At 70.7% G+C, this 57488-nt stretch carries 52 protein-coding genes and 1 tRNA gene (1 of these 53 running past the window's edge); 32 read left to right on the top strand and 21 right to left on the bottom strand.

Going from position 1 to position 57488, the window contains the following annotated elements:
• Nucleotides 1-206: the 5' portion of a TetR family transcriptional regulator gene (locus QYS60_RS12900; protein WP_003936839.1), read on the bottom strand. 496 nt of this gene lie to the left of the window's left edge; 206 of the gene's 702 nt are visible here — the first part of the coding sequence; its start codon is at nucleotides 204-206; the stop codon falls past the left edge of the window.
• 95 nt (nucleotides 207-301) lie between these two features.
• Here QYS60_RS12900 and QYS60_RS12895 point away from each other — a divergent pair, with 95 nt between their 5' ends.
• Genes QYS60_RS12895 through QYS60_RS12885 form a run of 3 tightly spaced genes read left to right on the top strand, consistent with a single transcriptional unit; the run spans nucleotide 302 to nucleotide 2884 of the window.
• A complete protein-coding gene (locus tag QYS60_RS12895) occupies nucleotides 302-1414 on the top strand; it encodes a ferredoxin reductase (protein ID WP_371383358.1) in 1113 nt (370 codons plus the stop codon).
• A gap of 26 nt (nucleotides 1415-1440) precedes the next feature.
• A complete protein-coding gene (locus QYS60_RS12890) occupies nucleotides 1441-2634 on the top strand; it encodes a fatty acid desaturase (protein WP_371383357.1) in 1194 nt (397 codons plus the stop codon).
• Between the two features lie 13 nt (nucleotides 2635-2647).
• Entirely contained in the window at nucleotides 2648-2884 is a 237-nt protein-coding gene (locus QYS60_RS12885) for a hypothetical protein (RefSeq protein ID WP_371383356.1), read from the top strand.
• 90 nt (nucleotides 2885-2974) lie between these two features.
• Here QYS60_RS12885 and gdhA read toward each other — a convergent pair whose 3' ends face one another.
• Both gdhA and QYS60_RS12875 read right to left on the bottom strand, forming a co-directional pair.
• Complete coding sequence (gene gdhA / locus QYS60_RS12880) at nucleotides 2975-4318, bottom strand: NADP-specific glutamate dehydrogenase (protein WP_003936843.1); 1344 nt, start codon at nucleotides 4316-4318, stop codon at nucleotides 2975-2977.
• 138 nt (nucleotides 4319-4456) lie between these two features.
• Nucleotides 4457-5140 (bottom strand): GntR family transcriptional regulator, encoded by a 684-nt coding sequence (locus QYS60_RS12875; RefSeq protein ID WP_371383355.1) that lies wholly within the window; start codon nucleotides 5138-5140, stop codon nucleotides 4457-4459.
• Nucleotides 5141-5293: 153 nt separating this feature from the next.
• Between QYS60_RS12875 and QYS60_RS12870 the strand changes: the two genes are divergently transcribed.
• Together QYS60_RS12870 and QYS60_RS12865 are read left to right on the top strand one after the other, a co-directional pair.
• Nucleotides 5294-6952, top strand: a complete 1659-nt coding sequence (locus tag QYS60_RS12870; protein ID WP_054373834.1) for an L-lactate permease — start codon at nucleotides 5294-5296, stop codon at nucleotides 6950-6952.
• Nucleotides 6949-8340, top strand: coding sequence for an FAD-binding oxidoreductase (locus QYS60_RS12865; RefSeq protein ID WP_371383354.1), 1392 nt, complete (start codon nucleotides 6949-6951; stop codon nucleotides 8338-8340). The genes QYS60_RS12870 and QYS60_RS12865 overlap by 4 nt, the downstream gene beginning before the upstream one ends.
• Nucleotides 8341-8372: 32 nt before the next feature.
• On the opposite strand, the gene QYS60_RS12860 is transcribed toward QYS60_RS12865, so the two are convergent.
• Nucleotides 8373-8627 (bottom strand): hypothetical protein, encoded by a 255-nt coding sequence (locus QYS60_RS12860; RefSeq protein WP_003936847.1) that lies wholly within the window; start codon nucleotides 8625-8627, stop codon nucleotides 8373-8375.
• A gap of 183 nt (nucleotides 8628-8810) precedes the next feature.
• Between QYS60_RS12860 and QYS60_RS12855 the strand changes: the two genes are divergently transcribed.
• On the top strand, nucleotides 8811-11159 hold the full coding sequence (locus QYS60_RS12855; protein ID WP_371383353.1) for a heavy metal translocating P-type ATPase: 2349 nt from the start codon (nucleotides 8811-8813) through the stop codon (nucleotides 11157-11159).
• A 54-nt stretch (nucleotides 11160-11213) separates the two neighbouring features.
• Here the strand turns inward: QYS60_RS12855 and QYS60_RS12850 are convergent, their stop codons facing one another.
• Together QYS60_RS12850 and QYS60_RS12845 are read right to left on the bottom strand one after the other, a co-directional pair.
• On the bottom strand, nucleotides 11214-11816 hold the full coding sequence (locus QYS60_RS12850) for a hypothetical protein (RefSeq protein ID WP_040271668.1): 603 nt from the start codon (nucleotides 11814-11816) through the stop codon (nucleotides 11214-11216).
• Nucleotides 11803-12315 carry a hypothetical protein gene (locus QYS60_RS12845; protein ID WP_003936850.1) on the bottom strand — a complete coding sequence of 171 codons (513 nt, stop codon included), beginning with the start codon at nucleotides 12313-12315 and terminating at the stop codon, nucleotides 11803-11805. Before QYS60_RS12845 ends, QYS60_RS12850 begins: the two co-directional genes overlap by 14 nt.
• 159 nt (nucleotides 12316-12474) lie before the next feature.
• Between QYS60_RS12845 and QYS60_RS12840 the strand changes: the two genes are divergently transcribed.
• The gene (locus tag QYS60_RS12840) at nucleotides 12475-12804 is read left to right on the top strand and encodes a DUF6191 domain-containing protein (protein WP_371383352.1); all 330 of its coding nucleotides are present in this window, start codon (nucleotides 12475-12477) and stop codon (nucleotides 12802-12804) included.
• Here QYS60_RS12840 and otsB read toward each other — a convergent pair.
• Together otsB and QYS60_RS12830 are read right to left on the bottom strand one after the other, a co-directional pair.
• A complete protein-coding gene (otsB, locus tag QYS60_RS12835) occupies nucleotides 12801-16052 on the bottom strand; it encodes a trehalose-phosphatase (RefSeq protein WP_003936852.1) in 3252 nt (1083 codons plus the stop codon). The two genes, QYS60_RS12840 and otsB, sit on opposite strands and share 4 nt — an antisense overlap.
• Nucleotides 16053-16250: 198 nt before the next feature.
• Nucleotides 16251-16418, bottom strand: coding sequence for a hypothetical protein (locus tag QYS60_RS12830; protein ID WP_017681093.1), 168 nt, complete (start codon nucleotides 16416-16418; stop codon nucleotides 16251-16253).
• 104 nt (nucleotides 16419-16522) lie between these two features.
• Here QYS60_RS12830 and QYS60_RS12825 point away from each other — a divergent pair, with 104 nt between their 5' ends.
• The gene (locus tag QYS60_RS12825; RefSeq protein ID WP_371383351.1) at nucleotides 16523-17044 is read left to right on the top strand and encodes an NUDIX domain-containing protein; all 522 of its coding nucleotides are present in this window, start codon (nucleotides 16523-16525) and stop codon (nucleotides 17042-17044) included.
• Nucleotides 17041-17910 carry an SDR family NAD(P)-dependent oxidoreductase gene (locus QYS60_RS12820; protein WP_003936854.1) on the top strand — a complete coding sequence of 290 codons (870 nt, stop codon included), beginning with the start codon at nucleotides 17041-17043 and terminating at the stop codon, nucleotides 17908-17910. Before QYS60_RS12825 ends, QYS60_RS12820 begins: the two co-directional genes overlap by 4 nt.
• Before the next feature lie 96 nt (nucleotides 17911-18006).
• Here QYS60_RS12820 and QYS60_RS12815 read toward each other — a convergent pair.
• Nucleotides 18007-18080, bottom strand: a tRNA-Arg gene (locus tag QYS60_RS12815).
• A gap of 159 nt (nucleotides 18081-18239) precedes the next feature.
• Between QYS60_RS12815 and QYS60_RS12810 the strand changes: the two genes are divergently transcribed.
• The 7 genes from QYS60_RS12810 to QYS60_RS12780 are packed head-to-tail and all read left to right on the top strand — an operon-like array spanning nucleotide 18240 to nucleotide 27086.
• Nucleotides 18240-19121: a xanthine dehydrogenase family protein subunit M gene (locus QYS60_RS12810; RefSeq protein WP_371383350.1), complete on the top strand. Its 882-nt coding sequence runs from the start codon at nucleotides 18240-18242 to the stop codon at nucleotides 19119-19121.
• A gap of 4 nt (nucleotides 19122-19125) precedes the next feature.
• A complete protein-coding gene (locus tag QYS60_RS12805; RefSeq protein WP_059174771.1) occupies nucleotides 19126-19605 on the top strand; it encodes a (2Fe-2S)-binding protein in 480 nt (159 codons plus the stop codon).
• Nucleotides 19602-21998 (top strand): aerobic carbon-monoxide dehydrogenase large subunit, encoded by a 2397-nt coding sequence (locus QYS60_RS12800; protein WP_371383349.1) that lies wholly within the window; start codon nucleotides 19602-19604, stop codon nucleotides 21996-21998. Before QYS60_RS12805 ends, QYS60_RS12800 begins: the two co-directional genes overlap by 4 nt.
• A 29-nt stretch (nucleotides 21999-22027) precedes the next feature.
• The gene (locus tag QYS60_RS12795) at nucleotides 22028-22915 is read left to right on the top strand and encodes an XdhC family protein (protein WP_371383348.1); all 888 of its coding nucleotides are present in this window, start codon (nucleotides 22028-22030) and stop codon (nucleotides 22913-22915) included.
• Between the two features lie 25 nt (nucleotides 22916-22940).
• On the top strand, nucleotides 22941-23810 hold the full coding sequence (locus QYS60_RS12790) for a MoxR family ATPase (RefSeq protein ID WP_003936859.1): 870 nt from the start codon (nucleotides 22941-22943) through the stop codon (nucleotides 23808-23810).
• On the top strand, nucleotides 23807-25021 hold the full coding sequence (locus QYS60_RS12785) for a VWA domain-containing protein (RefSeq protein WP_371383347.1): 1215 nt from the start codon (nucleotides 23807-23809) through the stop codon (nucleotides 25019-25021). The genes QYS60_RS12790 and QYS60_RS12785 overlap by 4 nt, the downstream gene beginning before the upstream one ends.
• A gap of 31 nt (nucleotides 25022-25052) precedes the next feature.
• Entirely contained in the window at nucleotides 25053-27086 is a 2034-nt protein-coding gene (locus QYS60_RS12780; protein WP_371383346.1) for a cytochrome c oxidase assembly protein, read from the top strand.
• Here QYS60_RS12780 and QYS60_RS12775 read toward each other — a convergent pair.
• Nucleotides 27083-27937, bottom strand: a complete 855-nt coding sequence (locus tag QYS60_RS12775; protein ID WP_371383345.1) for a tryptophan-rich sensory protein — start codon at nucleotides 27935-27937, stop codon at nucleotides 27083-27085. The genes QYS60_RS12780 and QYS60_RS12775 overlap by 4 nt on opposite strands.
• Before the next feature lie 113 nt (nucleotides 27938-28050).
• On the opposite strand from QYS60_RS12775, the gene QYS60_RS12770 reads away from it, so the two are divergent.
• Nucleotides 28051-29178 (top strand): alpha/beta hydrolase family protein, encoded by a 1128-nt coding sequence (locus QYS60_RS12770; protein ID WP_371383344.1) that lies wholly within the window; start codon nucleotides 28051-28053, stop codon nucleotides 29176-29178.
• Between the two features lie 256 nt (nucleotides 29179-29434).
• On the opposite strand, the gene QYS60_RS12765 is transcribed toward QYS60_RS12770, so the two are convergent.
• Both QYS60_RS12765 and QYS60_RS12760 read right to left on the bottom strand, forming a co-directional pair.
• Nucleotides 29435-29980, bottom strand: coding sequence for a DUF2716 domain-containing protein (locus QYS60_RS12765; RefSeq protein WP_371383368.1), 546 nt, complete (start codon nucleotides 29978-29980; stop codon nucleotides 29435-29437).
• Nucleotides 29981-30059: 79 nt separating this feature from the next.
• Nucleotides 30060-30416 (bottom strand): hypothetical protein, encoded by a 357-nt coding sequence (locus tag QYS60_RS12760; protein ID WP_010596391.1) that lies wholly within the window; start codon nucleotides 30414-30416, stop codon nucleotides 30060-30062.
• Between the two features lie 224 nt (nucleotides 30417-30640).
• On the opposite strand from QYS60_RS12760, the gene QYS60_RS12755 reads away from it, so the two are divergent.
• The 8 genes from QYS60_RS12755 to QYS60_RS12720 all read left to right on the top strand — a co-directional run bounded on the left by QYS60_RS12755 (nucleotide 30641) and on the right by QYS60_RS12720 (nucleotide 42261).
• Nucleotides 30641-31531 (top strand): SRPBCC family protein, encoded by an 891-nt coding sequence (locus tag QYS60_RS12755; RefSeq protein WP_371383343.1) that lies wholly within the window; start codon nucleotides 30641-30643, stop codon nucleotides 31529-31531.
• A 166-nt stretch (nucleotides 31532-31697) separates the two neighbouring features.
• Nucleotides 31698-32780, top strand: a complete 1083-nt coding sequence (locus tag QYS60_RS12750; protein ID WP_371383342.1) for a lipase family protein — start codon at nucleotides 31698-31700, stop codon at nucleotides 32778-32780.
• Between the two features lie 78 nt (nucleotides 32781-32858).
• Entirely contained in the window at nucleotides 32859-33995 is a 1137-nt protein-coding gene (locus QYS60_RS12745; protein WP_371383341.1) for a lipase family protein, read from the top strand.
• Nucleotides 33996-34075: 80 nt separating this feature from the next.
• Entirely contained in the window at nucleotides 34076-35749 is a 1674-nt protein-coding gene (gene ettA, locus QYS60_RS12740) for an energy-dependent translational throttle protein EttA (protein ID WP_003937117.1), read from the top strand.
• A complete protein-coding gene (locus QYS60_RS12735; protein ID WP_003937118.1) occupies nucleotides 35742-36152 on the top strand; it encodes a thioesterase family protein in 411 nt (136 codons plus the stop codon). The genes ettA and QYS60_RS12735 overlap by 8 nt, the downstream gene beginning before the upstream one ends.
• A 108-nt stretch (nucleotides 36153-36260) precedes the next feature.
• Nucleotides 36261-41078: an NAD-glutamate dehydrogenase gene (locus QYS60_RS12730; RefSeq protein WP_371383340.1), complete on the top strand. Its 4818-nt coding sequence runs from the start codon at nucleotides 36261-36263 to the stop codon at nucleotides 41076-41078.
• A 51-nt stretch (nucleotides 41079-41129) separates the two neighbouring features.
• Nucleotides 41130-41564: a thioesterase family protein gene (locus QYS60_RS12725; protein WP_003937120.1), complete on the top strand. Its 435-nt coding sequence runs from the start codon at nucleotides 41130-41132 to the stop codon at nucleotides 41562-41564.
• Entirely contained in the window at nucleotides 41557-42261 is a 705-nt protein-coding gene (locus QYS60_RS12720; RefSeq protein ID WP_371383339.1) for a hypothetical protein, read from the top strand. Before QYS60_RS12725 ends, QYS60_RS12720 begins: the two co-directional genes overlap by 8 nt.
• Here the strand turns inward: QYS60_RS12720 and QYS60_RS12715 are convergent.
• The 3 genes from QYS60_RS12715 to QYS60_RS12705 form a co-directional block, all read right to left on the bottom strand.
• Nucleotides 42248-43168: an EamA family transporter gene (locus QYS60_RS12715; protein ID WP_371383338.1), complete on the bottom strand. Its 921-nt coding sequence runs from the start codon at nucleotides 43166-43168 to the stop codon at nucleotides 42248-42250. The genes QYS60_RS12720 and QYS60_RS12715 overlap by 14 nt on opposite strands.
• A complete protein-coding gene (locus QYS60_RS12710; protein ID WP_371383337.1) occupies nucleotides 43156-44745 on the bottom strand; it encodes a glycoside hydrolase family 13 protein in 1590 nt (529 codons plus the stop codon). Before QYS60_RS12710 ends, QYS60_RS12715 begins: the two co-directional genes overlap by 13 nt.
• A gap of 64 nt (nucleotides 44746-44809) precedes the next feature.
• Entirely contained in the window at nucleotides 44810-45202 is a 393-nt protein-coding gene (locus QYS60_RS12705; RefSeq protein WP_003937124.1) for a globin, read from the bottom strand.
• Nucleotides 45203-45376: 174 nt separating this feature from the next.
• Here QYS60_RS12705 and QYS60_RS12700 point away from each other — a divergent pair, with 174 nt between their 5' ends.
• The 3 genes from QYS60_RS12700 (at nucleotide 45377) to QYS60_RS12690 (ending at nucleotide 46791) form a co-directional block, all read left to right on the top strand.
• The gene (locus QYS60_RS12700) at nucleotides 45377-46000 is read left to right on the top strand and encodes an HNH endonuclease (protein ID WP_003937125.1); all 624 of its coding nucleotides are present in this window, start codon (nucleotides 45377-45379) and stop codon (nucleotides 45998-46000) included.
• Between the two features lie 64 nt (nucleotides 46001-46064).
• Complete coding sequence (locus QYS60_RS12695) at nucleotides 46065-46328, top strand: hypothetical protein (protein ID WP_003937126.1); 264 nt, start codon at nucleotides 46065-46067, stop codon at nucleotides 46326-46328.
• Nucleotides 46315-46791 carry a DUF5130 family protein gene (locus tag QYS60_RS12690; protein ID WP_371383336.1) on the top strand — a complete coding sequence of 159 codons (477 nt, stop codon included), beginning with the start codon at nucleotides 46315-46317 and terminating at the stop codon, nucleotides 46789-46791. The genes QYS60_RS12695 and QYS60_RS12690 overlap by 14 nt, the downstream gene beginning before the upstream one ends.
• Before the next feature lie 82 nt (nucleotides 46792-46873).
• Here QYS60_RS12690 and pepN read toward each other — a convergent pair whose 3' ends face one another.
• Both pepN and QYS60_RS12680 read right to left on the bottom strand, forming a co-directional pair.
• Nucleotides 46874-49456, bottom strand: coding sequence for an aminopeptidase N (gene pepN, locus QYS60_RS12685; RefSeq protein WP_371383335.1), 2583 nt, complete (start codon nucleotides 49454-49456; stop codon nucleotides 46874-46876).
• A gap of 62 nt (nucleotides 49457-49518) precedes the next feature.
• Nucleotides 49519-50763 (bottom strand): NAD(P)/FAD-dependent oxidoreductase, encoded by a 1245-nt coding sequence (locus tag QYS60_RS12680; protein WP_054375165.1) that lies wholly within the window; start codon nucleotides 50761-50763, stop codon nucleotides 49519-49521.
• Nucleotides 50764-50902: 139 nt separating this feature from the next.
• Between QYS60_RS12680 and QYS60_RS12675 the strand changes: the two genes are divergently transcribed.
• The 3 genes from QYS60_RS12675 to QYS60_RS12665 are packed head-to-tail and all read left to right on the top strand — an operon-like array spanning nucleotide 50903 to nucleotide 52848.
• Complete coding sequence (locus tag QYS60_RS12675) at nucleotides 50903-51523, top strand: DsbA family protein (protein ID WP_289377761.1); 621 nt, start codon at nucleotides 50903-50905, stop codon at nucleotides 51521-51523.
• A gap of 27 nt (nucleotides 51524-51550) precedes the next feature.
• Nucleotides 51551-52030, top strand: a complete 480-nt coding sequence (locus tag QYS60_RS12670; RefSeq protein WP_003937131.1) for a ribose-5-phosphate isomerase — start codon at nucleotides 51551-51553, stop codon at nucleotides 52028-52030.
• 20 nt (nucleotides 52031-52050) lie between these two features.
• Nucleotides 52051-52848, top strand: coding sequence for an Fpg/Nei family DNA glycosylase (locus tag QYS60_RS12665; protein WP_054375162.1), 798 nt, complete (start codon nucleotides 52051-52053; stop codon nucleotides 52846-52848).
• On the opposite strand, the gene QYS60_RS12660 is transcribed toward QYS60_RS12665, so the two are convergent.
• From QYS60_RS12660 to QYS60_RS12645, 4 genes are all read right to left on the bottom strand, one after another.
• Nucleotides 52845-53636, bottom strand: a complete 792-nt coding sequence (locus tag QYS60_RS12660; RefSeq protein ID WP_371383334.1) for a DUF1542 domain-containing protein — start codon at nucleotides 53634-53636, stop codon at nucleotides 52845-52847. The genes QYS60_RS12665 and QYS60_RS12660 overlap by 4 nt on opposite strands.
• Before the next feature lie 51 nt (nucleotides 53637-53687).
• Nucleotides 53688-55061, bottom strand: coding sequence for a wax ester/triacylglycerol synthase domain-containing protein (locus QYS60_RS12655; protein WP_371383333.1), 1374 nt, complete (start codon nucleotides 55059-55061; stop codon nucleotides 53688-53690).
• Nucleotides 55062-55227: 166 nt separating this feature from the next.
• The gene (locus QYS60_RS12650) at nucleotides 55228-56106 is read right to left on the bottom strand and encodes a sulfite exporter TauE/SafE family protein (RefSeq protein WP_289377763.1); all 879 of its coding nucleotides are present in this window, start codon (nucleotides 56104-56106) and stop codon (nucleotides 55228-55230) included.
• A 2-nt stretch (nucleotides 56107-56108) separates the two neighbouring features.
• A complete protein-coding gene (locus QYS60_RS12645) occupies nucleotides 56109-56708 on the bottom strand; it encodes a rhodanese-like domain-containing protein (protein ID WP_371383332.1) in 600 nt (199 codons plus the stop codon).
• Nucleotides 56709-56963: 255 nt separating this feature from the next.
• Here QYS60_RS12645 and QYS60_RS12640 point away from each other — a divergent pair.
• Nucleotides 56964-57488, top strand: a 525-nt coding sequence (locus QYS60_RS12640; protein ID WP_371383331.1) for an MBL fold metallo-hydrolase, incomplete at its 3' end; no start/stop codon positions are given.

Genomic DNA, 57488 nt, shown 5'->3' with positions numbered 1-57488 from the left:
CCGGCCCGCCGGGCCACCTCGCGCAGGCTCACCGTGGCGAAGCTGCGATCGGCCGAGAGTTCGAGCGCCGCGTCGAGCAGGGCCTGGCGGGTGCGCTCCTTGCGCGCAGCCCGCGTCGCGGGTTCGGGAACGGGGGCTGCGGACACGGATCCGAGTCTAGGCAGTGCGGTGAACCGGCGGCCCAGGACGGGGGTGACGGCGGCCACATCGACGTTGACAGCGGACCGGGCCGCCCTGGCACACTGAGTTCAGTGCACGTTTGTACACTGAAATTGGATTCTCGCTCGAGAGGGGCGACGCCATGACACTGCTTCACCGCGCCCGACGCGCCGCGGGGCCGGACATCGGCCGAAAAGTCCTGCTCGAGGCGCTGCGCGTGCTCTCTGCGCCGCATCACCCGGACCGGTACCTCGAACTGGCCGATCCTCTCCTGGCTGTGCAGCGCACCCGGGCCCGGATCACGCACGTTGACCGAACCGTCCCCGGGTCGGTGACGCTCGAGTTGCGTCCGGCCCGGCCCCTCGAATTCCGGGCCGGCCAGCACCTGCAACTCGGTGTGGTGGTGGACGGCGTGCGGCACAGCCGCACCTTTTCGCCGGTGAGTTCCCAGCATCGCGCCGACGGGCACATCCAACTCACCGTCGGAGTGCGGCCGGACGGTGTCGTCTCACGGCACCTGCACGAGCACGCCGCCGCGGGCGACGTCGTCGATCTCGCGGCCGCCGCGGGCGAATTCTGCCTGCCGGTGCAGCGACCGGAACGGCTCGTGCTCGTCAGCGGCGGCAGTGGCATCACTCCGGTGCTGTCGATGCTGCGCACCCTCGCCGACGAGGGTTACTCCGGGACCGTCGCCTTCCTGCACTACGCGCCCACTGCCGCGCACGTGCCGCACCGCGAGTCCATCGAATCCCTGGCCGGCACCCACCCCGGCATCGACGTGACCTTCGCCTACACCCGGGCGGCGGACGGTGCCGTGCGGGGTCACTTCGAGCGGGGCCATCTCGAGCGGGTCGCACCCTGGTTCGCCGGCGCGCCCGCCTACGTCTGTGGCCCAGTCGGCCTCGTCGACGGCGTGCGGGCCGTCTACGGCGACGCCGACGCCGCGCATCTGCTGCACACCGAGCAGTTCACCCCGCCCGTCGTGGTCCGCGACGACGACGCGACCGGCACCGTGACCTTCGCCGCCTCCGGGATCCACGCCGATAACAGCGGCGTCACCGCGCTCGAACAGGCCGAGGCGGCCGGACTTACCCCCGAGCACGGCTGCCGCATGGGAATCTGCCACTCCTGCACGGTGACCCGGTTGTCCGGCTGCACCCGCGACGTGCGCACCGGCGAGACCGACGACGAGCCCGGCGCCGAGGTGCAGATCTGCGTCAACGTCCCTCTCGGCGACGCGGCCTTCGACCTCTGACCCAATCGAAACACTTGGAGGACAGCATGTTCGGTTTGTCCCTTCCCCTTCCCGCCTTCCTGGCCGGCCGTCGCGAACCCGACCCGTCACCGGTCGTGCTGCGCCGCGAGCAGGTCGAGGAGATCGGCCGTGAACTCGACGCGCTGCGCGAACGCACCGTCGCCTCGCTCGGCGCGGCCGACCGTGAGTACATCTACCGCATCGTCGGGACGCAGCGCCGCTTCGAGATCGCCGGTCGCGCACTGCTGTTCGTGGGATTCCTGCCGCCGGCCTGGGTGGCGGGGGTGGCCGCCCTGAGCGTGTCGAAGATCCTCGACAACATGGAGATCGGCCACAATGTGATGCACGGCCAGTACGACTGGATGCGGGAACCGGAACTGAACTCCCGCAACTTCGAGTGGGACACCGTATGTCCCGCCGACCAGTGGCGGCACTCGCACAACTTCCTGCACCACACCTACACCAACATCCTCGGCATGGACCGCGACGTCGGCTACGGCATCCTGCGGATGGACCCGGCGCAGCGCTGGCACCCGTACTACCTCGGCAATCCCGTCTACGCGACGGCGCTGATGCTGTTGTTCGAGTGGGGCGTGATGCTGCACGACGCCGAGGTCGAGAACGTGGTCGCCGGTAAACGCAGCTGGCGCGACGTGATCCCGCTCGCCCGGGGCTGGTGGCGCAAGGCGCGGGGCCAGGTGATCAAGGACTACGTCGCCTTCCCGCTGCTGTCCGGGCCGATGTTCGTGCCGACGCTGCTCGGCAACGCTGCCGCCAACCTCGTCCGCAACGTATGGGCCTTCTCCATCATCTTCTGCGGGCACTTCCCGTCGGGGGTGCAGTCCTTCACCGAGGAGGAGACCGCGCACGAGACCCGCGGCGAGTGGTATGTGCGCCAGTTGCTCGGCAGCGCGAACATCACCGGCACCCCGCTGTTCCACATCATGTCCGGCAACCTCTCGCACCAGATCGAGCACCACCTTTTCCCGGACTTGCCGGCGCACCGTTACCCGGAGCTGGCACCCCAGGTGCGGGAGCTGTGCGAGCGGCACGGCCTGCCCTACAACACCGGCGGTCTGCTCGCCCAGGTCGGCTCGGTGTGGTGCAAGATCGTGAAGCTGGCCCTGCCGCCGAGCTGGGTCACGGAGGAACCCACGACGTCGGTGCTCATCGAGCGCAGCGTTCCGGTCGCGGGTACCCTCGCCCACGACAGCGCCTGAAGGGGGTACCGCCATGGTGGGTAGGTTCGAACGCAACAAGGACACGCTTCAGGAACTGACCGAGTCCGCGGCGACGCACGTCGGCAACATCGCGGGCATCATCACCGGTGCGGTCCGCGAGGTCACCCGGGAGATCGGGGACTGGATCAGCGACGGCATCGAGATGCGCGAAGCCGCCCGCAAGGCCGGAGCCGACGACGAGCGCAGCGCGGGTCCGTCGTCGTCCGAGCCGTCCGGCGGGCAGATGTAAGTATCTCGGGCCGATCCGAGAACGCAGACACGGCGAGGGGCGGGCACCGGAATCCGGGTGCCTGCCCCTCGCCGTCGGCGTGGGTTCGGATCAGATGACGCCGAGCGCGAACATCGCGTCGGCCACCTTCACGAAGCCGGCGATGTTGGCGCCGTGGACGTAGTCGCCGGGCTTGCCGTACTCGGCGGCGGTGTCCACGCAGTTCTGGTGGATGTCGCGCATGATGCCGGCGAGGCGCTCGTCGGTGTAGTCGAAGTGCCACGAGTCGCGGGAGGCGTTCTGCTGCATCTCGAGGGCGGAGGTCGCCACGCCACCGGCGTTGGCGGCCTTGCCCGGAGCGAAGGCGACGCCAGCCTCGCGGAACACCGCGATGCCACCGGGGGTGGTGGGCATGTTCGCGCCCTCGGCGACGACGCGCACGCCGTTGTTCACCAGGGTCTTCGCGGCGGTCTCGTCCAGCTCGTTCTGGGTGGCGCAGGGGATCGCGACGTCGCACGGCACGTCCCAGATCGAACCACCGGGGAAGTACTGCGCGTCGGGACGCTCGTCGACGTACTCGCTGATGCGAGCGCGACGGACTTCCTTGATGTCCTTGAGCAGCTCGAGGTCGATGCCGTTCTGGTCGACGATGTAGCCGGAGGAGTCGGAGCAGGCGATGGCGATGCCGCCGAGCTGGTGCACCTTCTGGATCGCGTAGATCGCCACGTTGCCCGACCCGGACACGACGACCTTGCGGCCCTCGAGCGAGGAGTTGACGGACTTGGCCATTTCCGCCACGAAGTAGGCGACGCCGTAGCCGGTCGCCTCCTTGCGCACCTGCGAACCGCCCCAGGTCAGGCCCTTGCCGGTGAGCACGCCCGACTCGTAGGAGTTGGTCAGGCGCTTGTACTGGCCGAACAGGTAGCCGATCTCGCGTCCACCGACACCGATGTCGCCGGCCGGGACGTCGGTGTACTCGCCGACGTGACGGTGCAGCTCGGTCATGAAGGACTGGCAGAAGCGCATGATCTCCTGCTCCGACCGTCCCTTGGGGTCGAAGTCCGAGCCGCCCTTGCCGCCGCCGATGGGCAGGCCGGTGAGGGCGTTCTTGAAGATCTGCTCGAACCCGAGGAACTTCACGATGCCGAGGTTGACGCTCGGGTGGAAGCGCAGGCCGCCCTTGTACGGGCCGAGCACGCTGTTGTACTGCACCCGGAAGCCGCGGTTGACGTGCACGTTGCCCTGGTCGTCGGTCCACGGCACCCGGAAGATGATCTGCCGCTCGGGTTCGGTGAGTCGCTCGATGAGTCCGGACTCGAAGTACCGGGGGTGGCGCTCGAGAACGACGTGCAGGGACTCGAACACCTCGGCGGCTGCCTGATGGAACTCGGGTTCACCGGCGTTACGCGCCTTCACCTGTTCGTAGATCTCTGCAATGCGGTCCGCGGTCGACACGCTCACCTACCTGACTGTGAGGAGACTGTTACATGGCGTTAACACGTTGATTCTAGGCGCAGGCACGAGACGTCCCGTCGAGGGGTGGCGACCACCCCTCACGCACGCGGCGTCTGCCCGGTGCGGCGGGGGAGGCGGCTACGCCGGTTCCGGGAGGGTGGCTTCCGGACCCGGGCTGCCGCCGAGCGCGGCGACGAGGCGTTCCCGGGCGCGCCCGAGGTGGCGGGTGATCGCCTCGACGGCCGCCTCGCCGTCGCCGGCCAGGACGGCGTCGAGGATCTGCTGGTGTTCGGCGGCGATGCTCGCGGTGGTGAGCAGCTGCTTGCCCTGGACCTGCACCATGCACAGCCGGACCTCGGACACGAGCGAGCTGAACATGCGGCTGGTGCGCGGGCTGCCCAGCGCGTCCACCAGGGCGGTGTGGAAGCGCATGTCGGGTTCGACGACGGTGAGGGGGTCCGCCTCGGTCATGGCGGCGATCTCGGCATTGGCAGCCGCGGCCGCCGCCGGCGCCGTGCGGGTCTCGGCCAGCGCCCGCAGCACCACGGATTCCAGGTGGGCGCGGGTGCGATAGATGTCGCGTACGTCCTCGGGACCCAGGTGGGGCACGCGGGCGGTCTTGTGGGCACTGCGCTGCAGCAGGCCCTCGCCCACGAGCTTCTCGATGGCCGCCTTGGCGGTCGGCCTGGCGACTTCGTAGGCGCGGGACACCTCGGCCTCGGTGAGCGCATCCTCGTGTGTCAGCTCACCGGCGAAGACCCGCCGGCGGAGCTCGAGGGCGAGGGCGTCGACGATCGACAGGGCTTCGACGCGTCCGGCCAACGCTCCGCTCCTTCCGGCTCTCCGCGCACCCGCACGGACCTGCACGAACACCTGCATTCTCGCACGACGCCGCACATGCACCCTTGACAGGTATGTGTACTTGTCTGACAATTTCTCCCGATCGGTGACAGGCATCACAACGAGAGGGCGTCCATGTACCAACAGACACTCGACCCGATCGGCGGTTCCCTCGCCTGGTCGGCCGTGGTCGCGGCGATTCCGCTGGCCGCGATGTTCGTCATGCTCGGCGTCTTCCGGTGGAAAGCGCATCGTGCGGCTCTCGTCGGCCTGGCGCTCGCCGTGCTCGTGGCCGTCGCCGGGTGGGGGATGCCGCTCGGCCAGGCGGCTGCCGCCACCGCCGAGGGTGCCTTCTACGGCCTGTTCCCGATCCTGTGGATCCTGATCAACGCCCTCTTCGTCTACCGGCTCACGGTGGTCACCGGCTGGTTCGAGGAGCTCGGCCGGGTCGTCCGGTCCGTCTCCGACGACCAGCGCATCCTGGCCATCCTCATCGCCTTCTGCTTCGGCGCGCTGCTCGAGTCGCTCGCCGGATTCGGCGCACCCGTCGCGATCTCCGCGGCGATGCTCCTGGCTGCGGGCATGGCACCGCTGAAGGCCGCGTGCACGTCCCTGCTGGCGAACACTGCTCCGGTGGCCTTCGGCGCGATGGGCGCCCCCATCCTCGCGCTCGCCGGGGTCACCGGCCTGCCGCTCGACGACCTGTCCGCGATGGCCGGCCGGCAGACACCCTTCGTCGCGGCCGTCGTGCCGATGGTGATGGTGTTCCTCGTCGACGGACGCCGCGGAGTTCGGCAGACCTGGCCCGTGGCCGTCGTCGCGGGACTGACCTTCGGCCTCGCCCAGTTCGTCACCGCCAACTACCTCACCGTCGAACTCACCGACGTCGTCGCCGCGATCGTCACGGTCGGCGCGGTACTGGGCATGCTGAAGGTATGGCAGCCGGGCGAGCGCCTGGTCGCCACGCCCGACTCCGCCCTCGCCGCACCGGTCGGCGCCGGAACGGGTGTCGGCATCGCCGCCCCGCCGTCGCGTTTCGACGGATACAGCCGGACCCGGCGCACCCTGCTGGCCCTCGCCCCGTACCTGACGATCATCGCGATCTTCACCGCGGCTCAGATCCCGGTCGTCAAGGCGTGGCTCGGCGAGATCGGCACCGTGTCGTTCCGCTGGCCCGGCCTCGACATCGTCGATGTCGACGGCACACCGCTGGCCGCGCAGACGTTCAAGCTCGACCACCTGAAGGCCACCGGCACCCTGCTGTTGCTCGCCGGAGCCCTCACGGCCGCGATGTACGGGATCGGGGTGCGCCGCGCCGTCCGTGCCTACGTCGACACCCTCGTGCAGCTGCGCTGGACCGTCGTCACCGTCACCTCGGTGCTCGCGCTGGCCTTCGTGATGAACCTGTCCGGTCAGACCGCCGGCCTCGGCATGGCACTCGCGTCCGCAGGCGGTGTGTTCGCCCTGGTCTCGCCGTTGATCGGCTGGATCGGCGTGGCCGTCACCGGCTCCGACACGTCGTCGAACTCGCTGTTCGGTGTCATGCAGGCGACCGCGGCGCAGCAGGCCGGTCTCGACCCCGTGCTCATGGCGTCGGCCAACTCGTCCGCGGGGGTGCTCGGCAAGATGCTCTCGCCGCAGAACCTCTCGGTCGCGGTCGCCGCAGTCGGCCTGGCCGGGGCGGAGGGCGTCGTCCTGCGCCGCCTGATCGGCTGGAGCCTCGGGTTGCTCGTGTTCCTCACCGTCGTCATCTATCTGCAGTCCACCCCCGTTCTCGATTGGATGGTTCCGTGAACCCCGGCGCCGTAACTTCTGTCCCCGACACCGAGCCGGCCGTTGCCGCACTCGTCGACATTCTCGGCGACGCCGTCGTCACCGACCCGGACCGGATGCTCGCCTACCGGCGCGACCAGTCGCTGCTCACGCCCGCCGGAATGCCGCTCGCCCTGGTGCGGGCGCGGGACACCGACGACGTCGTCGCCACCCTGACCGTCGCGCACCGGCACGGCATTCCCGTCGTCACCCGCGGTGCGGGCACCGGTCTCGCGGGCGCGGCCAACGCCCTCGACGGCGGCATCGTGCTCAGCGTCGAGAAGATGAACGCCATCCTCGAGATCGACCCTGAATCACGCACGGCCACAGTGCAACCCGGGGTAATCAACGGTGATCTCGCCGCGGCGGCGGCGCAGCAGGGACTGTGGTATGTGCCGGACCCCGGCAGCCGCGCCGTCTCCACCATCGGCGGCAACCTCGCCACCAACGCGGGCGGCACCTGCTGCGCGAAGTACGGCGTCACGGCCGACCATGTCGCCCGCATCAAGGCGGTGCTCGCCGACGGGCAGATCATCCACACCGGTGCCACCACCCGGAAGAACGTGGCGGGACTGAACCTCACGCAACTGCTCGTCGGCTCCGAGGGCACCCTCGCCGTCATCGTCGAGGCCACGGTGCGGCTGCGCGCCGCCGCAACCGCGGCGGCCACGGTGGTCGCGAGCTTCCCGGACACCGCGCAGGCCGTCGCCGCGGTCCTGGCGATCCGCGAGCAGGCCGAACCGTGCCTCGTCGAGCTGATGGACCGGACCACCATCGCCGCCGTCGAGGACATGACGCACATGGGGCTCGACCAGACGGCCGGCGCGCTGTTGCTCGTCCAGTGCGACGGGCGCGACGCTGCCGCCGAAGCCGAGGTGTGCGCATTGGCCTGCACCGCGGCGGGCGCGACGGAGGTGTACGACACCGCCGACCCGGTCGAGGGGGAGGAGTTCATGGCTGCGCGGCGGGTGGCGCTCACCGCGCTCGAGCGGTGCGGCAGCACCCTCCTCGACGACCTGGCCGTCCCCGTGCCCCGGCTGCCCGAGATGCTCGCGGCCGTCGAGACGATCGCCGCGCGGCACGACCTGCTCATCGGCACGTTCGGGCACGCGGCGGACGGGAACCTGCACCCCACCATCGTGTTCGACGCCGCCGACGAGTCAGTCGCGCGACGCGCCCGGCAGGCGTTCGACGAGATGGTCGCCGAATGCCTGGCGCTCGGCGGGTCGATCAGCGGAGAGCACGGCATCGGGGTGCTCAAGCAGCCGTACCTGGAAACGCAGGTCGGCACCGTCGAACGTGCCCTCATGCACCGCATCAAGGCGGCGTTCGATCCGACCGGGATTCTCAACCCGGGACGCGGGATCTGACGACCCCGTTTCCTGCCGGCGAAGCCTGGGGGTCAGATACCGACGAAGTTCATCACTCGGGACACGGTCGTCGCGGTACCGGTCAGAGCGACCGCAGTCACCATCACCGCAGCGGCACCCGTCGAGACCGCGGCGCCGAGCGCGCCCCCCAGATTCGAGCGCCATCGGGACGTCGCGAGGGCGGCCTCCGCGGACGATATTCCCAGTGGGGCAGCGTCGGGGCCGACGGTGGGCAATCGGAGCGAATCGGAGGTGGCCGGCTCGCGAATCGAATCGTCGGTGTCCACTATGTAACCTTTCGGTACTTCGGTGATTTCACCTCACGCCTCGAGGTATGAATCCGTTGTAGTCGAACAGGTTTCCGTGTGCCACCAGGACGAGTGTCCAATGCCCGACCGCCTCGGCTGGACCGTGCCGGTAACGTCGATGCGGAGCAGTCCGACCCGAACCGAGACGAGGTAGGGGGCGTCATGACTGTCACGCCGGCCCTCGAGGCTCCGTGGCGGGAGCGGGTGCGCACGTGGGTCGAGCCGATCTTCCTCGCCGTGACCCTCACCGCGCTGGTGGCCGGCATCGTCGCCACGCTGTTCGATGCGGACGACGTCGCCGACGCGTGCTGGATCGCCGGCACCGTCGTCGCGATCCTGCCCGCCGTCTGGTGGGTGATCGACGCGCTGCGGCGCGGGCGCGTCGGGGTGGACCTGATCGCGGTGCTGTCCCTGGTCGGCACCCTGCTCGTCGGCGAATACGTCGCCGGGGCGCTCATCGGCGTGATGCTCGCGTCCGGGCAGGCCCTCGACGCTGCCGCGGAACGTCGCGCCACCAAGGACTTGCGCGCCCTGCTCGAGCACGCGCCGCACACCGCCCGTCGCCGCGTCGGCGACGAGGTAGAGGTCGTGCCGCTCGGCGACGTGGTGCCCGGAGACACCCTGGTCGTCGGACCGGGCGAGGTGGTGCCGGTCGACGGCTGGGTCACCTCCGAGCTGGCGGTGCTCGACGAGTCGGTCCTCACCGGCGAGCCGATGCACGTGCAGCGTCGCACCGGGGAGGCCGTGCGCAGCGGCGTCGTCGCCGCCGGCGGCGCCTTCGAACTCCACGCCCACGCCACCGCCGAGGACAGTACCTACGCCGGGATCGTGCGCCTGGCCCGCGAGGCCGCCGCCGAGAGCGCGCCGGTGGTGCGGATCGCCGACCGGGTCGCCGCGTGGTTCCTGCCGCTGTCGCTGACGGTGGCGGGGCTCGCGTGGCTGATCAGCGGCTCGGCCACCCGCGCCGTCGCCGTGCTGGTGGTGGCGACCCCGTGCCCACTTCTGCTCGCCGCGCCCGTCGCGATCGTCTCCGGTCTCTCCCGCGCTTCGCGTCTGGGGGTGGTGATCCGCAGTGGCGGCGCACTCGAGAACCTCGGGCACGCGACCACCCTGGTGATGGACAAGACGGGAACGCTCACCAGTGGCCGGCCCGCCGGCACCGACATCGTCACCGCACCCGGCGGCGACGGCACCGAGGTGCTGCGCCTGGCGGCGTCCGCCGATCAGCTGTCCCCGCACGTGCTCGCCGAGGCGATCGTGCAGGAGGCGAAGATGCGCGGGCTGCCCCTGTCGCTGCCCACCGACGTCGCCGAGCAGGCCGGTACCGGCGTGGCCGCGACCGTCGACGGCCGCCGCGTCACCGTCGGCAGCCTGGTCCTGCCCGACGACGCGCCAGGCTGGGCGCGGGCGGTGCTCAGCCGCGCCGCCCTCGACGGCGCCGTCGTCACCTGGGTCACCGTCGACGGCGATCTGGCCGGCGCCCTGCTGCTCGTGGACCCCCTGCGCCGCGACGCCGCGCGCACCCTGCGGCGGCTGCGCGCGGCCGGCCTGGACCGGCTGGTCATGCTCACCGGCGACCGTCGCGAACCGGCCGAGGAGATCGGCTCCGTCCTCGGCCTCGACGGCGTGTACGCCGAGCAGACCCCGGCCGACAAGGTGAACGGCGTCCGCGCCGAGCGGGAGGCGGCGGTCACGGTGATGGTCGGCGACGGCGTCAACGACGCCCCGGCCCTCGCCGCGGCGACCGTCGGAGTTGCGATGGGTGCCCGCGGATCCACGGCGAGCTCGGAGGCGGCCGACATCGTGCTCACCACCGACCGGCTCGACCGGCTCGCCGACGCCATGGAGATCGCCCGCCGCTCCCGGCGCATCGCCGTGCAGAGCGCGGTCGTCGGGATGAGCCTGTCGCTGGTCGCCATGGGATTCGCCGCGTTCGGATACCTGCCCCCCGCGGTGGGTGCGCTGCTGCAGGAGGGCATCGACGTCGCGGTCATCCTCAACGCGCTGCGCGCCCTACGCGGCGACCGGGACCGGGAGCTGGCGCTGCCCGACGACACCGAGGCGATGCTGCACCGGTTCTCGGCCGAACACGACGTCCTGCGCGACGACCTGTCGCTCCTGCGCGACACCGCCCAGCTGCTCGCCTCCGGTGATCTGCCCGCCGCTCACACCGCGCTGCGCCGCACCGACACGTTCCTGTTCGACACGCTGCTGCCGCACGAACGGGCCGAGGACACCGAGCTGTACCCGGCGCTCGCGGTCCCGCTCGGCAGTGGGGAGGCGACCGCGACGATGAGCCGGATGCACGCCGAGATCGACCGCCTCAGCCGCCGCATGCGTACACATCTGGCGCAGGCCGACGCCGCCGGCGGGCTGAGCCCGGACCAGTGCGACGACCTGCTCGCCTGCCTGTACGGGCTGCACGCGCTGCTGCGGCTGCACTTCGTGCAGGAAGAGGAGAACTACTTCACCCTCGCCCCCGAGGCCGAACGGCCGGACGACCCGGCCTGACCGGCGCGGGCGGCCGGTTGCGGCGGCTCACACCCTGTTCCGCCGGTGCGATGTCTACGAGGGGACTTCCGGTCGGCGCCGGGCCTCGGCCGCGATCATCGACAGAATCGGCCGTGCCATGGCCCGCACGAACGGTCCGACCGCCGTCCAGTATCGGCGGAAGAGTCTGCGGGCGCGTTCGTCGGTGCCGTGCACCCGGATCTCGGTGAGCAGGACGCAGGTCCGCGCGTCATACGGTAGGACGGTGAAACTCCATGTGCCGACCCCGCATTCGGGAACCGAGATACTCGACAGGGGCGCCCCGGGATCCCAGTCGACGCGGCCGTAGTCCGGCTCCCACCATCGGCCGACGAAGCCGAGCACGAGTTCGCGCCCCGGTTCCTCGGCGATGACCTCGAAACCGCCCTGCGGACCGATCAGGTCCGCAAGGCGGACCGAGCGGTGCGCCCGCACCTCCCGGCGCCGTGGTGTGCGCAGGGCGTCGACGGCGAGCCGGGCCAGATTGGGGGCGGCGATCACCGGGGACCGCATGAAGTCGACGCGCCGGATCGCGGCGAAGGTGTCCGGAGCCGGGGCGTCGACCACCCGCGCGCGTACGACCCGCTGTTCGAAGACCGGCAGCTGCCGTTCGGTCGCCGGAGGTTCACCGTGCGGCATCGGTGCTCCCGGCGATCTGCGCTGCGCGGTTCGCCGACAGTTGCCGGACCATCACCCAGCGAGCGACGAGGTAGCCGAGGACACCGCCGTAGACGGCCTTCAGCACCAGGAACCACCCCGTCGACAGCCCGGACACACCGAGGAGGTGCAGCACCCAGATCGCGAGCACGGAGACAACCGCGGCCGCGACCCCGAGCGACAAGCCGAGAGCGGACGCACCGGATGGCAACCGTGCCAGCCACCGACCGGGCTGCGGACCGTCGACCGCGTCGAGTCCTGTGCGCAGCGCCCGGCGTACCCCGGCGGCGGAGAACCAGGCGACGAGCACCGAGAGGATGATCGCGGTCAGCGCGATGTCGACGACGATCCCATCCGCCGACCACAGCGGCACGAACGATGTGCCGCGCTTGCCCGCCCAGGCCAGCAGCGGATTGACGACGACGTTCACCAGGCCGGTGACGACGGCCTGCTTCCGGACATACGAGTCAGCAGAATCCACGGTCCATCCTCCCCGTCCCGGCCCGCGGGAGCCGGCTCGTTCTCATCGTGAACCGCGGAACCGTGCTCGTTCCAGGGCCGTTGGTCCCGAGAGGTCGGCGCCGACGGGACTCGGCGTCCTATCCTCGGACATGTCGTCCGCCGCACCAGGAGGAGAGTCGTGTATCTGCTGGCAGGTGCAGTCGCGCTCGTCGCCGCGGTGCTGCTGCTCGATCAGCTCGGGTTGTGGGCGGAGCGGCGAGGCTGGGTCTACTGGCGCAAGAGGCGACCTCCGCTGGACGGGGGCGGTGCCGCGGGCGTGTTCGGGGAGATGCAGGCACTGTTCTCGCCCTCGCACCGGCATGTGATCGACGAGGGCCGTTCCAGGCAGATGTCGCGGTCGGACACAGCCACCGGGGAAACCGAACGGATGACCCTCGACCTGCACGCGGGAATTGTGGCGATCGACGTTCGCAGTCGCGCGCCGCAGGACGGTCCGTCGTCGCACTAGCTCAGGCGAACCGTGCCTCCCGGCTGCAGGTGCGCGACGTGGCCGCGGCATTCGATCTCGATCGGCGCCTGGTTCCCGGGGCCCGCGCTCACCTGTACCTCTCTGCCCTTGATGCGCAGGCGAAGTCGGTAGCCCCGATAGAAGATGGGGAACTCCAGGGCGCCCAGCGGCTCGGGCCACTGCGGGGAGAACAGGAGCCGGCCACCTCGGGTCTCGAGGCCGGGCACGCACCGCTGCAGGAAGTCGACGCTGCCGGCCATGGCGGCGAGATGGATGCCTTCCATGGTGGTGCCGCCCTGGATGTCGGCGATATCGGACTTCAGTGCCTGGTAGAAGTAGTCCACGGCCTCGTCCCGGTGGGCTCGGGCCAGCACCCAGGAATGGACCACCCCGCTCAGGGTGGAGCCGTGCGAGGTTCGCGCCATGTAGTAGTCGATGGTCCGCGGGATGTCCTCGGTCGGGAACCGGTAGCCGAGCCGTCCCAGCAGTTCCTGCAGTTCGTCGGAGGACAGCAGATAGAACAGCATCAGCACGTCGGCCTGCTTCGACGCCCGGTAGCGGTTGACGTCGTCGCCTTCGGCCTCGAGGATCCGGTCGAGTCGCTGGATGTCGCCGTAGCGCCGCCGGTAGCCGTCCCAGTCCAGCTCGGCCAGCTCTTCGTACCCCTCGAACTGGCTGAGGACACGGTCGTGGAACGGGACGAACATCTTGTGCGTGATGTCTTCCCAGCGTGTCGTCTCCTGCGCGTGCAGCCCCAGCGCCTGGGTCAGATACGAGCGGATCTGCAGCGGGAGCAGTTCGAGTGTCTCGAGGGCCCGCAGGATCACCCAGACCGACATGACGTTGGTGTACGCGTTGTTGTCGATCCCGTCGTACGGTGCGTCGGGGTAGCCGGAATGGAACTCGTCGGGGCCGATGACTCCCCGGATGCTGTACCGGCCGCGATCCTCGTCGTAGGAGGCGAGATCGGCGTAGAAGCGGGCGATCTCGACGAGCATCTCGGCGCCGTACTCGATCAGGAACTCCAGGTCGCCGGTGACCTGGTAGTACTGCCACACGTTGTAGGCGATCGCGATGCCGATGTGGTGCTGGCGCCGGCTCGGATCCGGGTTCCACCGTCCGGATCTGGGATTGAGGTGGAGCTGCGGGCTCTCCTCCCGGCCGTCGCTGCCCGACTGCCACGGGAACATCGCACCCCGGTGACCGGCCTCGCGTGCCATCCGGCGCGCCTCCCGCAGGCGACGGTAGCGGTAGCGCAGCAGCGACCGGGTCAGCGCGGGCAGCCGCAGGTTGAGCACCGGGAACACGAACAACTCGTCCCAGAAGACGTGTCCGCGGTACGCCTCACCGTGCAGCCCCCGGGCCGGCACGCCCACGTCGAGGTCGGTGGTGTTCGCCGAGACCGTCTGCAGCAGATGCAGAAGATGGAACCGGACGACGCGCAGGGCGTGGCCGTGACCCGGACCCTCGTAGTCGATGCCCAGGTGATCCCACAGATATCCCCAGGCGAGTACGTGGCCGTCGAGCAGTTCGTCGAACCGGCCCAGCCGGGGGAGCCAGCGGGCGGCTTCGTCGGCCGGTTCGGACACCGCCGGGTCGCGCCCGGTGAACACCGTCACGATCTTCTCGAGCGTCACGGGCCGGTCCGGCTCGACGTCGACGACGATCTCGTGTCCGATCCGGCCGTCGCCGCCGAGCAACCGGCACTCGCCAGCGACCGGCTCCCCGCCGCACCACACCGTGTTCCGGGCCGCCATCGCCACCGGTATCCGCGACTGGTTGGTCTGCACCGCCAGCAGCACCGAATCAGCCGACAGAGAGGTGGTCTGCAGCGGTTCGAGGTGCTCGTCGGCCAGGTCGCGGTAGCGCTCGACGAGGGAATTCCGGACCGTGCCGTCCAGCAGGGAACGGATCTCGACCCGGCCCGACCAGTCCTCGGCCACGATCGTCGTCTCGAGGGCACAGGCGTGCGGGACGTTCATGGCGACGAACCGGCGCTGCCGCACCGAGGTGGTGCGGCCCGCGGCGTCGCGGAAACGCAGCCGCCGGGTGAGGACGGCGCGGCGCAGATCGAGGTACTGGTGGTAGTCGAGCAGTTCGGCCGAGTCGAGGTCGAACCACTGCCCGCCGTCGACGCGGAAGGTCACCGGTAGCCAGTTCGGCAGGTTCACCAGACTCTCGTGGTCGACGATGCTCCCCGATACCTCGTCGTCGAGACGGTTGAAGATCCCGGCCACGTAGGTGCCGGGGTAGTGCACGCCGTCGGCCCGGGATTCCGGAGCGCAGCCACGGGTGGCGAAGTAGCCGTTGCCGACGGTGCAGAGGGCCTCGCGCAGCTTCTCGGTGGACGGGTCGTAACCGTCGAAGAACATCGTCCACGCGTCGTCCGGGGGCGGCGCGATCCCCGGATCGCTGCCGAGCAGATCCGCCAGCCGCTGCAGGATCTCGCGCACCCGGTCCGGACCGTCGACCGCGAACTGGGCCGTCGACCGCCGATCACCCTCCCCCGGGTGGCGCACGACGACGCCGATCCCGGTCGACGGCAGGGCCCCGAACGCATCTTCACCGGCGAGATCGTCGCCGATGTAGACCGGCATGGGGTCGCCTGCGCCGCGGACGTGCTCGAGTACCCAGGCCACCGCCCGTCCCTTGTCCCACTCGACGTCGGGGCGCAGTTCGGTGACATCGCGTCCGTGCGTGACGCGGAGCGCGCCGTCCCGGCCGGCCGCATCGCGCACCGCCGCGAGGACCTCGCCCATCCGGTCCGCGGCGACGTGGCGGTGATGAACGGCGACAGCGAAACGCTTGGGTTCCACCAGAACGCCGGGCACGTCGGCCAGGCGGTCCCGGAGGGCGACGGCGATCCGCCCGAGGTCGGGCACCGCACGATCGGCGGCCTCGTGCCGGTGGTACGTGCCGTCCGGACCCACGAGCTCGAAGCCGTGGTTACCCGCGTACCAGAGGCCAGGCACGCCGACCCGTGCCTGCAGGTCGGCCACATCGCGGCCGCTGATCACGCCGACCGGGCAGTATCGGGCGAGCCGGGCGAGTTCGTCCGCCGCGCCGTCGACGAGGGTGGCCGCACCGGGATCGTCCACGAGGTGGGCGAGGGTGCCGTCGAAGTCCAGGAACACGGCGTAGCGACGGGTGCGCAGCATGGCGGTCGCCTGGTGCCGGGATGCCAACGCATCCGGGATCTCCGACAGCCGGCGGTCGTGGGGGCGCGATTCGACCGGGGGCCGCGTCATCGGCCCGGCTCGGATGGTGAGTACATGGCAGTCTGTCCCTCGGCGCCGTTGCGGAACAGGCCCACAGGAGTTTTCCCGATTCTACGATGTGCTCGCCGACGGGCAGGCCCGTTTCGATCGCCGGAACCCGCCCCTCGATGATCATCGGCGGACACCCGCCGCGCAGGCGTACGCGCGAACCGGCACCGCTGTCCGGAGTCAGACCTCCAGCTGCTCGGCCTCCTCGATCGCCGCCTGCAGCTGGTCCAGCAGCGCGCGGGCCTGCGCGATGTCGAGAGCGACACCGAGGCCTTCCGGCAGGTCGAGCACGACGCCGGGTCCGTTCGCGCGGGCGGTGACGGGATGATCGCCGGTCGTATCGGTCACGGCTGGGTCCTTCCGGTTCGGGGCACGGTTGCCGGGTCTCAGTCTGCCCGGAAGAACTACCGTGTGGGTGCGGGCGCACAGGCCGGTGCCGGAAGGGTGGATCGATGGCTGTCACGAGCGCCGGGATTCTGCTGTACCGGATCGACGGTGCCGGTGCGCTCGAGGTGTGGATCGTGCACCCGGGTGGCCCGTACTGGACCGGCAAGGACGAGGCGGCCTGGTCGATTCCCAAGGGTGTGTACGGCGACGACGAGGATCCGTTCGCCGTGGCGCTACGGGAGTTCGAGGAGGAATGCGGGATGACCGCGCCCGCGGTGGACTACGAGATGCTCGGCCGGTTCAAGCAGCCCTCCGGGAAGATCGTCACCGTCTACGCCGCCGAGACCGCCGCGGATCTCGCCTTCGTCGGCAGCAACACCTTCGACCTGGAGTGGCCGCCGCGGTCCGGAAAGGTGCAGAGCTTCCCCGAGGTGGACGACGCTCGCTGGTTCCCGCTCGCCGTCGCGGACGTCAAGCTCGTGAAGGGGCAGCGCCCGATCCTCGCCCGGCTACGTGAGCGGGTGCACGCGGCCGGCCGGTCGTCCGCGGGGACGCCCGGGAGCGGAACGGAGGACGCGGGCAAGTGAGCAAGACCGTGCTGATCACCGGGGGCGGGCGGGGGCTCGGCCGGGTCACGGCCGGGAAGCTCGCCGCCCGAGGGCACCATGTTCTGCTCACCGCGCGTACCCGGGCTGCCGCGGAGGACGCCACCGAAGCGATACAGCGCACCGATCCCGACGCTCGGGTCGAGCCGCGCTGGGTCGAGCTGTCCTCCCTGCAACAGGTCCGGTCCTTCGCCGTCGCGGAAGCCGAGCGCGGCGAACCGATCGACGTGCTGCTGCACGTCGCCGGCATCCTGCAGACGAGCAAGGAACGCCGGCTCACCGTCGACGGGTACGAGGAGACCCTCGCCGTCAACGTCCTGGCCCCTTTCCTGCTCACCGAACTGCTCATGCCCGCACTCGCGCGCAGTCCGTCGGCGCGTATCGTCACCGTCGCCTCGCGGTTGCACCTGCCAGGATCCCGCGGCGCGCCGGTGGATTTCGACTTCGCCGACGTCCAGCTCGAACACGGTTACAACCCCGACCGGGCATACAAGAATTCGAAGCTGGCGGTGCTGTGGTTCACCTACGAACTCCAGCGCCGCCTCGAGGGGCGTCCGATCACCGCGAACGCCGTGTGCCCCGGTTTCGTGCCCACCACTGCGGCCGCGAGCACTCGCGGCCTGATGCGGCTGTTCATGGCGCACGTATTACCGCACATGCCCTTCGCCACGTCCGTCGACGCGGCTACCGATTCGCTGGTCTTCATGGCGGTCGACCCGTCGCTCGACGGGATCGGCGGCCGGTTCTACGGCGAGTACCACGAGATCGACTCGAGCCCGCAGTCCCACGACGTCGCGCAGGCCCGGCAGTTCTGGGAACTCGCCGAACGCCTCACCCGCGTGGTGTGACCGCACAGCCCACGACCGGCACAGCCGCGCGGGCGCCGGTCAGCCGCGGCGACAATAGGGGGCGCGGCTGACCGGGAACGCCGCGGATGCTGACGGTGCCCCCGGCAGGACTCGAACCTGCGACCTAGAGATTAGAAGGCTCTTGCTCTATCCAGCTGAGCTACGGAGGCGCGGCCAAAATCTTAACCGCTTGCCGGTACGGGCCGGACCGAGGCCCCGGCGCTGCCGGGACGGTGGGCTCGCCTGTCCCGATCGGGGGACGAATCCGCCGGTCGCCCGGCATGCGCGGGCATACACTCCGTAGGTAGTTGAAATGTGAGGTATGCCACATGCAAGTACCTTCGGCTTTCGAATACGAGCGCGCCACCGGCATCGAGCACGCAATCGCTCTACTGGACGAACGCGGCGAGGAAGCCCGGGTCGTCGCGGGTGGGCACAGCCTTCTGCCGATGATGAAACTCCGGCTCGCCGCCCCCGAGTGTCTGATCGACATCAACGACCTGGCCGGCGAACTCGGCTACATCACCGTCGAGCCCGACGTCGTGCGGATCGGCGCGCTGGCGCGGCACCGCGAACTCCTCGAATCCGAGGCGCTCGCCGAGATCTTCCCGATCTTCCGGGACGCCGAACGGGTCATCGCCGACCCGGTGGTGCGCAACCGCGGCACGATCGGGGGGTCGCTGTGCCAGGCCGATCCGGCCGAGGACCTGTCCACCGTGTGCCAGGTCCTCGACGCATCGGTCGTGCTGCGCGGTCCGGGCGGCGGCCGGACGCTGACGATGGACGAGTTCCACCTGGGCCCGTACGAGACGACCGCCGCCGCCAACGAACTGCTCGTCGAGGTCCGGCTGCCGCGACGGGGACGTGGGTCGAGCGCCTACGCCAAGGTCGAGCGACGAACGGGGGACTGGGCGATCGCCGCCGCCGGTGCCGCAGTGTGGATGAGCGACGGCGCCATCGACGACGCCCGCGTCGGCCTCACCGCGGTCCGGGCAGATCCGCAGGCCCTGGCCGGCATCTCCGACCGGCTGCGCGGCGCGACGCCGTCCGAGGACCTCTACCGCGAGGCCGGCGAACTCGCCGCCGCCGCGAGCGACCCGGTCGCGGATCAGCGCGGGACTGTCGACTACAAACGCCACCTCGCCGCGGAACTCACGGTGCGGACCCTGCGCCGCGCCGTCGAGCGGCTCACCACCTCCGAAAGGGGTTGACCCGATGCGTGTTTCGATGAGCGTGAACGGGGACGAGGTCAGTGCCGAGGTGGAACCGCGGCTGCTGCTCGTCCACTTCCTGCGCGATCACCTCGGCCTGACCGGCACGCACTGGGGCTGCGACACCAGCAACTGCGGCACGTGCGTCGTCGCCGTCGACGGCGAGCCCGTCAAGTCGTGCACCATGCTCGCCGCGATGGCGAGCGGTCACGACGTGCGCACCGTGGAGGGACTCGAGCGCGACGGTGTGCTCGACCCCGTGCAGGAGGGATTCATGCGCTGCCACGGGTTGCAGTGCGGCTTCTGCACCCCCGGCATGATGATCACCGCCCGGGCCCTGCTCGACCGCAACCCGGACCCCGACGAGCAGACCATCCGCGAGGCGATCTCCGGACAGATCTGCCGCTGTACCGGCTACACCACCATCGTGCGGTCCGTCCGCTGGGCCGCCGAGCACCCCGCCACCGAGAAGGCGCCGTCATGACCGCTGTCGACCCGACCCCCGAGTTGCTCGACACCGTCGACAACGACGAGAAGCCCTGCGGCCACGGCCGCATGCTGCGCAAGGAGGACCCGCGGTTCATCCGCGGACACGGGCGCTTCGTCGACGACGTGCAACTGCCCGGAATGCTGCACCTGGCGATCCTGCGCTCCCCGGTCGCGCACGCGAGGATCCTCGGCATCGACACCAGCGCCGCGCAGGCCCACCCGAAGGTGCGGGCCGTCGTCACCGGCGCCGATCTCGCGGACAAGGGCCTGGCCTGGATGCCGACCCTGTCCAACGACGTCCAGGCCGTCCTCGCCACCGACAAGGTCCGCTTCCAGGGCCAGGAGGTCGCCTTCGTCGTCGCCGAGGACCGGTATTCCGCGCGCGACGCCCTCGAACTCATCGACGTGGAGTACGACATCCTCGATCCGGTCGTCGACGTCCGTCGCGCGCTCGCGCCCGAGGCCCCGGTGATCCGCACCGATCTCGAAGGCAAGACCGACAACCACTGCTTCGACTGGGAAACCGGGGACGCCGCCGCCACCGAAGCCGCGTTCGCGAAGGCCGACGTGATCACCCGGCAGGAGATGGTCTATCCCCGGGTGCACCCGGCGCCGATGGAAACCTGCGGTGCCGTGGCCGATTACGACCGGATCACCGGCAAACTCACGCTGTGGTCGACGAGCCAGGCGCCGCACGCCCACCGCACCCTCTACGCCCTCGTCGCGGGCCTGCCCGAACACAAGATCCGCGTGATCGCCCCGGACATCGGCGGCGGGTTCGGCAACAAGGTACCGATCTATCCCGGATACGTCTGCGCGATCGTCGCCTCCCTCGTCACCGGCAAGCCGGTCAAGTGGATGGAGGACCGCAGCGAGAACCTGGTGAGCACCGGCTTCGCACGCGACTACGTGATGGTCGGTGAGATCGCCGCGACCCGCGAGGGGAAAATCCTCGCGATCCGCACCCAGGTCCTCGCCGACCACGGTGCGTTCAACGGCACCGCCGCCCCGGTGAAGTACCCGGCCGGGTTCTTCGGGGTGTTCACCGGCAGCTACGACATCGAGGCCGCCTACTGCCACATGACCGCCGTCTACACCAACAAGTCGCCCGGCGGCGTGGCCTATGCGTGCTCGTTCCGCATCACCGAGGCCGTCTACCTCGTCGAACGGCTCGTGGACTGCCTGGCCTACGATCTCGAGCTCGATCCGGTGCAGCTGCGGCTGCAGAATCTGCTTCGCCCCGAACAGTTTCCGTACACCAGCAAGACCGGATGGAAGTACGACTCCGGCGACTATGCGACCACGCTGCGCAAGGCGGCGGAGATGGTCGGGTACGAGGAGTTGCGCCGCGAGCAGGCCGAGCGCCGCGCGCGGGGCGAACTGATGGGCGTCGGCGTGGCGTTCTTCACCGAGGCCGTCGGCGCCGGCCCCCGTAAGGACATGGACATCCTCGGTCTCGGCATGGCCGACGGCTGCGAGCTGCGCGTGCACCCCACCGGCAAGGCGGTGGTGCGGCTGTCGGTGCAGACCCAGGGCCAGGGCCACGAGACGACGTTCGCGCAGATCGTCGCCGAGGAACTCGGCATCCCACCCGAGGACATCGACGTGGTGCACGGCGACACCGACAACACCCCGTTCGGTCTGGGCACCTACGGCAGCCGGTCCACCCCGGTCTCCGGCGCGGCCGCCGCCCTCGTCGCGCGCAAGGTCCGCGACAAGGCCCGGATCATCGCCTCCGGCATGCTCGAGGTGTCCGTCGCCGACCTCGACTGGACCAAAGGCTCCTTCCACGTCAAGGGTGATCCGACCGCGTCGGTGACCATCCAGGACATCGCGATGCGGGCGCACGGCGCCGGCGATCTGCCCGAGGGTGTCGAGGGCGGACTCGAGGCCCAGATCTGCTACAACCCAGAGAACCTCACCTACCCGTACGGGGCGTACTTCTGCGTCGTCGACGTCGATCCCGGTACGGGCGAGGTGACGGTGCGCCGGTTCCTCGCCGTCGACGACTGCGGCACCCGCATCAACCCGATGATCATCGAGGGTCAGGTCCACGGCGGAATCGTCGACGGCATCGGGATGGCGCTGATGGAGATGATCGAGTTCGACGAGGACGGCAACTGCCTCGGCGGCTCGCTCATGGACTACCTCATCCCCACGGCGATGGAGGTGCCGCACTTCGAGACCGGATTCACCGTCACCCCGTCGCCGCACCACCCGATCGGCGCCAAGGGCATCGGCGAGTCCGCGACGGTCGGCTCGCCGCCCGCCGTGGTCAACGCCGTCGTCGACGCCCTGCGCCCCTTCGGGGTGCGGCACGCCGACATGCCGCTGACGCCGTCGCGGGTGTGGGAGGCGATGCAGGGCCGGCCCACCCCACCGATCTGACCGACCGGCCCCGAACCAGGGAGAGTCACATGGACCTGACGGTGCGTGCCGCGGAACTGACCCGCCGGCGCCGGGCGTTCGTCCGTGCCACCGTGGTGCGCGCCCAGCGGCCGACGTCCGCGCGGCCCGGCGACTGCGCGCTGGTACTGGACGACGGCACGATCGAAGGCTTCGTCGGTGGCCAGTGCACCGAGACCTCGGTGCGGGACGCCGCGCGGCAGGCCCTGACCACGGGGGAGAGCACCCTGCTGCGGGTCCTGCCCGGAACTGCGCAGACCTTCCCGGACACGCCGGGGGCCGTGGTCGCGGTCAATCCGTGCCTGTCCGGCGGTGCGACGGAGATCTTCCTCGAGCCGCAGCTACCCGCCCCGATGCTCGTCGTGTCGGGGTCGACGCCGGTGGCCGAGGCCGTCGCGGACTTCGCCGCGCGGCTCGACTTCGCGGTCGACCGCCTCGAGCCCGGTGCCGCGCCCGCCGCCGACGCCGTGGCCGTCGTCGTGGCGAGCCTCGGTGGCGAGGAGCCGGGTGTCATCCGGGCCGCCCTCGACGCGGGGATCGGCTACGTCGGGCTCGTCGCCAGCCGCCGGCGCGGCGCCGACGTGCTCGCGCAGGCCGAGGTGCGCCCCGACGAACGAGCGCGCGTGCACACCCCCGCGGGTCTCGACATCGGGGCGCGCACCGCCGCGGAGATCGCGTTGTCGATCGTCGCCGAACTGGTGCAGGCGATCCGCCGCGAGAATCTCGGATCTCCCGCCGCGCCGAGCGCATCCCCGCGCACCGCGGTGGACCCGGTGTGCGGAATGACCGTCACCGTGACCGCCGAGACCCCGCATCTGTCCGACGCCGGCACGGATGTGTGGTTCTGCTGCCCGGGGTGCCGTCGCGCCTACGAGAAGGAACACGCCACGTGTTCGTGACGGGGTCGGCCCCGGGAGCCCGCCGATGAGCGTGTTCGACGGCGTCGACGACGTCGTCCGCCGGTTCGACGACCGGGACTACCTGCTCGACGAGGGCACCGCCACCGCCCTGTATCTCGCGGTGGAACTCGGCCGGCCGCTGCTGCTCGAAGGCGAACCCGGCGTCGGCAAGACCACGGCCGCCAAGGCTCTCGCCGCCGCCCTCGGCACCGAACTGATTCGGTTGCAGTGCTACGAGGGTCTCGCCGCGAGCGAGGCGCTCTACGACTGGAACTACCAGCGGCAGCTGCTCGCGATCCGGCTCGCGGAAACCCGCGGCGAGACGCTACGCGAAGCCGACCTCTACACCGAGGAGTTCCTGCTCGAACGACCGGTGCTGCGCTGCGTGCGCCACCGCGGGCCCACCGTCCCGGTGCTGCTCATCGACGAGATCGACCGGGCCGACGACGAATTCGAGGCGCTGCTGCTCGAGTTCCTCGGCGAGTACTCGGTCACGATCCCCGAACTCGGCACCCTCGCCGCCGCGCAGCCCCCGATCGTCGTGCTCACCTCCAACCGCAGCCGCGACCTGCACGATGCGCTGCGCCGGCGGTGCCTGTACCACTGGATCGACTATCCGGACCGGGACCGCGCCGTGGCGATCCTGCGCCGCACCGTCCCCGCCGCGAACCTCGCCCTGGTCGAATCGGCCGCCGACTTCGTCGCCTCCGTGCGCCGGCTGGACCTGGACAAGGCGCCGGGGATCGCCGAGACCATCGACTGGGTGTCCGCGCTCGTGGCGCTCGGCGTGGCGGACCTGGTCCACCCCGGTGCGGTGGCGACGCTGACCGCGCTCGCCAAGACCCCCGACGACCGGACCACCATCCGTGCCGAGTACGAGGAGTTCCGCGCGTGAGCAGCGCGCTGCTGCTGCGCGGCGTCGACCTCGCCGCGTTCACCGTCGCGCTCACCGACCGGTTGCGCCGCGGCGGGGTGCCCGTCGCCCCGACCGCCGCCGCGACCCTGGTGCGGGCGTTGCGCCTGCACCCGCCGCGCACCCGCAGTCGCCTGTACTGGACCGCGCGGGTCGCCCTCGTCGACCGGCAGGACGCGCTCGAGGCGTTCGACGCCGTCTTCGCCGAGGTCTTCGACCAGCAGGTGATCGCCGTCGACCCGCACGCCCGGCGCAGCGGCCCCGACGGGACGACGGGCGCGGGGGAGACCACCGTGCCGGGGCCGCACGCGCCACCCGGGGCGCCGCAGGCCGGTGTGCCGTGGCACACCCGCGGCCCGCGCCGCTCCGGCGACCCCGGCGAGACGGCCCGGCCCGGGCCGTGGGCGCCGAGCCCCGTCGAGATCCGCGCCGACCAGCCGTTCGGCGACCTGCGGCCCGAGGACCTGCGCCTCCTGGGCCAGTGGCTCGAGCAGGCCCGCGTGCGCTGGCCGCGGCGCCCCGGCCGCCGCCGCACGCCGCACCACCACGGCCGCCTCGACGTGCGGGCCACCCTCGCCGCCTCCCGGCACACCGGCTTCGAACTGGTCCGTCTGCGCCGGGCCCGGCCGATCCGCCGGCCGCGCCGGATCGTGGTGCTGTGCGACGTGAGCCGGTCCATGCACGGCTACGCCGACACCTACCTGCACCTGATGCGGGCCGCGGTGCGCGCCGGCGATGCCGAGGTGTTCGCGTTCTCCACGAGCCTGACCCGGCTCACCGCGACCCTGGCGCACCGCTCCGCCGAGCACGCCGTCGCCCGAGCCAACGACACGGTCGTCGACCGCTACGGCGGAACCCACATCGCCCGCAGCTTCGAGGCGTTGCTCGCCTCCCACCACGGCAACCTGCTGCGCGGCGCCGTCGTGTTCGTCGCCTCCGACGGGTGGGACAGCGACGATCCGCAGGCGCTCGGCCGGGCGGTCGCGCGGATACGTCGCCGCTCTCACCGGCTGGTGTGGCTGAACCCGCGGGCCGGCCGACCCGGCTACCGTCCCGAGACCGGGCCCATGGCGGCCGCGCTGCCGCACTGCGACGCGCTGCTCGCGGCCGACACCCTCGCCGCCCTGCGCGCGGTGTTCGATCTCGACCCGGTCGCCGGGCGGGTGGCGCACGTCTCCGACGGCCCGTCGTAGCGGCGCTCGCCGAGGTCCTACCCTGGTAGGTATGGCATCACCCGAGCTCGCGTCGGCCGCGCCGACCTCCTCACCGCCGGCCGGGCGGCGCAACACGTCGGCACTGTACGTCCTCCTCGGGCTCGTCGCCGCGGTCGTCGCGCCGATCGTGGTCGGCCTGTCCGCGGCGCAGGCACTGGTGCTGCTGGGCATCCCGGACCCGGGACCGCTCACCACCTACGGACTGCCCGCCGTGCGGGCGATCGCGGAGATCGCCGCCGTCGCCGCGGTCGGATCATTGTTCTTCGCCGCGTTCCTGGTGCCGCCGCAGCGCACCGGGGTGCTGGACGTGGGCGGCTACCGGGCCGTGCGCACCGCGGGCACCGCCGCCCTGATCTGGGCGTTGTGCTCGGCGGTGCTGGTGCCGCTGACCCTGTCCGACACCTCCGGGCAGCCGCTGGCCGAGGCCCTGAAGCCGGAGAACCTGTGGGGCGCGATCGGGCAGGTCGACACCGCGCTCGCGTGGGCGTGGACGGCAGCGCTCGCCCTGATCCTGGCGGTGCTGATCCGCGCCGCGGTGCGCTGGTCGTGGGTGCCGTACCTGCTGCTGCTGTCGCTGGTGACCCTGATGCCTCTGGCCCTGACCGGGCACTCGTCGTCGGGCGGGTCACACGACATGGCCACCAACAGTCTCGTGCTGCACCTGGTCGCGGCGTCGCTGTGGGCGGGTGGCCTGTTCGCCCTGCTCGCCCACGGGTGGCGCCGCGGCGCGCACACCGACCTCGCGGCCCGCCGGTTCTCGTTCGTCGCCGGGCTGGCGTTCGCGGTGATGGCCCTGAGCGGCGTCGTCAACGCCGCGGTGCGGTTGCCCGCGGACGAGTTGCTCACCAGCACCTACGGCCGGTTGATCGTGGCCAAGGCGCTGGCATTGATCGTCCTGGGTGTCCTCGGATGGATGCAGCGGCGCCGTGCGCTGCCCGCGCTCGAGGCGAATCCCGACGATCGGGGCGCGCTCGTCCGGTTCGCGGCCGTCGAGGCCGTCATCCTCGCCGCCACGGTCGGCCTGGCCGTGGGGCTGGGTCGCACCCCGCCGCCCCCGCCGGCGACGGTGCCGTCGCTGCTCGAGGTGGAGCTCGGCTACAACCTGGACGGCCCCCCGACGCTCGGCACCCTCTTCTTCGGCGCGTGGCGCTTCGACCTGATCTTCGGCACGGCCGCCCTCGTCCTCGCGGTGGCCTACGCGATCGGGCTGTGGACGCTGCGCCGGCGCGGCGACAGCTGGCCCGTCGGCCGGTCCATCGCCTGGTTCTCCGGCTGCTTCGTGCTGTTCGTCGCCACGTCGTCGGGCGTGGGCATGTACTCGCCGGCGATGTTCAGCGTGCACATGGGCGCCCACATGGCGATGTCGATGCTGGCGCCCGTGCTGCTCGCCCTCGGCGGGGCGATGACCCTGGCGTTGCGGTCCTTCACCCCGGCGGGCCGCGACGGCTATCCCGGTCCGCGGGAGTGGCTGCTGGCGTTTCTGCACAGCCCGCCGTCGCGGTTCTTCACCCATCCGGTCGTGGCGTCGGTGATGTTCGTCGGCGGCTTCTACGCGCTGTACCTGGGCGGGATCTTCGAGGCCAACGCCGACAGCCACGCCGCGCATGTGCTGATGAACCTGCACTTCCTGATCAGCGGCTACCTGTTCTACTGGGTCGTGATCGGCGTGGACCCGTCGCCGCGGGACGTGACGCCGGTGACGAAGCTGGCGATGGTGTTCGGCTCCCTGCCGTTCCACGCGTTCTTCGGCGTGACGTTGATGAGCATGGGCACGGTGATGGCCGAGTCCTACTACCGCGGGCTCGGCCTGGCCTGGAACAGCGACCTGTTCGCCGACCAGAAGGTGGGGGGCAGCATCGCCTGGTCGGCAGGGGAGATCCCGCTGGTGCTGGTCATGCTGGCGCTGCTGGTGCAGTGGTCGCGCAGCGACGAGCGCACCGCGCGACGGGTGGACCGCGCCGCCGAACGCGACGACGACGCCGATCTCGCCGCCCACAACGCGATGTTCGCCGAGCTGGCCCGACGGGACCACGAGGGTCGCTAGGTCCGCCGCCGCGCGGCCTCGGTGCGCTGCCGCCGCGTGGCCTCCGTGCGCAGCCGCACGATCACCGCGGACAGCACCGCCACGCCCGCCGCGCCGCCCGCCGTGACGGCGGCCGGGGTGGAGGTGAATCCGGTGTCGCCGCTGCGGGCCACCGCGATCCACACCAGGCCCCACGCCATGGCCCCGGCGACGGCGAGCCGCCCGTGCCCGGCGACGGCCAGGAGTACCGACACCGCGGCGACCGCGACCAGGACGATCACCGCCCAGATGTCGGCGCCCAGCGAGAACGGGTCGACGTCCGCGGCGCGCAGCGCCGCCGCCGTGTTCGCGACGGTGGCCACCGCGACCCAGCCCAGGTACAGGAACATCGTGCCGTCCACGACGACGGCTTCCACGCGGGACGACGGCGCGGTGCGGGTCAGGCCGAGGAAGATCCGAACCAGCACGGCCAGCAGCGCGACGATGACCGCGACGCTGAGCGCGAGCAGTTCGAGCTGCACGACCAGGATCCACGCGGCGTTGAGCAGCATCGACGCGGCGATCCACCAGCCGAGCGCCCGCTGGCGGGGATCGGCGTGGTGCGCGGGCAGCGCCTGCCACACCGCGAGTGCCAGCAGACCCGCGTAGATCACCGACCAGATCGCGAACGCCGGACCGCCCGGCGCCACCGCCGTCGCATCGGCCGACAGCGCCCCGTCGGCCACCTCGGAGATCGGTGTGCCCACCACGGCCCCGGAGCCGAGGAAGGAGAGTGCGACCGCGGCGATCGCCGACCCGGCGACGCCTGCGACGCGGAGCCGGTCGGAGGAGGTGGCCTGAGGTCGCGTCGAGCTCGCCGGGAAAGTCGTCATCTCCGGAAGATGCCCGGCGTCACCGTGTCCGAAACGTCCCGTCTGCCAGGGCGTCGCTGCTAGGTTTGAGCGCCTGTAGGTTCGAGCGCCTGCACCGACGACGGGAGGACGCGATGAGGGGAACCGGGTGGCGGCTGCGGGCACTCGCGTGCATCGGGGCCGTGGCTGCCGGGCTGGTCGTGCCTGCGACGGCCGGCGCGCAGCCCGGGCCCGGCACGGTGGTCGCGGTCGAGTCACTGCCCGGCGAGCTGTCGGTGCCGGGAGCGGCCACGGCCGAGCGACTGACCTTCCGCACCCAGTGGCGGTCGGGTGCGTCGACGACCGCCTCGGGTGTCCTGTACCTGCCCCCGGGTCAGCCGCCCGACGGTGGCTGGCCGGTCGTGTCGTGGGCCCACGGCACCGTCGGAGTCGGCGACGAGTGCGCCCCGTCGCGCAACCCGCGCACCGACCGCGACCGGGCGTACCTCGGGCACTGGCTGTCCCGGGGCTACGCCGTGGTCGCCTCCGACTATCCCGGCCTGGGCGGCGACGGCCTGCACACGTATCTCGACGGGCCGAGCGCCGCGAACAGCGTCGTCGACGTCGTCCGGGCCGCCCGCGCCGCCGAGCCGTCGCTGTCGAACCGCTGGATCGTGATCGGCCAGTCGCAGGGCGGCCACGCGGCGCTGCACACCGCGCTCCTGGCGACGTCGCGGGCCCCCGAACTCGACTTCCGCGGCATGATCGCCACCGGCGCGCCGTCGAACCTCGAGACGTTGTTCCCGTTCGGCGGTCCCGGCTTTCCGGATCTGGGCCTCGACGGAACCACCGTGTTCCTGTCCTACGTCCTGGCCGGTCTGCGAGTCGCACGGCCCGACGTGGACGTGAACAGCTACCTCACCCCGGTCGGGCGGGACGTGGTCGACGACGCGGAGCGGCTCTGCTACGCCGAACTCAGCGACCGCGTCGACGGCATCGGAGTGGGGGAGATCCTCGCCCGCCCGCTCGGCGACGACCGCATGCGCGCGGCCCTCGCCGACTACATGGGAGTGCCCACCCGTGGCTACGACCGACCGCTGTTCCTCGGCCAGGGATTGCGCGATCAGGTCGTGCCGGCGCCGCTGTCGTTCAAGCTCGTCGCCGACCTGTGGTCCGGGGGTACAAACGTCGACTACCGCACCTACCCCAACGGGCATTCCGAGACCATGTTCGACGCACTGCCGGCCACCACACCGTTTGCGGCGACCCTGTTCGGCGGGTAGAGCCGCTGTTCGTGCGGGGCCCGGTGATTGTCGAGGCTGCTGCGGGTCGACGCGTCAGCTGACGCGGGCGCAGGGCCGCAAGATGTTCGACCTGCACGAGGCCGGCGCGAAGACTGTGGTCGCCGGCAAATCGGCCCAGTCAGCCGAATCCGGCGACGATGAGGGTGTCGCCTTCTCGACAGGTGGCGAGGGCTTCGCACAGTCCGGGCCGATGTCGTGGCCCCGTCCCGCGGTGCGCGAGTGGTGTGCTGTTGTGTTACAGGGCGTCGGGTCGACGGCCGTCGATCCGTATGACAGGCAGCCACGTCGCGAGGGTCCGGCCCAATGAACCGACAAGACGTTCGCCGAACACGCACAGGGTCTGCTCCCACGGGTGTCCGAACGTGCCCTCGCTGAGGTCGTCGCGCAGAAAGAGGTGGTAGTCGCCGTTGGGGTAGACCGGAACCCGCCACTCGGTGTCCGGGGTGGCGGCATGCACGGCCGTATCGAGCCGATAGCAGGTGTGCTGCCAGTCCAGCACCACGAACATCGGGTCCTCGGGGAAATCTGAGACGAAACAACGTAACGCTTCGGCGTTGATCGCATCGAAGCGGCTCTGCCACGCGCCTGCGATGTCGGCAGGCGCGGTGAGATCGAACGTGATCGACGGTGTCGGTTCTGCCATCGCCGGCCAATCCGACTCGGTAAGACCAGGCCGGAACCTGAACCGGTCGGTGAACTGATCCCAGTACCGGTTCTGGTCGTCGAGTGTGGTCCAGCCCGGGGGCAACGGGCTACCGAAGTCGAGTGTGTGTCTCATCATGGCGCGTCTCCTCGTAACCGGTACCGCCGCGCCCACAGCGATACCTCTGTTGCTGTGCGGGACCATCACAAGGGCGGGGTCACACGTGGCGTCGCCGCCAGGTCCACACGCACAAGGCAATTCCCACGAGTGATATCGCAGGTAGTACCCATCTCCACCGACGCAATGTCATGAACCGCTGGTACTGCTCGTTCGACAGGAACTGCAAACCCGGCTGATTCACGGTGGGCGGATCCCACCAGTAACTGCCCGAGCCGGTCAGCACCTGAGGCCATGCGAAGACACTCACCGCAGCCGCGATGACGATGCAGGTCGCCGGGAATGCCACCCAGAACCACGGAAACCCGGAAGCGCGTTCCACCCGGTCTCGCTGTCGCACCACCACGCCCGCCACCAGCCCCATCAGCGCCAGAACTCCGAACACCAACCATGCCATGCGCTCGGACGATACGGCCCTTCCGCTGGAAGGTCGGGAAACCAACGTACGGAGTGCTGTTCGAAGATCGTCGAACAGCACAGCAGCCTGGGCCCACGGAGCGGTGACATCGAGACCACAACCGGCCGATCCCGAGCTCCAGGTGGCCGGCGGAGCGTAGCGTGCGAAACGTGTGATCCGGGGGCCGTAGTTCGGGGAGAGTCAGGACGGAAGGGATCGGACCGATGGCGAAGATGAGCCGCGCCACCACGATCGAGGCGCCCGTGGCGGAGGTGTTCGAGTTCGCGAAGGACGTCGGGAAGTTGTGGGTCTGCTTTCCCGAGTGCGCGGTGAGGGACGTCGACCTCACCCCGGACGGGGTCGGGACGAGTGCCGAGTGGTTCGAGAAGCTGCTGGGCCTGCACCTGAAAGGGCGCGTGGAGTACACCGAGGTCGTCCCCGGCGAGCGCATCGTGGCCCGATCCAGCATGGGACCGGTCTGGACCTTCACGTTCGCGCCGCAGGACGGCGCGACGAGCCTGACCTTGGACTGCGAATGGACACTCGACGTGCCGGTCGTCGGGGTGCCCGTCGAGGAGTTGATGTTCAAGTTGAGCGGGGGTGACATCGAACGGATGCTCGCCACCGTGAAGGCGCGGGTCGAGGGTGCCCGGACTCCGGCCGCGCCGCCGAGCGCGCGTGCGGCGCAGAGCATCACGATCGATGCCCCCGTCGAGAAGGTGTTCGGGTTCGCGCGCGACATCGGGAAGCTGTGGTCCGCTCACCCGAACATGGCGGTCCGGGAGGTCCACTCGACCCCGGACGGTGTCGGGTCGAGCGCCCAGTGGTTCGGAGGACTCCTCGGCCTGCACTTCGAGGGTCACGTCGAGTACGTCGAGGTCGTCCCCGACGAGCGCATCGTCGTCCGGTCGACGCCTGGGGCGGGCATCGAGTTCCTGTGGACGTTCACGTTCGCGCCCGCGGACGGCGGCACCGAGGTGAAGCTGGAAGGGACCTCGCACGTCGCCGTCCTCGTCGCCGACGTCCCCCTCGGGGATCATCTCCCGAAATGGACCGAGAGCAGCATGCAGCAGATGCTGGCCCACCTGAAGACCCGGATCGAGCGTGCGGGCTGACCCGAGCCGGACGTGCCAGGTGCCGACTCGCACCGTCTCGGCCGGCACGCCGTCCCCGACCGTGCGTCCTCGTCGCGGGGAGACCCGAGGAGATCGGGGGACGAGCCGACTCCGTCGCGAGAGCGGGGTACGCCGGGCGCTGTGGGCGGTCTGCGCCTCGTCGACCGTGTTGTTCCCGGCCGGGCTGTGCCCGCCCGTCGCGGTCGCCGAGCCGGCGCCCGGGGCGGTGATGTCGGTGGAGCCGCTGCCACCCGAGCTGTCCGTGCCGGGCGCTGCGGTCGCCGAGCGGTTCACCTACCGCACCCAGTGGCGGTCCGGTGCCGCCGCCGTCGACACCGGGGTGCTGTTCCTGCCGCCGGGCCCGGCACCCGAGGGCGGCCGGCCGGTGGTGTCGTGGGCCCACGGCACCGTCGGTCTCGGCGACGACTGCGCCCCGTCGCGCAACCCCCGCGTCGACCGGGAGCAGCGGTATCTCGCGCACTGGCTGTCGCAGGGCTACGCCGTGGTGGCCGCCGACTACCCCGGACTGGGCACCGACGGTCTGCACACGTATCTCGACGGGCCCACGGCCGCGAACAGCATGATCGACGTCGTGCGGGCGGCGCGCGCAGTCGAGCCGTCGCTGTCGCCGCGCTGGGTCGTCGTCGGGCAGTCGCAGGGCGGGCACGCGGCGCTGCACGCCGCACGCCGGGCCACGGCGCGCGCACCGGAGCTCGACTTCCGCGGCGCCGTCGCCACCGGGGCGCCGTCCAACCTCGAACTACTGTTCCCGTTCGGCGTGCCCGGCTTCCCCGACCTCGGGCTGGACGGCCTCGTCCCGTTCAGTGCCTACATCATGGCCGGGCTGCGGGCGGCACGACCCGACCTCGGGGTCGACAGTTACCTCACGCCCGTCGGCCGCGAACTCGTCGACGCCGCCGAGCGCCTCTGCTACAGCGAGCTCGAGGACCGCGCCGCCGGTGTGGCCGTCGGGCAGCTGCTGTCCCGGCCGCTGGGTGACGACCGGATGCGGGCCGCGCTCACGGACTACCTCGGCGTCCCGGCCCGCGGTTACGACCGGCCCCTGTTCCTGGGCCAGGGCCTGGACGACCGGATGGTGCCCGCACCCTTGTCGGTCAAGCTCGTCGCCGACCTGTGGGCCGGCGGTGCCGACGTCGACTACCGCACCTATCCGGCCGACCACTTCGCCACGCTCTTCGAGGCCCTCCCCGACACCACGGGGTTCGTCGCCGCCCGATTCGTCCGGTAACGCCGGACGGTCGGGGACCGACGTGCGAGGTGGTGCCTGCCGACGACCGGCACGCGCGTCGGACGAGCGGAGGATTTCATGGGCCGGACCAGGCGGTGGCGGTGGGCGCTGTGTGCGGTCGGTGCGGTGCTGGCGGGCGGGCTCACCCCGTCCGTCGCCGGGGCCGAACCCGCAGCCGCAGACCCCGGCACGATCGTCTCGGTCGAGCCGTTGCCGCCCGAACTGTCGGTGCCCGGCGCAGCGGTCGCCCAGCGGCTCACGTACCGCACCGAGTGGCGCTCCGGCGCGCCGGCCGTGGGCACCGGGGTGCTGTTCCTGCCTCCGGGCCCCGCCCCGGAGGGGGGCCGCCCGGTGATCTCCTACGCCCACGGCACCGTCGGCATCGGCGACGACTGCGCGCCGTCGCGGAATCCGCGCGCCGACGTCGAGCGGCCGTACCTCGAACACTGGCTCGCCCAGGGGTACGCCGTCGTGGCGGCCGACTACCCGGGACTGGGCACCGACGGCGTCCACACCTACCTCGACGGCCAGAGCGCCGCCGACAGCGTCGTCGACATCGTGCGGGCGGGCCGTGCCGCCGAGCCGTCGCTGTCGCCGCGGTGGGTCGCCGTCGGTCAGTCGCAGGGCGGGCACGCGGCGCTGCACACCGCACACCGGGCCTCATCGCGCGCACCGGAGCTCGACTTCCGCGGCACGGTCACCACCGGGGCGCCGTCCAACCTCGAGCGGCTGTTCCCCTTCGGCGGGCCCGGATTCCCCGACCCGGGTTTCGAAGGTCTGGTCGCGTTCAGCTCCTACATCTTCGCCGGACTCCGCGCCGCCCATCCCGACCTGGACGTGAACAGCTACCTGACCCCCACCGGGCGTGAGTTCGTCGATGCGGCCGAACGACTCTGCTACAACGAGCTCGACGCGCTCGCCGGCGACGTCCGGGTCGGCGACCTGGCGGCGCGGCCGCTGTCCGAAGGCCGTTTCCCCGCCGTGTTCGCCGACTACCTGGGCGTCCCGACCAGCGGGTACGACCGCCCGATGTTCCTCGCCCAGGGCATCCACGACACGATGGTCCCCGCGCCGTTGTCGGCCGGGCTCGCCGCCGACCTGCGGGCGGCGGGTGCCGACCTCGACTACCGGGTGTACGTCGCCGGGCACAACACGACCATGACCCGTTCCCTGCCCGACACCACCCCGTTCGTGGCGCGGCTGTTCGCCTCGTAGCCGGTCCGCTTCCGGTCTCACCGGACCGGGCCGGTCGTCCGGGATGTGGTGTCCGCGGGTCGGCCCGATACGCTGGACCTATGGCGGAGTTCATTTACACGATGAAGAAGGTGCGCAAGGCGCACGGTGACAAGGTCATTCTCGACGACGTCACCATGAGCTTCTACCCGGGTGCCAAGATCGGTGTGGTCGGACCGAACGGCGCGGGCAAATCGTCCATCCTCAAGATCATGGCCGGGCTGGACCAGCCCAGTAACGGGGAGGCCTTCCTCGATCCCGAAGCCTCCGTCGGCATCCTGCTGCAGGAACCGCCGCTCAACGAGGACAAGACCGTCCGCGGCAACGTGGAGGAGGGTCTCGGCGAGATCAAGGTCAAGCTCGACCGGTTCAACGAGATCGCCGAGCTGATGGCGACCGACTACTCCGACGAGCTCATGGAGGAGATGGGCAAGCTCCAGGAGGAACTCGACCACGCCAACGCCTGGGACATCGACTCGCAGCTCGAGCAGGCGATGGACGCCCTGCGCTGCCCGCCGCCGGACGAGCCGGTCACCCACCTGTCGGGCGGTGAGCGCCGCCGCGTCGCCCTGTGCAAGCTGCTGCTGAGCAAGCCCGACCTGTTGCTGCTCGACGAGCCCACCAACCACCTCGACGCCGAGTCGGTGCTGTGGCTCGAGCAGTTCCTCGCGAGCTACCCCGGTGCCGTCCTCGCCGTCACCCACGACCGGTACTTCCTCGACCACGTCGCGCAGTGGATCTGTGAGGTCGACCGCGGCAAGCTGCACCCGTACGAGGGCAACTACTCCACCTACCTGGAGAAGAAGGCCGAGCGCCTCGAGGTGCAGGGCAAGAAGGACCAGAAGCTGCAGAAGCGCCTGCGCGAGGAGCTCGAGTGGGTCCGGTCCGGCGCCAAGGCCCGCCAGACCAAGAACAAGGCCCGCCTGGCCCGCTACGAGGAGATGGCCGCCGAGGCCGAGAAGTTCCGCAAGCTCGACTTCGAGGAGATCCAGATCCCGACGCCGCCGCGCCTGGGCGACGTCGTGGTCGAGGTCGACCACCTCGACAAGGGGTTCGAAGGCCGCGTGCTGATCAAGGACCTGTCCTTCACGCTGCCGCGCAACGGCATCGTCGGCGTGATCGGCCCCAACGGCGTCGGCAAGACCACCCTGTTCAAGACCATCGTCGGCCTCGAGAAGCCGGACTCCGGCACCGTGAGGGTCGGCGAGACCGTCAAGCTGAGCTACGTCGACCAGTCCCGGGCGAACATCGACCCGAACAAGACGGTGTGGCAGGTCGTGTCCGACGGGCTCGACTACATCGAGGTCGGCCAGAACGAGATGCCCTCACGCGCGTACGTCAGCGCATTCGGCTTCAAGGGCCCGGATCAGCAGAAGAAGGCCGAGGTGCTCTCCGGTGGCGAGCGCAACCGCCTGAACCTGGCACTGACCCTCAAGGAGGGCGGCAACCTGATCCTGCTCGACGAGCCGACCAACGACCTCGACGTCGAAACCCTGAGCTCGCTCGAGAACGCGCTGCAGAAGTTCCCCGGCTGTGCCGTCGTGATCTCCCACGACCGCTGGTTCCTCGACCGCACCTGCACCCACATCCTCGCGTGGGAAGGCAACGTCGAGGAGGGCAAGTGGTTCTGGTTCGAGGGCAACTTCGAGTCGTACGAGGCCAACAAGGTCGAGCGGCTCGGGGCGGAGGCGGCGCGTCCGCACCGCGTCACCCACCGGAAGCTCACTCGTGACTGAGCGGAAGACCTTCACCTGCACGCTGGAGGTGCGCTGGGCCGACTCCGATCGCCTCGGGCACGTCAACAACACGAAGTTCGTGGAGTACATGCAGGAAGCCCGGATCAAGTTCCTGCAGAGCGGCCCGTTCGCGCGCGGCGCCGTGGTGGTGCGGAAGATGGACGTGGAGTTCCTGCGTCCGCTCAAGGACGATTCCGGTCCGATCACCGTCGCCATCTCGGTACTGCACGTGGGCAACAGCTCGTACACCCTGCGGCACGTGATCACCGACGTGCAGGGCAATCCCTGCGGCTCCGGGGACGCGGTGCTCGTCGGGTTCGACCCGCACACCGAGACCGCCCGGCCGCTGTCCGCCGACGAGCGGGCGGTTCTCGAGGAGTACGTCGCCGCGCCGGTCGCCTGACCACCCGGCGCGGGATTCCCCCCTCACACCCGGCGCCGCGGATAGGCTCGCACCAGAGCCTGTCCGCGGCGCTGCCGGTTTCCGGCAGCGAATGAGGGAGTGAGCACCATGGCCGAGTCCGCCCCACCCCACGGGGTTTCGTCGAACCGGCAGCTCGCGGCCTCCGCTCTCGAGGACAGCTACCGGCGTTACGCGGACACCGTCGACGCCCCGGAGCGGGCTCTGGCCGCCCACCTGGACCTCGGCAGGGAGCGACGTGACGCCGCGGTCCTGACCCGCGTCTACCGGCCCGGCGACCGATGGGACATCGGCGCCGCCCTGCAGATCGTCACCGACGACATGCCGCTGCTCGTCGAATCCGTCATCGCGCTGCTGACCCGGCTCGGCGTCGCCATCCGCGAACTGGTCCATCCCGTGGTGTCCGTACGGCGCGACGCGGGCGGCGGCCTGCGCGAGATGGTGGCCGACACCACGCCCCCGTCCGGCTTCGTCACCGAGTCGTGGATACACGTCCAGCTGCATCCGGCCACCGCCGAGGCCACCCTCGATGCCGTGGGCACCGAGATCGGGGGTGTGCTCGCCGACGTCCGGCAGGTCGGTGCCGACACCGCCGAGATGCTCGCCCGGGAACGCGATCTCGCCACCGAACTCGACGCGCTCGCCGAGAACCCGCCGCCGCGGCACGCCGCGGAGGATCTTCGGGAGACGTCGGCGCTGCTGCGCTGGCTCGCGCGGGGCAACTACACCGTCCTCGGCTATCGGCGCTACGACGTCGTCGCCGACGCCTCGGGGACGCGCCGTGCCCGCGCCGTGCCGGGCAGCGGACTCGGGGTGCTGCGCTCCGACCTGGCCGCCGACGACGTGATCGACATGTCGGCAACGGTCGAGGCCGCCGACCGTCCGCTGCTGGTGCTCACCCAGGCGTCCCTGCCTGCCACGGTGCACCGCTCGGTTTACCCGTACTTCGTGGGCGTCGCCGTGCTCGACTCCGACGGCCGGGTCGTCGGCGAGCACCGGTTCCTCGGTGTGCTCGCCGTGACCGCGCTGCACGAGAACGTGCTCGACATCCCGGTGCTGGCCCGCCGGGTACGGGAGGTGGTGGCCCTCGCCGGCGTGGAACTGTCGTCGTTCACCGGCCAGGCCATGCTCGAGGTGCTGCAGGCACTACCCCGGGTGGAACTGTTCTCCGCCGACACCGAGACCCTCTACGAGACCGTCACCGCCGTGGTCGCGATGCGCCGGCAACTCCGGCTGTTCGTGCGGGTGGACCCCTACGGCCGCTTCGTCTCGTGCCTGATCTACCTGCCCCGCGACCGCTACAACACCCGCGTGCGGGTCGCGATGCAGCAGATCCTGCTGCGCGAGTACGGCGGCGGTGCCATCCACTACACCGCCCGGGTCACCGAGGGCGACCTGGCGTTGCTGCACGTGACCATCCGGACTCCACCGGGGCAGGCACTGCCGCGGATCGACACCTCCGAGGACAATCGGCTGCGCATCCAGGCCCTGCTCGCCGAGGCCAGCCGCAGCTGGGACGACCACCTCGCCGACCTGGCCGCCACCGACCACACCGTCGATCCCGTGCTCGTACAGCGCTACGCGGAGGTGCTGCCCGACGGCTACAAGGAGGACTTCGACGCGAGCCGGGCGCTGGCCGACATCGCCCGTCTCGAGGCGCTGCGGGACGGCAGCATCGACCTGCTCCTGTACCGGCAACCCGGCGCCGATCCGCGCCGGTGGCGTTTCACGCTCTACATCGGCAGCGAGGGCATCACCCTCAGCCAGGTGCTGCCGGTGCTGCAGAGCCTCGGCGTCGAGGTGCTCGACGAGCGCCCGTACCAGATCATCCGCGCCGACCGGATGAGCTGCTGGATCTACGATTTCGGGCTGGTCCTGCCCGTCGACGTCGAACCCGACCCGGGCGTGACCACCCGTTTCACCGCGGCGTTCGCCGCCATGTGGCACGGACTGTCGGAACCGGACCGGTTCAACGAACTCGTCCTGCGGGCCGGAATGGGCTGGCGGCAGGCCATGATGCTGCGCGCCTACGCCAAGTACCTGCGGCAGGCCGGCTTCCCCTACAGCCAGTACCGCATCGAAGGAGTCCTGCTCGCGGACCCGGACACCACCGCGCTGTTCGCCGAACTGTTCGAGGCGATGTTCGACCCGGACGAGGCATCTGCCGACCGCGAGCAGGACGCCGCCGCCGAACTGGTCGGCCGGATCGACGCCGTCGTCGGTCTCGACGCCGACCGGATCCTGCGCGGCCTCTTCGGCCTGATCCGGGCGACGTTGCGCACCAACTACTTCGTATCGAGCGACGACGGGGCCGTCCCGCTCTCGCGCCCCGACGCCGCACCCGCCCGGGCCCTGTCGTTCAAACTCGACCCGACCCGCATCGACGAGTTGCCCCAGCCGCGACCGAAGTTCGAGGTGTTCGTCTACGCCCCCGACGTCGAGGGTGTGCACATGCGTTTCGGCGCGGTCGCCCGCGGTGGCCTGCGCTGGTCGGACCGGCGGGAGGACTTCCGCACCGAGATCCTCGGTCTCGCGAAAGCGCAGGCCGTGAAGAACGCCGTCATCGTTCCCGTCGGCGCCAAGGGCGGCTTCGTCGTCAAACGCCCGGTCGCGCCGACCGGCGATGCGGCCGCCGACCGGCAGGCCGTGCGCGCGCAGGGGGAGGCCTGCTACCGGCGGTTCATCGCCGGTCTGCTCGACGTCACCGACAACCTCGACCGAGCGAGAGGCGTGGCCGTGCCGCCGCCGCGGGTCGTCCGCCGCGACGGCGACGACACGTACCTCGTGGTCGCCGCCGACAAGGGCACCGCGACCTTTTCCGACCTCGCCAACGAGGTCGCCCGCGAGTACGGGTTCTGGCTCGGCGACGCCTTCGCCTCCGGCGGATCCGCCGGCTACGACCACAAGGCCATGGGCATCACCGCCCGCGGAGCCTGGGAGAGCGTCAAGCGGCACTTCCGTGAACTGGGCGTCGACACCCAGAGCGAGGACTTCACCGTCGCCGGCATCGGCGACATGAGCGGCGACGTGTTCGGCAACGGAATGCTCCTGAGCACCCACATCCGGTTGGTGGCCGCGTTCGATCATCGGCACATCTTCCTCGACCCCGACCCGGAGCCCGCCGCCTCGTACGCCGAGCGGCGCCGCCTGTACGAGCTGCCCCGCTCGTCGTGGGCCGACTACGACACGGAGCTGATCAGCACCGGTGGCGGGGTGTGGGAGCGTTCCCTGAAATCCGTTTCCCTCAGCGCCGAGGTGCGGAGCGTGCTCGGACTCGACGACGACGTCACCGAGCTCTCACCCCCCGAACTGATCCGCGCGATCCTGCGGGCCCCGGTGGACCTGCTGTGGAACGGGGGCATCGGCACCTACGTCAAGGCCGTCCCCGAAACCGATGCCGACGTGGGCGACAAGAGCAACGACGCGGTCCGCGTCAACGGCGGCACCCTCCGCGCCCGGGTGGTGGGGGAGGGCGGCAACCTCGGCGTCACCCAGCGCGGCCGCATCGAATACGCCCGCGCCGGCGGCAAGATCAACACCGATGCGATCGACAACTCCGCCGGGGTCGACTGCTCCGACCACGAGGTCAACATCAAGATCCTGCTCGACTCGATGGTCACCGCCGGTGCCCTCGACACCGCCGACCGCAACCCGCTGCTCGAATCCATGACCGACGAGGTCGGTCGAATCGTCCTCGAGGACAACATTTCCCAGAACAACCTGCTCGGCTACTCCCGCACCGGCGCCCCCACCATGCTCGCGGTGCACCAGCGGCTGATCGCCGACCTCGTCGCCGAACGCGGAATCGACCGGTCCCTCGAGGCGCTGCCCGGCGACGCCGAGATCGAGCGGCGTCGCCTCGAAGGAGAGGGACTGACCTCGCCCGAGCTGTCCACCCTGCTCGCCCACGTCAAACTCGCCCTCGCCGACGACCTGCTCGACACCGACCTGCCCGACAGCGAGACCTTCGCCGGACGGCTACCCGGCTACTTCCCGCGGCAACTGCGCGAACCCTTCCGCGCCGGCATCCGCTCCCACCCACTGCGGCGGCAGATCGTAGCGACGATCCTCGCCAACGAAACCGTCGACAACGGCGGGATCAGCTACGTCTACCGGCTCTCCGAGGAGGCCGGAGCATCGAGCACCGACGCCATCCGCGCCTACGCCGCCGTCACCGAGATCTTCGATCTGCCCGGCGTGTGGGCCCGCATCCGCTCTGCCGACACGACCACGGCCGTCGCCGACGACCTGCTGCTCGAATCGCACCGCGTCCTCGACCGGGCGTCGCGGTGGCTGCTGTCGAACCGGCCGCAACCTCTGGCCGTCGGCGCCGAGATCAGCCGGTACCGGGCCATGTTCGCGCGGCTCGCCCCCCGGGTGGGGGAGTGGATGCAGGGTCACCACGTGCAGGACCTGAAGGAACGCGCCGAGCCGCTGCTCGCGCGCGGCGCCCCCGAGGAGCTGACGTGGGACGTGTTCCGTCTCCTCGACCAGTTCCCGCTGCTGGACGTGATCGACATCGCCGACATCGCCGAACGGGACGAGGCCGAGGTCGCCGAGCTGTACTACGCGATGGACGCCCACATGGGAATCGACTGGCTCCTCTCGGCGGTGACGGCCCTCGAACGCGGCGACCGCTGGCACTCGCTGGCGCGGCTCGCCCTGCGCGACGAGCTGTACGGGTCGCTGCGCACGCTCACCCTCGACGTGCTCGCCACGTCCGAACCCGGCGAGAGCACCCGCGAGATGATCGAGGACTGGGAGCTGACCAACGGTTCGCGGCTCGGCCGCGCGAGGTCGGCGCTCGAGGAGATCTTCCTGTCTGGAAACCTGGACCTCGCGACGCTGTCCGTGGCGGCGCGTCAGGTCAGGAGCATGGTGCGCGCCGGCGCACCCGACAGGAGGTAGACCGTTGAAGCACGCCGGGGCCGACCACCGTGGAGCCGTGGGGACCGCGCAGTGAGCGACGCGACCGAGCAGTTCGGGTTCCACACCGCGGTGGAGGTGCGCTGGTCCGACATGGACGCGTTCCAGCACATCAACCACGCGCGCATGGTCACCCTCCTCGAAGAGGCCCGCATCCCGTGGTTGTTCGCCGACGGCCGGCCCACCGTGAACCTGCGGGAAGGCGCCGTGATCGCCGACCTGCACGTGCGGTACCGCGGCCAGTTGCGGCACGAGGACAGCCCCCTGGACGTGCTGATGTGGATCGAGCGGGTGCGGGCGGTCGACTTCACCATCGGCTACGAGGTCCGGCCCGGCGGCGCGCCGGCCGATGCCACGCCCTCCGTCGTCGCCTCGACCCAGATCGCGGCGTTCGACATCGGAACCCAGCGGCTGCGCCGGCTCACCGATCCCGAGCGCGAATACCTGCAACGGTGGCGTCGTGACTGACGCCGTCGGAGCGACCGGGACGACACCCGAACGCTGGTTGCAGATCCCGGACCCGGCCGATCGTGCCGACCTCGTCGCGTTCCTCACCCGTGCGGTCCGCCTCGACGAGGCCGCCGTGGTGCGGCTGCGGCAACGGCGCGACGGCCTCCTCTCGGCATGGGTGAACACCGGGTTCGACGCCCTCGCCGTCCGGGTGCTGCGCGGCACGGTCGCCCCGCCGGACACGACCGTCGCCGCGGACGGGCTGCGCTCCGGCCTGCTCGCCGCCGGCGGCGACGGGGTGGATCCCGGGTGGGCGATGGACTCGGTGTGGCGCGGCGCGCTGCCCCCGGAAACCGGATACGTCCACCTCGACGACGTTCCCGCCCGCATCCTCGTGGACCTCGCGCAGCGCGGCGTCGCGCTCAGTCGCGAGCAGGGACAGGGACCGCCGTCGTCGCTGCTGGCGCAGGAGGTGCTCGAAGTCGCCGGTGGGGGCGAGCGGGCCGGGGTGCCGATGCGGCTGGTGTTCGCGCTCAACGCGATGGGGTTCGTGCCCACGGGCGGTGTCCGCGCGACGGCGGAGATCGACCTGGACCGGATCGATCCGGCCGAGGTGGTGCGCGTGCGGGCGACGGCGACGTGGCTGCGGCTCGACGCCCGCTACGGATCGGTCTACCTCCGTCGCGGGGGTGGTCTCGGCCTCAGCGTGCGCTGACGCCGCCGAGGTTCCGGCCCAGCAGCATCAGCGCCGTGACCACGACCACCGTCCCCGCGAAGGCCACCGGCTCCAGTCGCTCGCCGAGCACCAGCACGCCGAGCACGGCCGCGACCACCGGCTCCGCGAGCGTGAGCGTTGCCGCCGCCGCCGGCGTCAGCCGGCGCAGGCCCCGTGCGAACAGCAGGTAGGCGAGGACCGTGGGGACGAGGGCGAGATAGACGACGGTCGTCGCACCGGCCACGCTGTCGAGCCCGCCCGGCCACCGGGCCGACAGGATCGCCGCCATCGGCACCGCCGCCACCCCGAACATCGCACCCATGGATCCGGCCGGGGTGGCGCCGCGGGCGAGCAGGGCCGCACCCGCGACGGTGTACGTCGCGAAGCCCAGGCCGGCCGCGAGCGCGGGCGGGGCCCCGGCCGCGACGGATCCGGCGCTCCCCGAGGCGCCGTCGCCCGATCCGGCGACGATGAGGACGAGCCCGACGACCGCGATCGCCGTCGACACCGCCCACACGCGGCCGGGGTGGCGCCGGGACACCAGCCACTGCAGCAGCCCGGCGAACGCCGGCCCGGACCCGAGCGCGATCATGGTGCCTGCGGCGACGCCCGCGGTCTGTACCGCGGTGAAGAATCCCAGTTGATACATCACCACGCCGCTGGCGCCGAGCAGCGTCGGCAGCCGACGTCCCGGCGGGAACAGCGGGCCGCGCGGCCACGCGAACAAGGCGAGCACCGTGCCGGCCAGCACGATGCGGCCCGCCCCGACCGCGACGGCGTCCAGCGGGGCGCCGAGCGCACGCGAACCCAGGGCCTGCGCGGTCCCCGTCGTCCCGAACAGCGCGGACGCCGCCAGCACCAGGGCGACTGCGCCCGCCGGCGTGCGGTGGGCCGTCAGATCAGCCACGCCGCGCAGTTGCCGCGCAGCTGTCCGTCCACGAGCGGCGCGCTGGACAGGATCACCGTGCCCGGCGGCATCTCCACCGGATGCTCGGTGGTGTTCAGGGCGCAGATCAGCCCACCGGGCCGGCGGAAGGCCAGGCATCCGGGAGGGCTGCCGTACCACTCCACGTCGGGGCCGTCGAACTCCGGCCGTTGCCGCCGCGCCTCGAGCGCCGCCCGATACAGCGACAGAGTGGACGAGACGTCCTCGAGCTGCGCCTCGACGGTCAGCTCGGACCACGCGTCCGGCTGCGGCAGCCACGTCTGCGCTGCGGTGGTGAAGCCGAACGGCGGCCGGGTGCCCTCCCACGGCATGGGCACCCGGCACCCGTCCCGGCCGCGGTCGGTGTGCCCCGACCGCTCCCACACCGGGTCCTGCAGCACTTCCTCCGGCAGGTCGTCGACGTTGGGCAGACCGAGCTCGGCTCCGTTGTAGAGGAAGGCCGCCCCGGGCAGTGCCAGCTCGACGAGGATCATCGCCCGCGCGCGGTCGCGCCCGAGCGGGCCGCCGCCGTAGCGCGTCACCTCGCGCTCGATGTCGTGATTGGACAGCGTCCACGTCGCAACCCCGCCGATGGGTGCGACCGCGGCGAGCGACGTGTCGATCGCCTCCCGGATCCGGGCGGCGTCCCAGCTCGCGAGCGCCAGATGGAAGTTGAACGCCAGGTGCAGTTCGTCGGGCCGCAGGTACTCGGAGAACAGCACATGGTCGTGCACCCAGATCTCGCCGACGGCCACCGCGTCCGGGTACTTGTCGAGCACCGAGCGGATCCGGCGGTGGATGTCGTGGACCTCCGTGTTGTTGAACCGGGGATCGTCGTCGAAGTGCCGCAGCAGCCGGTTCTGTTCCCAGTGGTCGAAGTCGGGGAGCCCGCCGGGTTTGGCCATGCCGTGGGCGACGTCGATGCGGAAGCCGTCGACGCCGCGGTCGAGCCAGAAGCGCAGGGTCTTCTCCAGGTCCTCGAACACCTCGTCGTTGTGCCAGTTCAGGTCCGGCTGCTCCGGCGCGAACAGGTGCAGGTACCACTGGCCGGGGGTGCCGTCGGGCTCGGTCACGCGGGACCACGCGGGGCCGCCGAACACACTCGGCCAGTTGTTCGGCGGCAGGTCCCCGTTCGGACCGCGTCCGTCCCGGAAGTGGTATCGGGCCCGCGCGGGGCTGCCGGACGCGGCGGCCAGGGCCTCCCGGAACCAGGGATGTTCGGAGCTCGTGTGGTTGGGCACCAGATCCATCACGACCCGGATCCGGCGTGCGTGGGCGGCCTCGATCAGGGCGTCGAGGGCGGCCAGGTCGCCGAACAGGGGGTCGACGTCGCGTGGATCGGACACGTCGTAGCCGTGGTCGGCCATCGGTGAGCGCATCACCGGGTTCAGCCAGAGCGCGTCGACTCCCAGCAGCTCCAGGTATCCGAGCTTGTCGCGGATCCCGTCGAGGTCGCCGACGCCGTCTCCGTCGGAGTCGGCGAACGAGCGGGGGTACACCTGGTAGAAGACGGCGTCCGCCCACCAGCGTTGTTCGGGGGTGCCGGAGGGAGTGCTCACAGCCACCCATAGTGCCAAACCGACAGGTGGGCCACGACTCGAACGTCGCCGCCCCGGTCCGTCGTCAGATCGGCGAGTTCATCATCGAGTCCGCCGCCATCTCCATGTACGCGATCAACTGGCGGCGGTGCGCGTCGTCGAGCGTCTGCGAATCGATCGAGGCGATGGCGGTATGCATGCAGCGCAACCAGGCGTCGCGTTCGAGCGGACCGATCCGGAACGGGTGGTGACGCATCCGCAGCCGCGGGTGCCCGCGCTCGTCCGAGTAGGTGCGTGGTCCGCCCCAGTACTGCTCGAGGAACATCCGCATGCGACGTTCCGCCGGGCCGAGGTCCTCCTCGGGGTACAGCGGGCGGACGATCTCGTCCTTGGCCACTTCCTCGTAGAACCGCGCCGTGAGCTTGTGGAAGGTCTCGGCGCCGCCGACCGCGTCGTAGAAGGTCTGCTCGTCACTCATAGGTTCTGCTCACCGTTCCTCTCGCTCGTCCATTGTGCCGGTTCGGTGGGGACGCGCCGGAACCGCACGTCGCCGGTACCGGATGTTCACCTCCGCGACCCGGAAAGTCCGCAGAATCGGGGTGCGACGTGCGTAGATCCGTGGTCCACTTGTGAGCAGTCTTCCGGAGGTCGTATGAAGCACCGACGCAGCGCACATCGACAACTCCCGCCCGCCGACGCCCTTGTCGGGGCGCCGGGGGCCAACTCCCTGTGTGTAGTACGAGACGACGCCGTCCCCGATTGGGTCAAACGCCGCGTACTTCTGCTCAATGCCACCTACGAACCGCTCACCGCGTTGCCCGCCCGTCGTGCGGTGGTGCTCATGGCCGGCGGTAAGGCCGACACCGTGCACGACGATCCGCTCGGCCCGCTGGTGCGGTCCGCGGAGTGGGCCGTGCAGATCCCGTGGGTGATCCGCCTGCGAACCTTCGTGCACGTGCCGTACCACGCGCGGGTACCGATGACGCGTGCCGCGCTCATGCACCGCGACCGGAATCGGTGCGCCTACTGCGGCGCCAAGGCCGAGACGATCGACCATGTGGTGCCGCGCAGCCGCGGAGGGGACCACTCGTGGGAGAACTGCGTCGCGTGCTGCGCGTCGTGCAACCACCGCAAGGCCGACAAGCTGCTCAGCGAACTCGGCTGGACGCTGCGGGCTGCGCTCGTGCCCCCCAAGGGCCGGCACTGGCGGCTGCTGGCGACGCTGCCGGAGCTGCATCCGACCTGGTTGCCGTACCTCGGTGAGGGCGCGGCCTGACGGACGTCGCCGCAAGTCGGGGCAAGCGCGCCGGGATCGGACATGCTGGGCTACCGTTTGCGGTGTGAGCATTCTCGAGACAACCCTCATATTCGTTGCCATCCCGGTGGCGATCATCGTGATATTCGGGGTCTTCTCCGTCTTCACGAAGCCGATCCCGGGCACGCGGCCCGCCGAGTACAAGCTCGGGGAGAAGTGGGACCACGAGCCGATGCTGTGGAGCGCGGTCGACGAGGTCACCACGCACGGCCACCACGGTGGGCATCATGAACTCGTCGCCGGCGCGCCGGTCGACCCGATCGGAGGTAGGGCAAGTGGCAAGTGGTGACGTGATGCACAGCCAGACGGCTGTCGCTCCCGCGGAGCTGCCGTACGGTGCGGCCCTGACGTCGAGTGGCCGGATCTCCCGGACCCGCGTCCTCGACGGCCTGTTCGAGGGTCCGCCGTTCAGCGACCGCGACATGATCGATCTCGACGATGCGCTCACCGAGGCCACCCGGGCGACCAAGGTGCGCTTCAACGTGTACGTCGCGGACGCCGCAGATCCGGCGGTCACGACCGACGCGGTGTTCCCGACCACGCCGGAATCGTCGAACTCGGTGCTCGTCGCCGTGTACCCGAACCAGCGCGCCATCGAGATCCGCAGCGGACGCGGCGTCGCGGACCGCGTCGACAACCGGATCGCGCAGCTCGGCGTGACCGCGGCGATCTCGTCCTTCGGGCAGGGCGACCTGATCGACGGCATCATCAGCGCGATCCGCGTCATGGCGAACGCGATCACCGCGCCGTAGAGCCCTCCCTCGCTGTGGCCGAATGTCACACCGGATCGATTCCATCGACCGGATGTGACATTCGGCCACACGCGTACGGCGGCTAGGATGCGTCGAACGCCCGGGCCTTCAGCGACCGGACGATCCCCGCGCGACCCTCGCTGATCAGCCGGCGCAGGGCCGGCGGGTGATCACCGGCGAGGAACTCGTCGGCCGCCGCCACCGACGACTCGCTGATCGACCACGACGGGTACAGCCCCACGACGACGGTCTGCGCGACCTCGCTGGAGCGACGCTCCCACACGCCCGGCACGTCGGCGAAGTACCGCGCGACGTATCGTTCGAGTAGCTCACCCTGCCCGGCCGGCGCGAAGCCGCCGATGATCGCGCGGGCGGTGATGTTCGGGATCGAATCGTCGCCCACCACCGCGTCCCACACCTGCTCCTTGACGGCCTCCTGCGGCCGCGCCGCCCGCGCGGTGGCGGCCTGGCGCGCACCGGCCGCCGTCGGATCGCGCTCGGCCTCGGCATCGATGAACGGCGACTCGACCCCCTCGGCGTCGATCTCCCCGGCCGCGGCCAGCGCCTGCACGATCCGCCACCGCAGATCCGTGTCGACGACCAGCCCGCCCAGCCCGACGTTCGCCGGATCGGCACCGAGCAGCTCGCCGAGCACTTCGGTGTGCCACGGCGCGAGCCGCGCCGTGGTCAACGCGTTGACGAACGCGAGTTGATGGTCCGAGCCGGGCTGCGCCTCGCGGGCCAGTTCCAGCAGCCGGTTCGCGTAGTCGTTCCAGCCCCGCTCGGTCGCCCAGCCCGGGTCGGCGTAGCTGCCGAGCGCGGTGTGCGCCTGCATCAACAGGCGCTGCACCACGCCGACCTCCGTCTCGGTCGCGATACCGCGCTGCACCAGCGCCACGAAGTCGCGGGCCTTCATCTCCGCCTGCCGGGTCATCTCCCATGCGGCGGACCATGCCAGGGTGCGCGGCAGCGGCTCGGCGATGTCGCCGATCCGGTCCGTGAGCACCTCGAGCGACCGGGGATCGAGGCGCACCGAGCAGTAGGTGAGGTCGTCGTCGTTGACGAGCACGAGCCGGCCGCGGTCCACTCCGACGAGCTCCGGCACCTCGGTGCGCTCGGTGGCGTCGAGATCGATCTCGACGCGGTGCGTGCGGAGCAGCTTGCCCGAGCCGTCGTCGTCGTAGACCCCGATCGCGAGCCGGTGCACCCGGTGTTCCCCGGCGCCCGGCTCGGCCCCCTCCTGGATCACCGCGAAGCGGGTGAACCGCCCGTCGTCGTCGACGTCGAAGTCGGGGCGCAGGATGTTCAGGCCGGTGGTCTTGAGCCACTGGGCGCCCCATCCCGACAGGTCCCGGCCGGACGACTTCTCCAGCGCCGCCAGCAGGTCGTCGAACGTGGCATTGGCGAACGCGTGCTCACGGAAGTACTCCCGCAGGCCCGCCAGGAACGGTTCCTCGCCGACGTAGGCGACGAGCTGCTTGAGCACGGACGCGCCCTTGGCGTAGGTGATGCCGTCGAAGTTGACCTCCACCGCCGCGAGGTCGGGGATGTCCGCGGCGATCGGATGGGTCGAGGGCAGCTGGTCCTGGCGGTAGGCCCACGACTTCTCGACGTTCGCGAACGTGGTCCACGCGTTCGTGTACTCGGTGGCCCGCGACTGGCACAGGACCGACGCGAAGGTCGCGAACGACTCGTTGAGCCACAGGTCGTCCCACCAGCGCATGGTCACCAGGTCGCCGAACCACATGTGCGCCATCTCGTGCAGCACCGTCTCGGCGCGGCGTTCGTAGGAGTAGCGGGTGACCTTGGAACGGAAGACGTAGTCCTCGAGGAACGTCACCGCGCCGGCGTTCTCCATCGCGCCGGCGTTGAACTCGGGGACGAACAGCTGGTCGTACTTGCCGAACGCGTAGGGCAGGCCGAAGTTCTCGTGGTAGAACGCGAAGCCCTGCTTGGTTTCGGTGAACAGCCGGTCGGCGTCCATGAACTCCGCCAGCGAGGCGCGGCAGTAGATGCCGAGGGGGATGGTGCCGTGTTCGTCGGTGTAGATGTCGGTCCACTGCGCGTACGGCCCGGCGATCAGCGCGACGAGGTAGGTGCTCATCCGCGGGGTGGTACGGAAGACGTGCCGGCCCGGCTCCGCGGCGACGTTGTGCACGGTCTCGGAATTGGAGATCACCGACCAGTCCGCAGGGGCCGTGACCGCGATGTCGAACGTGGCTTTGAGGTCCGGCTGGTCGAAGCACGCGAACATCCGCTTGGCGTCGGCCGTCTCGAACTGCGAGTACAGGTAGACCGCGCCGTCGGTGGGGTCGACGAACCGGTGCAGGCCCTCGCCGGTGTTCGTGTAGAGGCAATCCGCCTCGACGACGAGCTCGTTGCGCGCGGCCAGTCCGCTCAGCGCGATCCCGTTCTCCTCGGTGTATCCGGAGACGTCGACGGGCGTGCCGTTGAGGGTGGCCGAGTGCACGGACTGCGCGATCAGGTCGACGAAGGTCGACGCGCCGTCCGTGGCGTCGAATGTGACGGTGGTGGTCGAACGGAACGTGGTAGTTCCCGGAGCGCCCGCGCCGTCGGTCAGGTCCAGCTCGATGCGGTAGTTGTCGACGGTCAGGACCGCGGACCGCTCGGCCGCCTGCTCGCGGGTCAGATTCGGTGGTGCCACGGAAAACTCCTTCTCACGACGGGATGCGACTCGGGTGCCATCCCATCATGTGAGGGACCGGTTCACCCGGCGACCTCCGCGAGCGGCACCTGCGGATCGGAGAGCCGGTGCGGGTCGACGGATTCGCCGGAGGAGATCAGCGCGCGGATGTCGTCGCCCGCGTCCCAGATGTTGACGTTCATCCCGGCGCAGACCCGGCCCGCCGCGTCGAGCCAGAACGCGAGGAACTGCCGGGAGCCGACGTCGCCGCGGGTGATCACCCGCGCCTCGGCGGGTGCGTGTCCGACGTACTCCATGCCGAGGTCGTACTGGTCGGTGAAGAAGTAGGGCAGGCGGTCGTAGGAGGCGGGCCGGCCCAGCATGGTGGCGGCCGCGACGTCGGGCTGGTTGAGCGCGTTGGCCCAGTGTTCGACCCGGATCCGGGTCCGCAGCAGCGGATGCTCGGCGGCGGCGATGTCGCCGACCGCGACGATGTCGGGATCGCTCGTCGCAAGGGATGCATCGACCGCCACGCCGTCGTTCGCCACGGTCAGTCCCGCATCGCGGGCGAGTTCGACGTTGGGCTGCGCCCCCACGGCGACGAGGACCGCGTCGGCCCGGATGTCGGTGCCGTCGCCGAGGCGCAGCCCGGTGGCGCGGCCGTCGACGGTGAGAATCTCCGACACCGTCGTCGAGAGACGCAGGTCCACCCCGTGGCTCCGGTGCAGGTCCGCGAACACCGCGCCCATCTGCTCGCCGAGTGCGCCGGACAGCGGCTGGGCGGCACTCTCGACGACGGTCACGTCGGCGCCGTGTCCGCGCGCCCCGGCCGCGATCTCGAGTCCGATCCAGCCGGCGCCGACGATCGCCAGGTGCGGCGCCGGACCCGCGTCGCGACGGATCGCGGCGAGCAGCGCGTCGGACTGCTCGACGGTGCGCAACAGGTGCACGCCCGCGGCGTCGATGCCCGGCAGCGGGATATGCCGCGGGCGCGAGCCGGTCGCGAGGGCGAGCTTGTCGTAGCGCACGGTGGAACCGTCGGGCAGGGTGACGGTGTGGGCGCCGGGGTCGAGGGCGGTGACGGTCACACCGAGTTCGACCTCGACCCGGTGGTCGCGATACCAGTCACCGTGCTGCACGGTGAACTCCTCGAGCCGCTTCGTGCCGGCGAAGTACTCCTTCGACAGCGGAGGCCGCTCGTAGGGGAGGTGCTCCTCCTCGCCCAGGAGAAGGATCCGGCCGGGGAAGTCGCGGGCGCGCAGCTGCTCGGCCGTCTTGGCTCCGGCGAGCCCGCCTCCGACGATGACGAAGAGCTTCTCGTTGGACATCGCGCATCCCCGTTCCGTGCGGCACCGGTCCTTCGACGGTACGTCGGTGGGGGCGCGGGAACCGGCGGTTCGGGAAGAATTCGGCAGGGGCCGGTGTTGAATCGGACCGTAGTCCGAATTTCTGCAGCGAGGAGACCCCGTGAGCGACCCGATCTCGAAGGACACCGCCGACTTCTGGTTCGACCCGTTGTGCCCGTGGTGCTGGATCACCTCGCGCTGGATCCTCGAGGTGGCGCAGGTCCGCGACATCGAGGCGAAGTTCCACGTCATGAGTCTGGCCGTGCTCAACGAGGGCAAGGACGACCTGCCCGAGAACTACCGCGAGCTGATGACGCGGGCCTGGGGTCCGGTGCGCGTGGCGATCGCCGCGGCGCAGAAGTACGGCGACGCGGTCCTCGAACCGCTGTACACCGCGATGGGCACGCAGATCCACAACGAGGGCAACAAGGATCTCCCGGCGGTGATCGCCAAGTCCCTCGCCGACCTGGGCCTGGATCCGGACCTCGCGCGCGCGGCCGACACCGACGCCTACGACGAGGCGCTGCGCGCCAGCCACGCCGCCGGCATGGACGCGGTCGGTCCGGATGTCGGCACGCCGACCATCCATGTCAACGGCGTGGCGTTCTTCGGCCCGGTCCTCTCGCGGATCCCGCGCGGCGAGGAGGCCGGCCGGATGTGGGACGGGGTGGTGGCCATGGCGTCGTACCCGCACTTCTTCGAACTCAAGCGCACTCGCACCGAGGACCCGAGCTTCGAATAGGCGCCTCCGCCGCCTATTCTCGACGCCATGCGCGTTTACCTGGGTGCCGACCACGCCGGCTTCGAACGTAAGAACCAGATCATGGAACACCTCACCGCCAACGGCCACGAGGCCGTCGACTGCGGCGCGTACGAGTACGACGCCGTCGACGACTACCCGGCGTTCTGCATCGAAGCCGCCCGCCGCGTCGTCGCCGACGAAGGCAGCCTCGGCATCGTCCTCGGCGGCAGCGGCAACGGCGAGCAGATCGCGGCGAACAAGGTGCCGGGAGCCCGCTGTGCCCTCGCGTGGAGCGTGGAGACCGCCCAGCTGGCCCGCGAGCACAACAACGCGCAGCTCATCGGCATCGGTGGGCGCATGCACAGCCTCGAGGAGGCGCTGGCCATCGTCGACGCGTTCGTCGCCACCCCGTGGTCGGGGGAGGAACGGCACCAGCGGCGCATCGACATCCTGAGCGAGTACGAGAAGACCGGGCAGGCCCCCGAAGTTCCCGGGGCGCCGTCCTGACGAACGGAGCCTGATCGACCGTGCCGGAGGGACCATCCCTGCACCGGCTCGCCCGGTTGCACCAGCGGCGTTTCGCGGGTGCGCCCCTGCGGGTGTCGAGCCCGCAGGGGCGCTTCGCCGACGATGCGGCGCTCGTCGACGGCCGGGTGCTGCTCCGCGCCGAGGCGCTCGGCAAGCACCTGTGGCACCACTACGACAACGGCCTGACGGTGCACGTGCACCTGGGTCTGTACGGCTCGTTCACGGAGGCGCCGGTCCCGCTGCCGGACCCGGTCGGGCAGGTACGGATGCGCATGGTCGGCGCCGAGTACGGCACCGACCTGCGCGGCCCCACCGCATGCGAGGTCCTCACCCCGGACGAGGTGGCGGCGATCGCCGCGCGGATCGGCCCCGACCCGTTGCGGCGAGACGCCGACCCCGAGCGGGCGTGGGCGCGAATCTGCAAGTCCCGCAGCGCCATCGGCTCGCTGCTCATGGATCAGTCGGTGATCTCTGGGGTGGGTAACATCTACCGGGCGGAAGTCCTGTTCCGGCACGGCATCCATCCGCAGCGCCCGGGCCGTGATCTCACCCGAGCCGAATTCGACGGCATCTGGGACGATCTCGTCGTTCTGATGCGGACGGGGGTGCGACGCGGCGCGATCCACGTCGTGCGACGCGAACACGACCACGGGGCACCGGCCTACGCGAAGGGCCGTCCGCGGACCTACGTCTACCGTCGTGCCGGTGAGCCCTGCCGGTTGTGCACCACACCCGTGCTGCACTCGATCATGCAGGGCCGCAACCTGTTCTGGTGCCCCGCCTGCCAGACGGGCTAGAAGTCGAAACCGCCGAAGTCGCCGCCGGCCCCGAAGTCGCTCCCACCGTAGTCGCCACCGCCGTAGTCCCCGCCGCCATAGTCCCCACCGGCGTCGCCGTAGTCCCCACCGTCCTGACCGGCCTCGAGACCCTGGTCGTATCCGGAGTCGAAGCCCTGCTCGAACGCCTGCGCGTCGTACGGCACCCCGGCCATGCCGGAGAACAACGCCGAGAACAGCAGCATCGATCCGACACCCCACGCCCCCGCGACGAGGGCGGGCTTCCACCACGGCTCCGAGTACCAGCCCGCCGGTACGGGCCGGCCCGCGACGCGACCGCCCGGAAAGTAGTTCGGGGTACGCGACGACGGGGCGGGGGAGGCCGCCACCTTGCGTCCCTCGAAATCGATCTCGCGATGCTCGGTCACGCGGCCGGCCGTCTGCTGGCCGTCGAGGGTGGGGATTTCGGGACCGGGGTCCATTCCCATCGCGAGGCGAGCGGCGCGGATGTAGTACAGCCCCTCGAGAGCGGTCTGCTTGGCCAGTCGCGCCTGCACCGGCGTTCGGGCCTGCTCGATCTGCGATCCGGCGGCGGTGTAGCGCTCGGACGCATCGGCGAGCGCCTGCTTGGACGCGGCGTCCGTGCCGGTGAGGTTGTAGATCTGCCCGCCGAGCCGCTCGATGGCCTGGCGGGCGTCGGCCTTCGCGTCGTCGAGTTGGTGGGCACCGCGCCCCGACTTGTTCCGCTGCGCCGCGGACACCAGGAACACGACGGCGACGAGGACGGCGACGATCAGTAGGAGTTCCACGGCGGTCCCTTCCGGCGGACTGGACGGTCACCGTCCAGCGTACCGGCGGGCTCAGGCGTCGAGGACGGCGTGGAATCCGTCGCGCATGCAGTCGTCGAACACCTCGAGGTCCGGAACCGCCCCGGTGTCGAGAGTGAACCCGACGCAGCACGTGTGCAGATACGACATCAGGGTGACGTTGAACGCGGAGCCGAGGGTGGGACCGAACGCGTAGTACCGTTCCACCTTCGCGCCGGCCATGTACAGCGGCACCGGCGACCCTGGCACGTTCGAGGCGAGGAAGTCGACGTGCTTGAGCATCTCGCCGACGACAGCCGGGGGGAGCAGATTCAGTGGGGTGGCGAGGGCCTGTGCCATCGGCACCGCGGGCTCGTGCCGCCAGCCTTCGACGATCTTGTTCACCTCCTGCATGAGGGTGAGGGGATCGTCGGAGCGCACGGGCAGCGGGAAACGCGCGAGGTTGATCCGGTTGCCGCCGAGAGTGTCGTGCTCGGTGCGGATGCTCAGCGGCATCGTCACCCGCAGCTCGTCGACGTCGGACCCGTGGCGATGGTGGTACTCGGCGAGGCCCACGAGGACGGCAGTGAGGAAGGCGCTGTTGAGGGTGGCGCCGCCGCGGTGAGCGGCATCGCGCAACCGGTCGAGCGGCACGTCGATCACGTGGAGCCGGCGGCTGAGCGTGCGCTGCGTCATGACGGGGGATTCGAGTCGCAGGATCGGGCGCAGGTAGCGGGCGACGGACGCCGCGACCCCCGCGGCACTACGAGCGGACCCGATCGGGTTCGTCACCACCGCCCGGGTGGTCGGCCAGATCGAGGCCAGCCCGCGTCCCGCCAGACCACGGAGCTGAGACCAGTCCCAGCCGATCGCCTCGGCGGCGAGATCCAGGCTGTCCGGCGATTCCGCGGCGGGCGGTTCCGGCGCCGGCTCGTGGGGCGTGCCGTCGCGGTCGAAGTCGACCAGCCGCGCAGTGATCTGCATACCGCCGATTCCGTCGGTGAGGGCGTGGTGCACCTTGATCAGCAGCGCAGCCTGGCCGCCGGCGAGTCCGTCGACCACCGTCATCTCCCACAGCGGCCGGTCCTTGTCGAACGCGGCCATGGCCGTGGTGCGGGCGAACTCGAGGACGTCGTCGAAGTTCGCCGGCCCGGGCAGGGAGACCCGGCGCATATGCCAGGACAGGTCGAAGTTCGCGTCCGCGACCCATCGTGGCGGCGCGAGACCGAAAGGCACCTCGACCACGCGACGGCGGAAGCTGGGCACCTCGCGGGTACCGCGGTCCATCATCTCGCACAGACGGTCCCAGTCGGGCGAGGCGTCGAGCAGCACCACGGCCACGATCGTCGAGCGCAGCGCGGGATCGCGTTCCATGCTCCAGGTGAGGTAGTCCGTCTGCTGCATGTGACGGTCGGCTGCGTTGCTCATCTCGGTAACTTCTCACACGGGCCGCCGGAACAGTCGGGTTTCGCTCCGGCCGCACCTCGGACCGGGACGGCATCACGGCCCGGCGCGGGAATCCGGAGCGGATACTCCGAACTCTAGGCGCCGGGCCGTGATGCCGATAGTGACTTTCGTCCGGATCGTGAGGCCGTCAGGCGGCCGAGGTGGCGGCTTCCGTCCGTCGTCCGAGCCGCTGCAGGGGGCAGCGGTCGCTGCGGCTGCACGCGAACGTGGTACCCGCGGCGACGAGGGTCAGTGCCGCCGCGGTGATGCCGACGAGGGGGTGGATCTCCTGGGCGAGGATGACCGAGGACATGATCAGGACGAACCAGCCGAAGGCCTTGCGCAGCGAGTCCGGGTCGACCATGGAGGTCAGGCGCCCGCCGATGAGGCTGCCGACAACGGCGGCGCCCGTGACCATCGCCGCCAGGCGCCAGTCGATCTGCACGGTGGACAGGTAGCCGCCGAGCCCGGCGAAGGACTTCATGGCGATCACGATCAGTGAGGTGCCGACGGCGATGGGCATGGGCAGGCCGCCGAGCAGGGCAAGGGCCGGGACGACGAGGAAGCCGCCGCCGGCGCCGACGAGGCCGGTGACCAGGCCGACGACCACGCCGTCGAGGAGGATCTTGCCGACCGGCATCGAGTGCGTGCCGTCCGGAGCTGCGGTCTTGTTCTTGCGGCCGCGGAGCATCGCGATGGCGGTGGCGATCATCATCGCGGCGAAGGCGAGCAGCAGGATGCTGCCGGGAATGAAACGCGAGAGCAGGCCGCCGGCGTAGGCACCGGCCATGCCGGCCAGGCCGAACAGGATGCCGGTGCGCCACTGGACGCGGCCTGCCCGCGCGTGGGAGATCGCGCCGACCGCGCTGGTGACGCCTACGACGAGCAGCGAGGTGGCGATGGCCTCCTTGGCGTCCATTCCGGCGACGTACGCCAACAGCGGGACGGTGAGGATCGATCCACCTCCGCCGAGCAGTCCGAGGGTGACGCCGACGAGGACCGCCAGCGCAACGGTCAGCGCGATCATGATCAGTTCCTTTCGGCCGAAGCGGTCTTCGAATCGACCAGCTGGGCGACGATGGTCTGCGGATCACACGAGGCGCCGCGGTTGTAGGGCAGCTTGGACAGCAGCATGCCCATCGCGCAGGTGTTGGAGAGCGCGGCGAAGGTGAGACCGCCACCGACACCGGCGGCGAGCCACTTGAGCTTGGGGACCGCAATGCTGCCCAGGACGGAGCTCAGCACGAGGGAGCCGGCGACGAGGCGGACCTGCCGTTCGAGGTCCCAGCGCTCGGTGCCGCGATTGACGGAGAAACCGTTGGCTTCCCAGCCCGTCATGCCGCCCTCGAGGATGTGCACGTTGAACAGCCCGGAAGTGCGGAGGGTCTCTTCGGCCTGGGTGGCGCGCTGGCCCGACCGGCACACGAGGACGACGTTCTCGTCGAGGTGGGCGAGGAACTCGTCGCGGTGTTCGCGCAGCAGGTCCAGGGGGACGTTGTAGGCGCCGGGAATGTGCACGGACTCGAACTCACCGGGCGTGCGGACGTCCACGACGCGGACGTTCTTGCCGGAGTCGAGGAGCTCGCGCAGGGCGGTGGGATCGAGGGTGGCGGGACTCGGCTCGGTCATGGGGACCTTTCGGATCGGTGGCGGGAACGCAGTGGGCGATCGCCGTGGGCAATAAACCCCGGGGGGTATCTCGGCGACCATGATAAGCATACGGGAGGGGGTATGCGCAAGGCGTGGGGATGCCCTGGGCCGCCCACATCCCGCGATTGGGTCATATACCCCCGGGGGTACTTGACATACCCATGGGGGTATGTGTCAGGATGGGGTCAACGCAGAACGCGACCGGTCTTCGTGACCGAGGAGAGGGAGAACCGAATGATTCTCGAGCAGTACTACATCGAGTGCCTGTCGCACGCGTCGTACCTGATCGGTGACGAGGGCACCGGCCGGGCGGTCGTGGTCGATCCGCGCCGCGATGTCGGCGAGTACCTCGACGACGCCCGTAAGCACGGGCTGACCATCGAGGGTGTGATCAACACCCACTTCCACGCCGACTTCGTCTCCGGGCACCTGGAACTGGTGGAGGCGACCGGCGCGTGGATCGGGTTCGGTGAGGCCGCCGAGACCGACTACCCGATCCGCCGGCTGCGCGACGGCGAGCACCTGTCCCTCGGGGAGGTGGACCTCGAGATCCTGGCCACCCCGGGGCACACCTGGGAGTCGATCTCGGTGCTGGTGCGTGAGCATCCGGGCGCGACCCCGACGGCGGTGCTGACCGGCGATTCGCTGTTCATCGGCGACGTGGGCCGGCCCGATCTGGTCAACCTCGGCGACGGCTCCAACACCGATCTGGCGCGGGCGATGTACCACACGGTGCACGAGAAGCTGCTGACCCTGCCC

The organism is Rhodococcus sp. GXMU-t2271 (assembly GCF_041414735.1).
GTDB classification, from domain to species: Bacteria; Actinomycetota; Actinomycetes; order Mycobacteriales; family Mycobacteriaceae; genus Rhodococcus; species Rhodococcus indonesiensis.
Note: the sequence above shows the minus strand (reverse complement) of the source record. Positions and strands in the feature narration are given on the sequence as shown.

Excerpts from the sequence above, each read along its gene's own strand:
- QYS60_RS12895 (WP_371383358.1), top strand. The coding sequence starts at position 302 with ATGACACTGCTTCACCGCGCCCGACGCGCCGCGGGGCCGGACATCGGC.
- QYS60_RS12890 (WP_371383357.1), top strand. The coding sequence starts at position 1,441 with ATGTTCGGTTTGTCCCTTCCCCTTCCCGCCTTCCTGGCCGGCCGTCGC.
- QYS60_RS12885 (WP_371383356.1), top strand. The coding sequence starts at position 2,648 with ATGGTGGGTAGGTTCGAACGCAACAAGGACACGCTTCAGGAACTGACC.
- QYS60_RS12870 (WP_054373834.1), top strand. The coding sequence starts at position 5,294 with ATGTACCAACAGACACTCGACCCGATCGGCGGTTCCCTCGCCTGGTCG.
- QYS60_RS12855 (WP_371383353.1), top strand. The coding sequence starts at position 8,811 with ATGACTGTCACGCCGGCCCTCGAGGCTCCGTGGCGGGAGCGGGTGCGC.
- QYS60_RS12850 (WP_040271668.1), bottom strand. The coding sequence starts at position 11,816 with ATGCCGCACGGTGAACCTCCGGCGACCGAACGGCAGCTGCCGGTCTTC.
- otsB (WP_003936852.1), bottom strand. The coding sequence starts at position 16,052 with ATGACGCGGCCCCCGGTCGAATCGCGCCCCCACGACCGCCGGCTGTCG.
- QYS60_RS12825 (WP_371383351.1), top strand. The coding sequence starts at position 16,523 with ATGGCTGTCACGAGCGCCGGGATTCTGCTGTACCGGATCGACGGTGCC.
- QYS60_RS12810 (WP_371383350.1), top strand. The coding sequence starts at position 18,240 with ATGCAAGTACCTTCGGCTTTCGAATACGAGCGCGCCACCGGCATCGAG.
- QYS60_RS12805 (WP_059174771.1), top strand. The coding sequence starts at position 19,126 with ATGCGTGTTTCGATGAGCGTGAACGGGGACGAGGTCAGTGCCGAGGTG.
- QYS60_RS12800 (WP_371383349.1), top strand. The coding sequence starts at position 19,602 with ATGACCGCTGTCGACCCGACCCCCGAGTTGCTCGACACCGTCGACAAC.
- QYS60_RS12795 (WP_371383348.1), top strand. The coding sequence starts at position 22,028 with ATGGACCTGACGGTGCGTGCCGCGGAACTGACCCGCCGGCGCCGGGCG.
- QYS60_RS12790 (WP_003936859.1), top strand. The coding sequence starts at position 22,941 with ATGAGCGTGTTCGACGGCGTCGACGACGTCGTCCGCCGGTTCGACGAC.
- QYS60_RS12780 (WP_371383346.1), top strand. The coding sequence starts at position 25,053 with ATGGCATCACCCGAGCTCGCGTCGGCCGCGCCGACCTCCTCACCGCCG.
- QYS60_RS12775 (WP_371383345.1), bottom strand. The coding sequence starts at position 27,937 with ATGACGACTTTCCCGGCGAGCTCGACGCGACCTCAGGCCACCTCCTCC.
- QYS60_RS12770 (WP_371383344.1), top strand. The coding sequence starts at position 28,051 with ATGAGGGGAACCGGGTGGCGGCTGCGGGCACTCGCGTGCATCGGGGCC.
- QYS60_RS12765 (WP_371383368.1), bottom strand. The coding sequence starts at position 29,980 with ATGATGAGACACACACTCGACTTCGGTAGCCCGTTGCCCCCGGGCTGG.
- QYS60_RS12760 (WP_010596391.1), bottom strand. The coding sequence starts at position 30,416 with ATGGCATGGTTGGTGTTCGGAGTTCTGGCGCTGATGGGGCTGGTGGCG.
- QYS60_RS12755 (WP_371383343.1), top strand. The coding sequence starts at position 30,641 with ATGGCGAAGATGAGCCGCGCCACCACGATCGAGGCGCCCGTGGCGGAG.
- QYS60_RS12745 (WP_371383341.1), top strand. The coding sequence starts at position 32,859 with ATGGGCCGGACCAGGCGGTGGCGGTGGGCGCTGTGTGCGGTCGGTGCG.
- ettA (WP_003937117.1), top strand. The coding sequence starts at position 34,076 with ATGGCGGAGTTCATTTACACGATGAAGAAGGTGCGCAAGGCGCACGGT.
- QYS60_RS12730 (WP_371383340.1), top strand. The coding sequence starts at position 36,261 with ATGGCCGAGTCCGCCCCACCCCACGGGGTTTCGTCGAACCGGCAGCTC.
- QYS60_RS12705 (WP_003937124.1), bottom strand. The coding sequence starts at position 45,202 with ATGAGTGACGAGCAGACCTTCTACGACGCGGTCGGCGGCGCCGAGACC.
- QYS60_RS12700 (WP_003937125.1), top strand. The coding sequence starts at position 45,377 with ATGAAGCACCGACGCAGCGCACATCGACAACTCCCGCCCGCCGACGCC.
- QYS60_RS12680 (WP_054375165.1), bottom strand. The coding sequence starts at position 50,763 with ATGTCCAACGAGAAGCTCTTCGTCATCGTCGGAGGCGGGCTCGCCGGA.
- QYS60_RS12670 (WP_003937131.1), top strand. The coding sequence starts at position 51,551 with ATGCGCGTTTACCTGGGTGCCGACCACGCCGGCTTCGAACGTAAGAAC.
- QYS60_RS12655 (WP_371383333.1), bottom strand. The coding sequence starts at position 55,061 with ATGAGCAACGCAGCCGACCGTCACATGCAGCAGACGGACTACCTCACC.
- QYS60_RS12650 (WP_289377763.1), bottom strand. The coding sequence starts at position 56,106 with ATGATCGCGCTGACCGTTGCGCTGGCGGTCCTCGTCGGCGTCACCCTC.
- QYS60_RS12645 (WP_371383332.1), bottom strand. The coding sequence starts at position 56,708 with ATGACCGAGCCGAGTCCCGCCACCCTCGATCCCACCGCCCTGCGCGAG.